Annotated in this window: 46 protein-coding genes, 3 tRNA genes and 2 pseudogenes; 22 read left to right on the top strand and 29 right to left on the bottom strand. The window is 35.1% G+C overall.

Annotated features, from left to right (window positions below; genetic code table 11):
- Window positions 1-289 precede the first annotated feature (289 nt).
- The gene (locus tag ACG9ZL_RS19375; RefSeq protein ID WP_419361316.1) at window positions 290-1,648 is read left to right on the top strand and encodes a nucleobase:cation symporter-2 family protein; all 1,359 of its coding nucleotides are present in this window, start codon (window positions 290-292) and stop codon (window positions 1,646-1,648) included.
- Between the two features lie 102 nt (window positions 1,649-1,750).
- On the opposite strand, the gene ACG9ZL_RS19370 is transcribed toward ACG9ZL_RS19375, so the two are convergent.
- From ACG9ZL_RS19370 to ACG9ZL_RS19360, 3 genes are all read right to left on the bottom strand, one after another.
- The gene (locus ACG9ZL_RS19370; protein WP_336953862.1) at window positions 1,751-2,995 is read right to left on the bottom strand and encodes an alpha/beta hydrolase family protein; all 1,245 of its coding nucleotides are present in this window, start codon (window positions 2,993-2,995) and stop codon (window positions 1,751-1,753) included.
- 147 nt (window positions 2,996-3,142) lie between these two features.
- Window positions 3,143-4,021: a 4-hydroxybenzoate octaprenyltransferase gene (gene ubiA, locus ACG9ZL_RS19365; RefSeq protein WP_419361313.1), complete on the bottom strand. Its 879-nt coding sequence runs from the start codon at window positions 4,019-4,021 to the stop codon at window positions 3,143-3,145.
- A gap of 17 nt (window positions 4,022-4,038) precedes the next feature.
- Window positions 4,039-4,536 carry a chorismate--pyruvate lyase family protein gene (locus tag ACG9ZL_RS19360; RefSeq protein ID WP_336953864.1) on the bottom strand — a complete coding sequence of 166 codons (498 nt, stop codon included), beginning with the start codon at window positions 4,534-4,536 and terminating at the stop codon, window positions 4,039-4,041.
- Between the two features lie 266 nt (window positions 4,537-4,802).
- On the opposite strand from ACG9ZL_RS19360, the gene ACG9ZL_RS19355 reads away from it, so the two are divergent.
- Window positions 4,803-6,341 carry a DUF4139 domain-containing protein gene (locus ACG9ZL_RS19355; RefSeq protein ID WP_419361311.1) on the top strand — a complete coding sequence of 513 codons (1,539 nt, stop codon included), beginning with the start codon at window positions 4,803-4,805 and terminating at the stop codon, window positions 6,339-6,341.
- An 82-nt stretch (window positions 6,342-6,423) separates the two neighbouring features.
- Here the strand turns inward: ACG9ZL_RS19355 and rnk are convergent, their stop codons facing one another.
- The 3 genes from rnk to ACG9ZL_RS19340 form a co-directional block, all read right to left on the bottom strand.
- Window positions 6,424-6,831 carry a nucleoside diphosphate kinase regulator gene (gene rnk / locus ACG9ZL_RS19350; protein WP_234622805.1) on the bottom strand — a complete coding sequence of 136 codons (408 nt, stop codon included), beginning with the start codon at window positions 6,829-6,831 and terminating at the stop codon, window positions 6,424-6,426.
- 257 nt (window positions 6,832-7,088) lie between these two features.
- Window positions 7,089-8,342 (bottom strand): serine hydroxymethyltransferase, encoded by a 1,254-nt coding sequence (gene glyA, locus ACG9ZL_RS19345; RefSeq protein ID WP_262085493.1) that lies wholly within the window; start codon window positions 8,340-8,342, stop codon window positions 7,089-7,091.
- Window positions 8,343-8,502: 160 nt separating this feature from the next.
- Window positions 8,503-9,729 carry an alpha/beta hydrolase family protein gene (locus ACG9ZL_RS19340; protein ID WP_419328635.1) on the bottom strand — a complete coding sequence of 409 codons (1,227 nt, stop codon included), beginning with the start codon at window positions 9,727-9,729 and terminating at the stop codon, window positions 8,503-8,505.
- Between the two features lie 631 nt (window positions 9,730-10,360).
- On the opposite strand from ACG9ZL_RS19340, the gene ACG9ZL_RS19335 reads away from it, so the two are divergent.
- From ACG9ZL_RS19335 to ACG9ZL_RS19325, 3 genes are all read left to right on the top strand, one after another.
- Entirely contained in the window at window positions 10,361-11,062 is a 702-nt protein-coding gene (locus ACG9ZL_RS19335; RefSeq protein WP_336953867.1) for a 3'-5' exonuclease, read from the top strand.
- Between the two features lie 85 nt (window positions 11,063-11,147).
- On the top strand, window positions 11,148-11,834 hold the full coding sequence (locus ACG9ZL_RS19330; protein ID WP_419361308.1) for a hypothetical protein: 687 nt from the start codon (window positions 11,148-11,150) through the stop codon (window positions 11,832-11,834).
- A gap of 343 nt (window positions 11,835-12,177) precedes the next feature.
- A complete protein-coding gene (locus ACG9ZL_RS19325; RefSeq protein ID WP_336953869.1) occupies window positions 12,178-12,468 on the top strand; it encodes a hypothetical protein in 291 nt (96 codons plus the stop codon).
- Window positions 12,469-12,553: 85 nt separating this feature from the next.
- On the opposite strand, the gene ACG9ZL_RS19320 is transcribed toward ACG9ZL_RS19325, so the two are convergent.
- From ACG9ZL_RS19320 to ACG9ZL_RS19310, 3 genes are all read right to left on the bottom strand, one after another.
- Window positions 12,554-12,781, bottom strand: a complete 228-nt coding sequence (locus tag ACG9ZL_RS19320; RefSeq protein WP_336953870.1) for a hypothetical protein — start codon at window positions 12,779-12,781, stop codon at window positions 12,554-12,556.
- Window positions 12,782-13,999: 1,218 nt separating this feature from the next.
- Window positions 14,000-14,356, bottom strand: coding sequence for a roadblock/LC7 domain-containing protein (locus ACG9ZL_RS19315; RefSeq protein ID WP_336953871.1), 357 nt, complete (start codon window positions 14,354-14,356; stop codon window positions 14,000-14,002).
- A 741-nt stretch (window positions 14,357-15,097) separates the two neighbouring features.
- Entirely contained in the window at window positions 15,098-15,289 is a 192-nt protein-coding gene (locus tag ACG9ZL_RS19310; RefSeq protein ID WP_336953872.1) for a hypothetical protein, read from the bottom strand.
- A gap of 410 nt (window positions 15,290-15,699) precedes the next feature.
- On the opposite strand from ACG9ZL_RS19310, the gene ACG9ZL_RS19305 reads away from it, so the two are divergent.
- Both ACG9ZL_RS19305 and ACG9ZL_RS19300 read left to right on the top strand, forming a co-directional pair.
- Window positions 15,700-15,936 (top strand): hypothetical protein, encoded by a 237-nt coding sequence (locus ACG9ZL_RS19305; protein WP_336953873.1) that lies wholly within the window; start codon window positions 15,700-15,702, stop codon window positions 15,934-15,936.
- A 351-nt stretch (window positions 15,937-16,287) separates the two neighbouring features.
- Window positions 16,288-16,776, top strand: coding sequence for a GNAT family N-acetyltransferase (locus ACG9ZL_RS19300; RefSeq protein WP_419328632.1), 489 nt, complete (start codon window positions 16,288-16,290; stop codon window positions 16,774-16,776).
- A gap of 326 nt (window positions 16,777-17,102) precedes the next feature.
- Here ACG9ZL_RS19300 and ACG9ZL_RS19295 read toward each other — a convergent pair whose 3' ends face one another.
- The 3 genes from ACG9ZL_RS19295 to ACG9ZL_RS19285 all read right to left on the bottom strand — a co-directional run bounded on the left by ACG9ZL_RS19295 (window position 17,103) and on the right by ACG9ZL_RS19285 (window position 18,263).
- Window positions 17,103-17,363, bottom strand: coding sequence for a DUF2164 domain-containing protein (locus tag ACG9ZL_RS19295; RefSeq protein ID WP_336953875.1), 261 nt, complete (start codon window positions 17,361-17,363; stop codon window positions 17,103-17,105).
- A 415-nt stretch (window positions 17,364-17,778) separates the two neighbouring features.
- Complete coding sequence (locus ACG9ZL_RS19290) at window positions 17,779-18,003, bottom strand: hypothetical protein (protein WP_336953876.1); 225 nt, start codon at window positions 18,001-18,003, stop codon at window positions 17,779-17,781.
- 89 nt (window positions 18,004-18,092) lie between these two features.
- Complete coding sequence (locus ACG9ZL_RS19285) at window positions 18,093-18,263, bottom strand: hypothetical protein (protein WP_336953877.1); 171 nt, start codon at window positions 18,261-18,263, stop codon at window positions 18,093-18,095.
- Window positions 18,264-18,670: 407 nt separating this feature from the next.
- Between ACG9ZL_RS19285 and ACG9ZL_RS19280 the strand changes: the two genes are divergently transcribed.
- Window positions 18,671-19,228: a hypothetical protein gene (locus tag ACG9ZL_RS19280; RefSeq protein WP_419328629.1), complete on the top strand. Its 558-nt coding sequence runs from the start codon at window positions 18,671-18,673 to the stop codon at window positions 19,226-19,228.
- A 208-nt stretch (window positions 19,229-19,436) separates the two neighbouring features.
- Window positions 19,437-20,483 (top strand): linear amide C-N hydrolase, encoded by a 1,047-nt coding sequence (locus tag ACG9ZL_RS19275; RefSeq protein WP_419361304.1) that lies wholly within the window; start codon window positions 19,437-19,439, stop codon window positions 20,481-20,483.
- Between the two features lie 287 nt (window positions 20,484-20,770).
- Here ACG9ZL_RS19275 and ACG9ZL_RS19270 read toward each other — a convergent pair whose 3' ends face one another.
- From ACG9ZL_RS19270 to ACG9ZL_RS19225, 10 genes are all read right to left on the bottom strand, one after another.
- Window positions 20,771-20,962, bottom strand: coding sequence for a helix-turn-helix transcriptional regulator (locus ACG9ZL_RS19270; RefSeq protein ID WP_336953880.1), 192 nt, complete (start codon window positions 20,960-20,962; stop codon window positions 20,771-20,773).
- Entirely contained in the window at window positions 20,959-21,336 is a 378-nt protein-coding gene (locus ACG9ZL_RS19265) for a hypothetical protein (protein WP_336953881.1), read from the bottom strand. Before ACG9ZL_RS19265 ends, ACG9ZL_RS19270 begins: the two co-directional genes overlap by 4 nt.
- Window positions 21,337-21,583: 247 nt before the next feature.
- Window positions 21,584-21,660: transfer RNA gene (locus tag ACG9ZL_RS19260), tRNA-Met, on the bottom strand.
- A 704-nt stretch (window positions 21,661-22,364) separates the two neighbouring features.
- Window positions 22,365-22,577, bottom strand: coding sequence for a hypothetical protein (locus ACG9ZL_RS19255; RefSeq protein ID WP_419328628.1), 213 nt, complete (start codon window positions 22,575-22,577; stop codon window positions 22,365-22,367).
- A 1,629-nt stretch (window positions 22,578-24,206) separates the two neighbouring features.
- Window positions 24,207-24,422, bottom strand: coding sequence for a cold-shock protein (locus tag ACG9ZL_RS19250; RefSeq protein ID WP_336953883.1), 216 nt, complete (start codon window positions 24,420-24,422; stop codon window positions 24,207-24,209).
- 361 nt (window positions 24,423-24,783) lie between these two features.
- Window positions 24,784-25,623: a sterol desaturase family protein gene (locus tag ACG9ZL_RS19245; protein WP_419361301.1), complete on the bottom strand. Its 840-nt coding sequence runs from the start codon at window positions 25,621-25,623 to the stop codon at window positions 24,784-24,786.
- 85 nt (window positions 25,624-25,708) lie between these two features.
- Complete coding sequence (locus tag ACG9ZL_RS19240; RefSeq protein ID WP_419330757.1) at window positions 25,709-26,527, bottom strand: helix-turn-helix domain-containing protein; 819 nt, start codon at window positions 26,525-26,527, stop codon at window positions 25,709-25,711.
- A 206-nt stretch (window positions 26,528-26,733) separates the two neighbouring features.
- Window positions 26,734-26,810 (bottom strand) — tRNA-Met (locus tag ACG9ZL_RS19235).
- A 744-nt stretch (window positions 26,811-27,554) separates the two neighbouring features.
- Window positions 27,555-27,776, bottom strand: coding sequence for a hypothetical protein (locus ACG9ZL_RS19230; protein ID WP_336953885.1), 222 nt, complete (start codon window positions 27,774-27,776; stop codon window positions 27,555-27,557).
- A gap of 181 nt (window positions 27,777-27,957) precedes the next feature.
- Window positions 27,958-28,239, bottom strand: a complete 282-nt coding sequence (locus tag ACG9ZL_RS19225) for a hypothetical protein (RefSeq protein ID WP_336953886.1) — start codon at window positions 28,237-28,239, stop codon at window positions 27,958-27,960.
- A 978-nt stretch (window positions 28,240-29,217) separates the two neighbouring features.
- Between ACG9ZL_RS19225 and ACG9ZL_RS19220 the strand changes: the two genes are divergently transcribed.
- Window positions 29,218-29,529, top strand: coding sequence for a hypothetical protein (locus ACG9ZL_RS19220; RefSeq protein ID WP_419328625.1), 312 nt, complete (start codon window positions 29,218-29,220; stop codon window positions 29,527-29,529).
- 25 nt (window positions 29,530-29,554) lie between these two features.
- On the opposite strand, the pseudogene ACG9ZL_RS19215 reads toward ACG9ZL_RS19220, so the two are convergent.
- Window positions 29,555-29,803, bottom strand: a pseudogene (locus ACG9ZL_RS19215) (hypothetical protein); the annotation flags it as partial.
- 289 nt (window positions 29,804-30,092) lie between these two features.
- Window positions 30,093-30,168 (bottom strand) — tRNA-Arg (locus ACG9ZL_RS19210).
- Window positions 30,169-30,355: 187 nt separating this feature from the next.
- Between ACG9ZL_RS19210 and ACG9ZL_RS19205 the strand changes: the two genes are divergently transcribed.
- From ACG9ZL_RS19205 to ACG9ZL_RS19150, 12 genes are all read left to right on the top strand, one after another.
- Complete coding sequence (locus ACG9ZL_RS19205; protein ID WP_336953889.1) at window positions 30,356-31,291, top strand: ABC transporter ATP-binding protein; 936 nt, start codon at window positions 30,356-30,358, stop codon at window positions 31,289-31,291.
- Window positions 31,288-32,061, top strand: a complete 774-nt coding sequence (locus ACG9ZL_RS19200) for an ABC transporter permease (RefSeq protein WP_336953890.1) — start codon at window positions 31,288-31,290, stop codon at window positions 32,059-32,061. Before ACG9ZL_RS19205 ends, ACG9ZL_RS19200 begins: the two co-directional genes overlap by 4 nt.
- Window positions 32,061-32,885: an NADPH-dependent 7-cyano-7-deazaguanine reductase QueF gene (gene queF, locus ACG9ZL_RS19195; RefSeq protein ID WP_336953891.1), complete on the top strand. Its 825-nt coding sequence runs from the start codon at window positions 32,061-32,063 to the stop codon at window positions 32,883-32,885. The genes ACG9ZL_RS19200 and queF overlap by 1 nt, the downstream gene beginning before the upstream one ends.
- A gap of 17 nt (window positions 32,886-32,902) precedes the next feature.
- The gene (locus ACG9ZL_RS19190; RefSeq protein ID WP_336953892.1) at window positions 32,903-33,553 is read left to right on the top strand and encodes a hypothetical protein; all 651 of its coding nucleotides are present in this window, start codon (window positions 32,903-32,905) and stop codon (window positions 33,551-33,553) included.
- A gap of 343 nt (window positions 33,554-33,896) precedes the next feature.
- Window positions 33,897-35,039 (top strand): rod shape-determining protein RodA, encoded by a 1,143-nt coding sequence (rodA, locus tag ACG9ZL_RS19185; protein ID WP_419361299.1) that lies wholly within the window; start codon window positions 33,897-33,899, stop codon window positions 35,037-35,039.
- A 33-nt stretch (window positions 35,040-35,072) separates the two neighbouring features.
- A complete protein-coding gene (gene mltB / locus ACG9ZL_RS19180) occupies window positions 35,073-36,074 on the top strand; it encodes a lytic murein transglycosylase B (RefSeq protein ID WP_004820018.1) in 1,002 nt (333 codons plus the stop codon).
- A gap of 285 nt (window positions 36,075-36,359) precedes the next feature.
- On the top strand, window positions 36,360-36,971 hold the full coding sequence (locus tag ACG9ZL_RS19175; RefSeq protein WP_004722011.1) for a septal ring lytic transglycosylase RlpA family protein: 612 nt from the start codon (window positions 36,360-36,362) through the stop codon (window positions 36,969-36,971).
- Between the two features lie 219 nt (window positions 36,972-37,190).
- Window positions 37,191-38,354 carry an MFS transporter gene (locus tag ACG9ZL_RS19170; protein ID WP_419361296.1) on the top strand — a complete coding sequence of 388 codons (1,164 nt, stop codon included), beginning with the start codon at window positions 37,191-37,193 and terminating at the stop codon, window positions 38,352-38,354.
- A 187-nt stretch (window positions 38,355-38,541) separates the two neighbouring features.
- Complete coding sequence (locus ACG9ZL_RS19165; protein ID WP_419361293.1) at window positions 38,542-40,329, top strand: amidohydrolase; 1,788 nt, start codon at window positions 38,542-38,544, stop codon at window positions 40,327-40,329.
- Between the two features lie 29 nt (window positions 40,330-40,358).
- On the top strand, window positions 40,359-41,129 hold the full coding sequence (locus tag ACG9ZL_RS19160; protein WP_419361290.1) for a DUF4850 domain-containing protein: 771 nt from the start codon (window positions 40,359-40,361) through the stop codon (window positions 41,127-41,129).
- Window positions 41,130-41,889: 760 nt separating this feature from the next.
- Window positions 41,890-43,026: an ImmA/IrrE family metallo-endopeptidase gene (locus ACG9ZL_RS19155; protein ID WP_314340924.1), complete on the top strand. Its 1,137-nt coding sequence runs from the start codon at window positions 41,890-41,892 to the stop codon at window positions 43,024-43,026.
- Between the two features lie 15 nt (window positions 43,027-43,041).
- Window positions 43,042-43,536 (top strand): hypothetical protein, encoded by a 495-nt coding sequence (locus tag ACG9ZL_RS19150; protein ID WP_314340922.1) that lies wholly within the window; start codon window positions 43,042-43,044, stop codon window positions 43,534-43,536.
- A 313-nt stretch (window positions 43,537-43,849) separates the two neighbouring features.
- Here ACG9ZL_RS19150 and ACG9ZL_RS19145 read toward each other — a convergent pair whose 3' ends face one another.
- The 5 genes and pseudogenes from ACG9ZL_RS19145 to ACG9ZL_RS19125 all read right to left on the bottom strand — a co-directional run.
- A complete protein-coding gene (locus ACG9ZL_RS19145) occupies window positions 43,850-44,353 on the bottom strand; it encodes a hypothetical protein (protein ID WP_419361285.1) in 504 nt (167 codons plus the stop codon).
- Window positions 44,350-44,856, bottom strand: a complete 507-nt coding sequence (locus ACG9ZL_RS19140) for a lysozyme (RefSeq protein ID WP_419361283.1) — start codon at window positions 44,854-44,856, stop codon at window positions 44,350-44,352. The genes ACG9ZL_RS19145 and ACG9ZL_RS19140 overlap by 4 nt, the downstream gene beginning before the upstream one ends.
- Window positions 44,840-45,103: a holin gene (locus ACG9ZL_RS19135; RefSeq protein ID WP_419314941.1), complete on the bottom strand. Its 264-nt coding sequence runs from the start codon at window positions 45,101-45,103 to the stop codon at window positions 44,840-44,842. The genes ACG9ZL_RS19140 and ACG9ZL_RS19135 overlap by 17 nt, the downstream gene beginning before the upstream one ends.
- 44 nt (window positions 45,104-45,147) lie before the next feature.
- Window positions 45,148-45,687, bottom strand: coding sequence for a DUF4376 domain-containing protein (locus ACG9ZL_RS19130; RefSeq protein WP_419361280.1), 540 nt, complete (start codon window positions 45,685-45,687; stop codon window positions 45,148-45,150).
- A pseudogene (locus ACG9ZL_RS19125) lies at window positions 45,684-46,252 on the bottom strand (TipJ family phage tail tip protein); the annotation flags it as partial. The gene ACG9ZL_RS19130 and the pseudogene ACG9ZL_RS19125, both read right to left, overlap by 4 nt.

Below are 46,252 nucleotides of genomic sequence, written 5' to 3'. Positions count from 1 at the left end.
ATCAAACAATTTATTTTTCCATGCAATTGATTTAATTTAAAATATTAATTAAGAAGAATTATATTCTTGTGTCTGAGTTTTTGACAGGTTGACTATAAAACCAATCTAAACACGCTAAGCTTTATCCACCGTAAAATAATCGGCTTTGCACAAAGAAATAATTTAAATATCAATCTCAAACAAATAAGTTTTAGCGTTCACTAAAAGCATTTTTCTTACACTTATTGACCATTTGGCATATAAATTGCTCTTTGTAATGCATGGATGGCAAAATCATAAAGGTTTTAAGATGAATACTGAAATTAAAAAAATTCAACCTGAAGATGAAGTTTTAAGTGCAGGAAAGAACCTAACATTTGGTTTACAACATGTACTCACCATGTATGGTGGTCTGATTGCAGCACCTTTGGTTGTAGGCACGGCGATTGGTTTAAATGCAGCTGAAATTGCCTTATTAATTACGGCATCTATTCTTGTCGGTGGTTTGGCAACATTACTACAAACGCTTGGAATAAAGTGGTTTGGTGCAAAACTCCCAATTGTACAAGGCACTTCATTTGCTGCTGTCGCAAGCATGATCGCGATTGGTACAACTGGGGGCAATATCCAAACGATTTTTGGTGCTGTGATTGTCAGTTCTATTTTCGGGATATTGATTACCCCCTTTTTCTCAAAAATAGTGCGTTTCTTTCCACCGATTGTGACGGGTTCAATTATTACTATTATTGGGATTTCACTTTTACCTGTTGCAATCCGCTGGATTATGGGCGGTAACCCTAAAGCTCCCGAATGGGGCTCACTGGAAAATATTGGGATTGCGGCCTTTACCCTCGGTATACTACTTGTGGTGAGCCGCTTTGGTTCAGCTACAATGGCGCGACTAGGCGTACTCATTTCAATTATTGTTGGTGCAATTTTTACCATCCTGCTTGGTGTTGCCGACTTTTCAAAAGTGAGCGATGGTGATTTATTTGCTTTTCCACACCTATTTGCTTTTGGTCTACCCAGCTTTGAAATGTCCGCTATCTTAACCATGTGTATCGTGACCATTGTGATCCTTACTGAAACAACAGCCAGCCTATTAGCGATTGGTGAAATTGTTGATACAAAAATGGATAGTCATCGTTTGGCAGATGGTTTAAGAGCCGACATGCTATCTTCTGCGATTGCGCCATTATTTGGTTCATTTATGCAATGTGCTTTTGTCCAAAACGTAGGACTGGTTGCCATTTCAGGTGTGAAAAGTCGTTTTGTAGTAGCAACGGGTGGCGCTATTTTAGTTGTGCTGGGTTTATTACCGATTTTTGGACGCTTAATTGCTGCGATTCCGATGCCTGTTTTAGGTGGAGCAGGTATTGTTTTATTTGGTAGCGTTGCAGCAAGCGGTATTCGTACATTATCTAAAGTGGATTATCAAACCCAATCCAATCTCATCATCGTTGCTGTGTCGATCTGTGTCGGCTTAATTCCTTTAATCAGCCCTGATTTCTTTCATGCCTTTCCTAAAGTATTCCAAACTTTATTTCATTCAGGAATAAGCGCAACGTGTATAGCAGCAGTATTACTCAATATTTTCTTTAATCACCTTTCATTTGGTAAAAAACCTGTTGGATCTTCGGTAAAAAATGTACAAACGGCCATACATTGAGATAAAAAAAGCAGAGCTTGAATTGAAGCTCTGCTTTTTTACTTACCACGCTCTATTTAACCGCCAAGAAAAGCAAATGACTGAATGCTTCTCTTAAAACCATTATTTTGTGGTTGGCATATGCTTTTTAATAAAGGCAACCAATTCAGGATTTTTTTCAACAATCGCTTGAGTATGGCTGGCATCTTTCACAGGTAAGAACGTTACATCTGTACCCATATCTTTTAAACGTTGTTGCAATCCTTCCGTCACAGGATAAGGCACTGCCATATCAGCAGTCCCCTGGATAATCATCACAGGACTATTAATTTTTTTGGTTGCAGGTTGGTTCTCAGCTAAGAATTTTTTTACTGTCGGATTTTCTTGGAAATTATCGACCAATCCAGGATAGTCTAAAACAGTTTTTCCTCCATTCTTAACAATATAATCACGGATATCATCGGCAAATTTATTATGCAATTCATCTAGACATAAGCCATTTTCACCTGTGGAACCTTCCGCAAATTCTGCAATATTTTTTGAACGATCTTTAAAAACTTCTCGATAATTAAACTTAGGCTCATAAGCGGTCACACCAACTGTGGTATAAGCAGCGTATGCCAATAATTCTGCATAAACTTCAACAGCAGTCCCTACTGGAGCTGTTCCAGCTTGTTCCTTTTGAAGAATATCTCGAATTGCTTGTGGCGCAACGACAGAAATAATATAACCCAAACTTGAGGCAGGTGCGCCTGCGACAGCACCTCTATAATTGGCATCACTATTGGAAAGCTCAGCAGTTCCTAAAGAACCATGCCCACCCTGCGATTGCCCGACAGACATCCATTGACCATTGATCTGATTACCATAGCGCTCTTTATATGCTTTCACTGCATAAATCGCTGAGTTAGCCTCACTCTTTAGATTTAAATACGGATGCATACCTGGTGTACCCAAGCCTTCATAATCTGGAGCAATAATCACATAACCTTCATTTAACAGGCTTTGCGCCATATTTTTAAATCGTGGGTTAAATTTATTTCTACTTGGGGCGCAACTATCACCAACGCCCACCGTGCCATGCTCCCAAACCACAACTTTCCAACCATCTGCAGGTCGTGTTGTTTTGGGGATGAAAACCATCGCTGTGGCTTTCTTGGTTTCACCAAGTACATTTGGCATATTATAAGTCATGACTTTGACCGATGTAGCCTCATTGATTACATCAGAATTATATGTATTTTCAGATACATAATCCTTATTTGAACCCCAATTATTCCAGTTATTATCATCATCATTACATGCAGTTAATAATAATGCTGAACCGCAAGTAATAGCTAATAGTGTCCGTTTAAATCCTACTTTCATTAAAAAGTCCTCAGTTTTTATTGTTTGAACAGCTCCCTGTTCACCACTAATTAAGCATAAAAAAAAGCATCTTGCTAGAATGCTTTTAACTAAATAGTAAAATAATAGATAAATATAGATTGTAATCTTAAATTTAAATTCAAAAAATCAAATTAATGCAATAAAAATTCCAATAAAGATGATTAAACCAACCCAACGATTGTGCCTAAATGCCCAAAAGCATAATTGTGGATCACGATCTTTAGTTTTTGACCATTGATAAATGAAATCAGCAACAACCAATAATAATGTAATCAGGCCAAACGGAATCAATATGTTTTCTAAATATAATGCCGAACCAATCAACAATACACTGGTCAATTGCAACAAAGAGATGATTTCAATATCATATTTTCCAAAAAGAATAGCTGTTGATTTGACCCCAATTTTTAAATCATATTCACGGTCTGTAATTGCATATTGAGTATCGTAAGCCACTGTCCATGCTAAATTCCCAAAATAAAGCAACCAACAGGTCCAATCTAAGGGTTTTCCCATTGCAGTAAATGACATCGGAATCCCCCAAGAAAATGCCATTCCTAACACCACTTGCGGTAAATGGGTATAACGCTTCATAAATGGATAAATAAATGCAAGCACTAATCCTGCAAGTGCGCAATAAAAAGTCGCAATCGGTAAGAAGAATAATGTACAGGCACTCGCTGCAACCAAGCCAATAAAGACCCAAATCGCTTCTTTAGCAGAGATGACTCCAGTTGCGAGTGGACGATGTTTAGTCCGCTCTACATGGGCATCTACTTTACGATCAGCAAAATCATTGATTGCACAACCCGCAGCACGCATAAAGATGGTTCCTAAGACCATTGCAACCAGCGTTACAATATCTGGAATTCCATCTGCAGCAATCCATAATGCCCACATGGTGGGCCACAAAACCAATTCTGTTCCAACGGGTTTATCAAAGCGACATAGATAATAATAAGCTTCTAACCGTTGTCGCCAAGTGGTTTGTTGCGCTATCGACATGACAGTCCTTAAATACTCTATTTTGAAATATTCTGTTGATGTAAAAATTGCTCAAAAGCAGGTAAAAAAGTTTCTTGAACAATAAATTTACAACCATGCCAAGTATAACAACTTTGCCGCGTCCAACCTTCTTCTAATTTTAAAACACGGCGTTCACATAACGGATTGGTACGTTGAAATAAATATTTTCCGATTGGCTGCGTTCGGATGTGCTTAAACAAACGTGCTTTGCCATGGATACTTAAAATGGGAAATATACTTTTTGCCTTGACCCAAGGTTGTTCATCACAACCAAATAAATAACTTTCACGCACCCAGGAGGTGTGTTGATGCGACATTAGCATCCATTGACTATCTAACAAGGTCATTCTTTGATAATGCTCATGAATCGGTTGAACTTTAAATCGCCCACCTGCTGCCTCAGTCAATTGTTGAGTCAGCGAACCTTGTGCATACAACCATGCTTTTAATTCAGGAGGAAATTTCTTATCCCGTATTGTGCATGATTGTTTCAATGTTCAGCCCTTCAATTTTTGGATGACTCAGTGTAACTTAATTTTTTTAATTTGTTTGACTTGATCTTGCAATTATTCAAAACTAGCTGAAAAATCCATCAAGTTAAATATAAATAAGCTTTCTCTTAGGTCTAAAATTTAGCTAATCCTCAATACTCAATTACGTTCAAGCATCCTTAAATGCTTATATCACTATTTTGATTTGTATGACTTTCTGCTACATTTTAGCTTTAAAATTAATCGAATGTATTTTAGGGCCCCTCATAATGAATATAAAAACAGCACTCCAACTCACTATTTTATGCGCTCCTTCAACATATTGTTTTGCGCTTAACTTATCCAACGCCCCCATTCAACAAGTCACCCTGTATCCCACACTGGCAAAAATCGAACGAAGCTTTCCAGTACAAGCAGGAGAACAACTCATTATACTAAATGGGCTTGCAGCAAACTTCAATATAGACCAATTGCAATATCAAAGTAGCAATATTGAAGTCAATGCTGTGTCTCATACAGATAGTGCAATTGATAAACCTGCAGGAAATGAATCTGCTCAATTACGTCATCACATTGAAAGCATAAAAAAACAGATTTCTGAACAAAACTCGATTATTCAAGCTGCTGAATTACAAAATAAGTTCTTAGAAAATGTCATTAAAGGTTCCGCGCCAAAAGTCCGTAAACAGGCTTACGAGGCTTTTATTGCCATTGACCAAGCCAAGGCCGAGAAAGAAAAATTACAACAACGCTTACAAGAGCTTGAACAGGATCTAAATGCCATTGGAGATAGTGAGTTTAATCAGCGAACACTAAAATTTTATGTCAATGCCCCACAACGGGGTGAAATTAAAATTAGCTATATGGTTCCTTATGCACGCTGGCAGCCGATCTATAAAGCTGAGTTAAACACCCAAACCAAGCAAATCAAGCTGACACGTATGGCAATGATTGCTCAAAAAACTGGTGAAGACTGGAACAATGTTAAATTGGCATTATCCACAGCAACCCCACAAAACTATATTCAACAAGTTCAACCCCAACAATGGTGGGTAAACTATTATGAACCAGAACCAGTACGACCAATTTATCCAGCACCCGCACCTATTGCAATGGCTGAAATGAGTTATGATAGAAAGTCCACTGCCGCAGTAAAAAAATCGCCCCCTCAATTTCCACAGTTTCAAACGGCTGATTTAAATTTTAGTACTGAATTTCGTTCAGAAACCAAAGCATCCATTCCAAGCAGCCAACAACAAATCTATTTACCTTTAAGTACTGAACAATATGCGGCTAAACTTTCAGTTTGGGCGATTCCAAAACAGAGTACTCAAGCCACAATTAATGCTGAAATTTCAAAACTTGATCAAAATTGGCCTTCTGGAATTGTAAAACTATATCGTGATGGCGACTATATTGGGCAAAGAGCTTGGAGCAATAGCGCAGATGAAGCACTTCAAATGAGCTTTGGTACAGATGATCAAATTCAAGTTAAAGTCACTGATTTAACCGACAAAAAAAATCCAGTCAAAGGTACTCAATCTGAAACCATACGAAAACAGCAATATTCAGTACAGAACCTGCATAACTATCCAATTCAGGTTACGATTTTTGAACCTGAACCACAAAGCCAGAACGGTAAACTCAGCACTCAATCGACCTATAATATTCCACCGACTGCAACACAATGGAATGGACAACCCAATATCAACCAATGGCAAATTGATTTAAATCCGAAACAGATTTATAAATTAGATATTCAACATCAATTTAAATATCCAAGCAAAGGGAGAACTTCAGGGTTTTAACTTTCGGTTTTTATACAAAATTTAGCCCAGTGATTACTGGGCTTTAATTTGGTCACGTAAATATCATTAATTTTGACATTTATTAGAGATAATCGCCTTCTCTCTCTGGCTGATACAATATTTTTTCAATTTTTACTTTCATCAAATGACCATCTGGCTGTGGCCATTCAATTTCCTGCCCTTCTGCCAATCCAAGAATTGCAGTACCTACAGGTGCAACAACATTGACCTGCCCTGTCTCACCACGAAAATCATGTGGATAAACCAAAGTAATTTCGGTTGCTTCCGTCGATGGTGCAATGGTGATTAAGACTTTTGCATTCATGGTTACTACATTTGGAGGCATATCTTGAGGCGCAACCACATCTGCTCGCGCCAATTCCTCTTCTAAATGTTGCATCGTCACAGTCAACTTCGACTGATGTTCCAACATCGTTTCTAAGCGATGTAAATCTTGTTCTGAAATAATAATATTTGGTTTACTAGCCATGTGCCTAATTCCTTCGATCTTTCACATCATTTGGGTATAGCAGCGATGTTTATAATGGGTCTGTTGACATTTTATAAATAAATTAAGCCACAAGCCGTAAACTACAGCATGCAACCTATATGTCGGAAACATGAAACGAAGTATCAATAAACTCCCATAATCTACTTCTTTTATAACAGATATTTACTTCGATGTTTAAGCTTATTGAACAACCATAAAAAAAGCCCCCTTGAGAGGAGGCCTTCTCAAGTTAATGCTTATTTAGCATAAACGGGGAATTTTGCACAAACCGTTTCAACTTTTGCTTTAACCGCATTGATCACAGCTTCATCACCTTTTGCATCGAGGATATCCGCAATCCAACCCGCCAAGTCGCGAACTTCCGCTTCACCAAAACCACGTGTTGTTACTGCTGGCGTACCGATACGGATACCTGAAGTAACAAATGGAGAACGTGGATCATTTGGTACAGCATTTTTGTTTACAGTAATATGAGCAGCGCCTAACCAAGCATCAGCATCTTTACCTGTCACATCTTGCTTAATTAAAGACAACAAGAATAAATGGTTTTCTGTACCACCAGATACAACATCATAACCACGTGAAATCAATACTTCAGCCATTGCTTTAGCATTTACAACCACTTGTTTTTGATATTCTTTGTATTCAGGCATCATTGCTTCTTTAAAGCAAATTGCTTTTGCTGCTATAGCATGAACCAATGGACCACCTTGGTTACCAGGGAATACAGCAGATTGAAGTTTTTTCTCAATTTCTTCGTTTGCTTTTGCAAGGATTAAACCAGAACGAGGGCCACGCAAAGTTTTATGCGTAGTCGTCGTTGTTACATCAGCAATTTGCACTGGGCTTGGATACACACCTGCTGCAACTAGACCAGCAACGTGAGCCATATCTACAAATAAATATGCACCAACTTTATCCGCAATTTCGCGGAAACGTTGCCAATCTACAATTTGGCTATATGCAGAGAAACCCGCAACAATCATACGAGGTTTATGCTCTACTGCTAAACGTTCAACTTCTTCGTAATCAATTTCACCCGTTTCTGTATTTAAACCATATTGAACAGCATTATATGATTTACCAGAGAAGTTGACTTTAGCACCATGGGTCAAATGACCACCATGTGCCAAGCTCATACCTAAAACAGTATCACCTGGGTTGAGTAAAGCAAGATAAACTGCTGAGTTTGCTTGAGAACCTGCGTGTGGCTGAACATTTGCATAGTCAGCACCAAATAATGCTTTAGCACGATCGATCGCCAATTGTTCGATCACATCAACATATTCACAACCGCCATAATAGCGCTTGCCAGGATAACCTTCCGCATATTTGTTAGTGAGTTTTGACCCTTGTGCTTCCATAACAGCTGGTGAGCAATAGTTTTCAGATGCGATTAACTCAATATGAGCTTCTTGACGGGCATCTTCTTGAGTGATTGCTTGAGCAATTTCTGGATCAAATTCAGAAATAGAGATATTGGCGAACATTAGCGAGGTCCTATGAATTAGGGCTTTTAAGCCGTGCTAAGATTGCGCGTATTGTAGCATGAAGTTTGTAATTAAACAGAATGAAGTTTACTCCGTTTTAAATAAAAATGGCTCATGTTGAAAACATAAGCCATTTGCTAAAACCTACAATTTAAAATAGTTATTGTGCTGCAAACATTCCTTTTACATCAGCCACAATATTATCGATATTTAAGGCATAAGCTGTACTATGATCCCAAGCAGGATTGGTAATATAATTCACAGGTGTTGCCAGTGCTTTAGCTGTACCATATAAGGTATCTGTTGCCGCTTGAGGTACAGTGGTATCGGCTCCACCTTGGTAGATAATTACAGGCGTTTTAACTTGAACTTGTAAAGGTTGAGAATCTTTATTCAAGAAAGTTTGAACCACAGGTAGGGACATAAATGTATCTGTTTTTCTTGGATAATTTTTCAATGATCCATTGATTGCAACATACTGTCCCATTGCTCCCCCGAACTTATCGCCTAGTTGAGAAGAACAAACAGATTCTGCTTGTTTAGCAATCGCATCAGTCGGCACTTTAAAGACTTGGCTATAGTCTAAAGTTGGGTTTGCATTACGTAAGCCTGCCGCGATCAGAGCGGTAAACGTATCTAAAGATGCATAAACTGGAATCTGTTTATCAGGCGTTGCATTTGCCACGCTAGATTCTCCAGCATTTAGGATCAAATTCAGTTGTGACGCAGGTGCGACAGCAACCGTACCTTTATAATCTAAGCTTGCACGATCTGCGTATTGTGCAGCCCCCAAAGCAGCTTGACCACCTTGCGAGTGTCCAACAGTCACCCATTGTTTCGAAGCTTTATTGCCTAACCAATTTCGTGTTGCAACCACAGCATCTGTAATTGAATAAGCTTCACTTTTTACATTTAAGAATGGATGAAGTTCAGTTCCACTTGGCTCCCCTAAACCTTCATAGTCTGGTGCAACAACCACATAGCCTTCCGCAAGGAATTTAGAAATCATTCCTTTAATATAAACATTTGTCTCATTACGGCTTGGCGCACATATATCAGCGACACCGGTTGTACCATGCGCCCAAACCACAATTGGCCAACCTGAAGCTGGTGGCGCAGTTTTAGGAGTAAATACCAATGACGTTGCTTGTACTTCTGTGCCCTTCACTCCCTTCATCTTATACGTCATCACCACACTATCTGCAGCAACAGCAGTAAAATCAGTCTTGCTATATGCTGTAGGTGTGCCAACAACAGGATTTGTAATGTTATTTACATCAGTATTTGACGGCGATTCATATGAACCTCCCCCACTACCACCATTCTTACATGCTGTTAAAACCAGTCCAGAACTTAAAATTAAAACCGTTAATAATTTTTTTTTCATGTGAGTTATCCTTAAAACACAATTTTTTAAAATTAATTTATACGAGCTTAAGCGTATAATTATTTTATCAATACGTCAAAAAAATATGTTAAGCAAGTTTTTTAATCCCGATTTTAAACATTGATTCAATATCATAAAGACCTGTAGCTCTTCAGCACTTAAATAAAGCCAAACAACTTTCTTATCAATTAATGTAAATACTACAGTTGGGAAGTGTTACATGACACACAAAAACTAAAACATAAAATAGAATACAACTTTGATTTCCCCCTAATTATTTGTATTTTTCACCTTATTCCCATAGCCCCCCTTGATAGATAAAAAAATGATCATGTTGGGTGAAGACTTTTGGTATTGAAAATTTCTTCTCATTTTAAGAGAAAGCTAGGATGAGGGGATTTTTATATTGATTTATAGTTTTAAAAAAGCTTTATCAAAGAAGCCTAATGCATTTAAGACAATTAAATTTGAATATTTTTCCGACTGCATGTATTTAAAAACCATAATTGAATAGGATTTAAGCAAAATCCAATGTTGATCTCGAATTTATATGACTTTAAATTGTATTTAGGGCCTAAAAAAGCTAGTTTAAGGAAGCTTTCCATTTATATATTGGTTGAGGAACAAAGGCATGCAAGCAATCATTTTAGATACTGAGACTCATACACTCAATGGCTTACCCATTGAAATTGCTTATGCGCCGATTCAAATTCAAGAAGGGAAATTGAGTCTAGATCGTGAACAAATGTTCGATCAGCTTTACAGTATTGGAAATGAAAAGATTTCTTTCGGCTCAATGGCTGTTCATCATATATTAGAATCAGATCTTACGAATCAACCAAATTTTTCCTGTTTTGAACTTCCTCAACAAACCCTTTACATCATTGGGCACAATATTGACTATGATATTCGCGCAATCCAACAATGTGGCGTAGATACAGCTCATATCAAAGCCATTTGTACACTTGCGCTTGCTCGTCTTGTTTGGCCTGATGCTGAAGCACACAATATATCAGCACTGATCTATATGATAAGTAAAGGCAGCGAAAAAGCACGTGAAATGTTAAAAGGTGCGCATCGTGCTGATGCAGATATTATTTTAACTGCAAACATCCTTATGCATATTATTTATCAATTGAAAATTCAAACAATTGAAGAATTATATGAAGCTTCAGAAGATGCACGTATCCCACGTAGTATTAACTTTGGAAAGCACCGTGGTACCGCTATTTCAGAATTACCTAAAGACTATGTACAATGGTTACTTCGTCAAGATGAGCTTGATCCATATTTACGCAAGGCTTTAGAGAATGCAAACATAGTCACACTTTAAGCTTGTGATTTGTAACAAGAAAGTCATATTAGTGTAATTTTCATTCTTTATTCTAGGGTCAATTTATTGGGGAATAATTTGACTCATGGATCACTATTTTAAAACTGACTTGGGAATTCAGGCATTAAAAAACCGCTCATTTCAACTCACTGCTCGCCAAAGACAGTTACTACTTCTGATTGGCACTGATGATTTTAAAATTTTAAAGAGTCCACTCAAACAAAGACTCGCAACACCAGAACTTATTCAGCAACTTGAAGAGTTAGGTTTAATTTTTCAGAATCATGCTGATCATTCATCTGAAATGAAGACAAAAATAACGCCTGAATCATTCAAGATAGAACACTTACATCAATTAAATCAATGTACTAACCTTACTCCCCTACCTTTTCCAAAAGAAGTTGATAAATTAAAAAGTATTATCACTCAAAATCTGAATGAAAATACAAAATCAGCAGATTCACATACCACTACGCATGCTACCAACACAGTAATATCTGAAGAAGAAACACATGTTGAATCTACATCTGAGCTCATTTATATAAATTTTGATGACATCAAGCAAAAAATGTCTACCCTTCTACAAACTCATTGTGGACTGATGACAAAACAGTTGGTAATACAAATACAACAGGCCAAATCCATTCGAGATATTAAATTTTGCCAAATGCAATGGATTACCGCGCTTCAAGAAAGTCGAATTTCGCCACATGAATTAAACCTAACTATGCAACAGATCAATTATTCCTTACAACACCTACAATCATCTTAAAGCAATCATAAATATTGATTTCAATTTAACCCCTTAGAATGACAAATTTAGTGCTTTTAGCGTCATTCTAAGTCTTTTATCCAGTTTGGTATTTGGTTTTTTATATTGAACTAATGATACCCAAAATAAGCTAGAGACAATGACAAATTTTAATAAATTAAAGAGTATGCTCAGTTTAGTAAGCATGGGGATATTATTTCAAATCAGCTCAACTAGAAATTTTTTTGTTATGATTTTAAACAACTTCCAAAGATTCATATCTATTTACAAAATCAAATTGTCTGTTTTACAAGCATTCTGTAGAATCAAAAGCCAACCTATTATTTAAAATAATTAGACAATTATGACGCAATATCTTACAAAATCGACAAATCAAACAGCTTTAGAACTTTCAAATTTTTATCCAACTTTTGAACAATGTTTAACGGCTGTATCCAATATTAAATATCAAAAAGATCTACGCATCAAAAATGATCCTATTTCTTCTCAACATATATTGGTCGAAAGCTATTATCTTGGGACGCTTAAAGATAAGTTAAAAATTGAAAAAAATGCAATTCAACATGCCAACCAAAATCGTTTGGCTTTGTATCACCTTGTTGCTGTGGTACTTAATCATTTTAAAACTGCTTAATTAATTTTATCCGACTATTAAAAACGATGACAAATAAAAACGTGTTAAGCTTCCAGCCAACACGTTTTTTAATTCATGGTCAAAATTAACTCACTTGTTCAATAATACGATATATGCTGTCACTTTCCTTGCTTTCAAAAAGCAATTCAATACTGGGTAGTATTTTTTCACCATCCACAATGATGTGATCAATTTTTTGGAACAAAGATAAATTTTCTGTGTCTTCATGCTCTTGTAGCTTGTTTAACCAAGCCATTGCATTCAGCTCATTGCTATATTGATCCTTGACCCTTACTGTAATCATTTCAGTCATTTTTGTGTCCTCTTTTTTATGTACTGTTTTCTTATACCATGACATCACGCAATAATTATTTTGAAGTTGTTAGATTTTATGGCAATGTTAAAAAATAGCTACATTATAGTTTTTTATATCTATAAATCAATAAATTACTTTAAATACTTTGTGTAAATACAACCAAATTCAATTATTTCATGACATTTCAAAAAGAAAAGCCCGCATTTCTGCGAGCTTTTTATGTTGGAAAGCTAGTGCTTATTTTTTATTTGAACTGGAGTCACAAATTCAATAAGCCGTCATTGATCTGTCCAACTACTTCGTAGCGTCTTAGCGACCTACTGTAATTTTAATATAGTCAGATGCATTTAGATCTGCAAGATGTAGCAACATTATTGAACGATATGACAGCAATTATTAAATTGAATATTTTTTTTATGAGTAGATAATAGGAAAGTTTGATTGATTATATCTATTGCGCGTTCAAACATGAAAAATCTAAATTACAATATTTCGTTAAAAAGGGTCTTATAAATTTGACCTACTAAATCGTCTATTCTGTTGATATGTTATCGATAATATTCTCTCTCATAAATCATTAAAAGCATCTATTTATAGCAGATTTCGTATATGGATTCTTATACTTAACAGCTATAGGATTTTTACAATGACTTCCCCCTCCACGTGATCTACACACTTTTTCTAAGCTTCCCTGCTGGTGCTATAATTCAATTAACTTTTTCAACATGTGGGATACTGTCTAGACTGTGTGTACTTTAAATTTTCAGTTATCTGAATACCAAAACCTTCCCTTTCAATGTGACCATTCTTTGAAAAGGAAATTCAGCTTTTCTGAGTAATCTGATTAAAATGCTAAGTCCTAATGCAATAAACATAACAAATATGATTAAAGCCTTATAATCGAGGATGTTCTTGATCATACGTGACCAAAATTTATCGAACATGATGCTGCTCATTCTAGCTGCGACTTTGTGGTTAAAGATATTCTTTATATTTGTAAATGATATTTTTATTTTCTAAAAACTTGAGAATTAAAATAGCCTCTCAACTCATCAAAATACTTAAAAAAAACATTGAGACTAATTAATTTTCATTTTTTAATAAAACTTTAATATTTAAACAATACTTTTATTATTAATTATTATGAATTTTTTCAATTTAAATATCGTCACAAGGCTATCACGACAATATTGAAGCAATAGCCAAGTCTATATTTTAAGCGAAATCTAATTCTTTTTCAAAAATTCTAAGTTCATGTCGCGCCATAGCTAAATTAGATTTTTGGCGATCTAATACTAAATATAAAAATAGACTACTGTTTCTATCAAGTGGTCTCAATAAGTGATACTGCTTTCCTAATGTAATTAAAATATCATCAATCGTGTCGCGTAAATTTAAAGCTTCTGCTGTTTTCATTTTAGCTCTTAAAACTTCAGTATTTCCAGCAGCGGCAAGTTCCAAATCAATTCCTGTTCCATGTGCTGCTAAAGATAAACCACTTGTACTATCTACAAGCGCTGCTGCTGTGAATCCGTCAATTTCTGTTAAAGCTGTTAAGTCAATTTTAGCCATTTATATGTGCCTTTTATTAAAAAGAGATAATATGAGCCACTTCTAAAGCACCCTCATGTTTAAAAAATACCACAAAATTATAATAAAATATTATTTTATTATAATAATTTGTAACTTTTTTTAATATAAACAAATAATTATCTCTATATTACTTCACAAGTGAAATATTTAACTCAACACAAAAATTTATTAACATGAATTTATATTCAATAAAAACAATGAATAGAAATATAAATAAAATACTTATTTATAGATCAATTTAAAACACCATAATTTAAAAACAATAAAACCCTTCAAATACAACGATTTGAAAATTAAATAAAATAAAAAATCAATGTTCCATAGACAATATATTTCCATATATACACCACTTATCAATATATTTATTATATTATTTTTCACCAATATATTAGACATGCCTTAAGATGAGCATTATCCTAACATTAAGAATAAAATTCTTAAAATATGGACTATACACAGTATTTAATTGTAAAAAGAATTAAGAACAAAAAGCTCTACAATTTTCTATCAACCGTAGTTTTTTATAATTTACAAGAAAGGATGTTATTTACAAGAGGGCTTGTTGATTTATTTAAAAAGTTATTAAGGTCAAAGCAACTATTAATTTTTGACAATGCTTTTGGCTATAAAGGAAAATCAATAGAACAGCAGAGTTTACTTACCCAAAACCCTATCAGGCTTTTGAATGCTTTTAAGCCTTGAATATTAGCTCATTTTTTATTAAGCCATTAACCAAATTTTATAAAATTCCTGAATATCTGACTCAAAAAACTCATCACAATCACTGTCATATACAAATGTTTTTTGTTCTAATAAATATTCAGCTTGATGTTCAATCAAATACTTTTTTAAAAAGTTTTTAAATTCATTGGCACGCTCAGGAAAAATATGCTCCCCATCATAAAAAATCATCACAATTACCTGTATAAAGCCGTAAAACACAGATACAGATTATACAAAAATGCATAAAATTTCAAATTAAATTTAAATACCATGACATAAATCACATTAATTTTATAGTTTTTATTGTTCAATTTTCTTCAGATGACTGAACTAAATTTATAATTTTTTAAACTAAGATATTGTTTAAATTATTTTTTCTCTTGATTCAAATATTGAGTTGATAATTTAAGGTGAATACTTTTCAAGTATAAAAGAATGGAAAGAACTAAATATCCAATACAAAAAACTCAAAATATTCCAATAATTATTATTTTACTGACTAGTTTTAGCTATCAATTGAGTAGCGTTGATTTTAGCGATATTAAAAAGATGAAACAAGTGTAGGGTGATTAAAATACAAACCAGTTGAAAAAGCTAACATGAAATTTGAAATAACAACCGAAGTTTTGATCCATGCACCCATTGATATTTTTTGGAAAACTCTTACAAATTTTGAAGATTATAAGAATTGGAATCCATTTATCCTAAACGTGTCTGGAGCGTTTCAAAAAGCTGGCAAGATCAAGCTAAGCATACAAAATAATGCAATAAACAAAATGTCTTTCAATATGATTGTGTTAGAAAAACAAGAAAACACAGAGGTCAGCTGGTGTTGAAATGTAGTCGTTAAAGGAGTATTTAATGTAGAACATAAATTTAGATTACAACAAATAAGCACGAATCAAACAAGGTTAATTCATAGTGAAGCCTTAAGTGGAGTTTTGTTAAAACCTTTCTTAAAGAACTTATAGACTAAAACCAAGCCGAATTTTGAACGAATTAATCATGCGATTAAAGTAAAATTAGAGAAACCATAGCACAAATCATTTAGAAAATTGACTTTAATCAGTAAAATATTAGCCCTTAATCGCATTATGCTTTGTATTATTTAAAATACGCCCCATCTAGCATTAAACTATAAAATCAATCGAAGGAATCCAAACAATTGGTATTTAAGGAGGATCATAGTGGAGATCAAGTTTGACCATTTAAGTAATGTCAGTAAGACCGAGATTATTGAATTAAACACAAATGATCGCGTCCTCAAACAAATGCCCTTAGCCAAAGGGACTATTTTTAATGAAGATCAATGTATTGCGTGGGTCAATGATAAAGAAAATCAGTGGACACAATACGGCTATGGCCCATGGGCATTTATTGTTGATGGCAAATTTGCAGGTTGGGGAGGATTACAATATGAGCATGGAGATGCTGACTTAGCTTTAGTTTTGCATCCTAATTATTGGGGAATTGGCAAACAAATTTTTGATAAAATAATAAATAAAGCATTTAACGAAATGGGTTTTGAATCAATCACAATTTTATTACCGCCAACACGGAAAAATTTAAAAGGGATCTACTCACTTGGATTTAAATTGGATGGTGAAGTCACCCTAAGCAATGAACATTTTATCAGGTATCGTCTATATAAAATGCCTGTCGTAAAAGTCGAGTAAGTATGATTCAAAAAAGTCTTCTGCGTGGTCATCTTACTGAGTTAAGCAAAATAACTGGATAAATATTCGAAATTCTCATCTTGCTTAGTTTCAACATTGCTCCTCAATTTGGAAAAAAGGAAGCGTGCATGAACTAAAGTAATAGTAAGCAATGACGTACTTCCTTGTTTAAAAAGTGTGGCCGTTTTAGTCCATGCTCACTGGGCAGCAATTCTCTACTTTAAGCGTTCTAAAAAATTCTCAGTATGAATTGTCATTAAACACTCACTTTACCCTGTCTTATAACATTAAGCTTTCAAAGTATGATTTTTAAGGCCTTACGTATTTTACTTTATTGCCTTTTCTTTAGATAATAAAAATAGGTCTTCATTGAGATGAGCAAATCTTTCTGCCAACCATTCATGGGTATCATTGAGTGCTTGATTGTAAAAGTGATGACCAAATTCTTCTACGATGAAATCAAACAAAAACTGCGCTGGAAAATTTCCTAGATCCAAGTCTAGTTCCTTTAATACATACTTTTTCAACGAATAGATTAATTGTTCACGCGTAAAATCATCAAATGTAATTATTTGCTTTTTAGCCATAGTCTTTGATTCTGAAAATAATGAGAACACATTACAATACTAATTCAGTTTTTATTCAATCTCATCGCGTCTTAAAATGACGTACATCTTGATTTTTCATATTTGTAAAGAGCCTCAATAGACCTATATAACCAGATTAAAAAATTTATACACTCAACTCTAAATAAGTGACGCCACAGTAAGCCTATTTTTAATTATCTTATTAGATAATAAACAAGAAAAGATATTCATTGATCCTAGACAAAATAAAATTGGGCTAGACATCATAAAACTTAATAATTGCTAGTTTTTAAACAGCTGATCATACTCCGCCTATTGAACATAAAACTGAAAATTCTCTTTTTATAAAAAATACTTCCCTTCAACAAATATAGCAAGTCTAACATTTATATTCACTATATATCACGAAATATGATTAGAGTGTTCTCTGTTGAAAGGCTGGATCTTCTTCTACAAAAAAAACCTCATCAGTGCCAATTAAAGTCCACTGATAGGTTCCAAATATTCTGATTAATTCCTGATTGAAAGAATTGAATAGCCTAACTAAATTAAATGACTCATCATATTCACCTATATATTGTATAACTGGAAACTGTTGAAATTCTGCATACATTTTATGTACCGTTACTTTCTTAATCATTACTTTAACTCCTTAATAAATTGAAAGAAGTTTCATCCTTACAATTTATTCTTCACGCATTGAAACACCTAGTGCTATTTTTTTTGCACTCATCTTTCTTCAACTTTCTTTTGCTGTAGTTGAAGTGAATTAGCATGATTAGCGTCAGGTTGCTTATTCTGATCCTTATTTGACTGTTGCTGTGGCGCTTGAGATTGATGACCATTAGCATCAGGTTGTTTACCCTGATTGCTACTCACTTGCTTGTTAAATTTTGACATAGTGATATCTCTTTTTTACCATTCATATTAATGGTACATTTAACATGCACCTTTATGAACTGAATAGATAGTAGCGACATGTATCAAGGTATATTTAAAAATTAATATCATTAGTTTATATTTATTTTTACAAGAAAAATTCATAAATATTGTTTAGACAATGTCCATTAAAAATGTGCCCCTAAAATAAACACTTTAGAAACAGATGTAGAATCCATTACTTATTTAAAAATCTGAATTCTAAGATAAACTTAATATTTTTAGTATTAGCCACTAAATTTATATTTCATTATATGCATAGATGACCATAACATAAATACAATAATTAATATCTTTAATAAATTAATGTAGAAAATCTTAAATAAAATAATTTCATCAACATTATGATATAAAAATTTTGAAATTAAATGATATTTAATAATTATTTATATATGATATTTGGTATTATTTTAAATAAAATAGTCTATGCTGAAAGCTTCATAGACTCCTTTGATAGTCATGAAAAGTCAAATCTTAACTTATACACCTTTGCCGCAGATGTGGATGAGCCAATCAAAAAAGAGGAAATTAAATATAATATTGATCAACGTTTCAAAGAAATAGTAAAAGAGCTAGACCATTCATTTATGGCACATGCCGAACTAATTAAGGGAAAATGGGGGATTTATGCTAACCAACAAATTATAAAACCGTCTCAAGAAAAACAAACAAGATACTTACCGATCTCTATAAATAATCAATTAGATCAGGTCAGTTCTGGAACTTACTATCGAGCACACATATCACCTGCCTTTAGCTTCAAAAATCTACCAAAGCCGATTATAGAACCTAAAATTGGAATGCATTGCACCAAACCCAAAGCAAAAGTTAGTACTTTAAATCAATCTACAGACATAGGTAGCGTATGGAATGGTTTTTTAGAGGTTCTCGCTTTAAATACAATTTTGATTCACCTTGGAATTTAGCTTCAAAAATGACCTTGAGGGGAGAAAAACGATTTCTGCCTATGTATATACAGGATATCGAATTTCTATTTTTGAATCGAAATCTAAATTTAACAACTGACTACAGTTATTTTGAACAAAATTATAAATGCAATAACTTCCATTGGGATATTCGACAACAAGCCCCTGTCTTGGACATTAATTTACCGTTTTTTAAGAGGAAATGATGATGAATAATGCTTTGAAAAAGATATTACTTGCCGCGGGAATTCTCGTCGCAGCAGAGGTTACCACTGCTTGTACACGTGTCGTATATTTAGGTGGCAATGAAGTGATTACAGCACGTTCTATGGATTGGAAACAAGACGTAGGGACAGATTTATGGATTTTACCAAGTAATGTCAAACGTACAGGCTTAGCTGGTCCGAATTCTATTCAATGGACGGCTAAATATGGTAGCGTCGTTGCAACAGGTTATGATGTTGCCACAACAGATGGCATGAATGAAAAAGGTTTAGTGGCTAACTTACTTTGGTTAGTAGAATCTGATTATCCAGATACTAAGAAGAATAGCAAACCACCTCTGAGTATTTCTCTATGGGCTCAATATGTCTTAGACAACTATGCAACTGTAGACGAAGCAGTACATGCTTTAGAAAAGGAACCTTTTATAGTTGTTACAGATACTGTGCCAGGTGATACACGTTTAACGACTCTACATCTTTCTATATCGGATGCAACGGGTGATAGTGCAATTATTGAGTATATTGGCGGTAAACAAGTGATTCATCATAGCCGTAAATATCAAGTAATGACCAATTCCCCAACCTTTGATCAACAATTAGCGCTCAATAGCTATTGGCAGCAAATTGGCGGAACAATCATGTTACCCGGAACCAATCGTGCTTCAGATCGCTTTGCAAGAGCTTCATTTTATATCAATGCAATACCTAAAAAAGCGTCATCAGAACATTCTATCGCAAGTGTGTTTGGTGTGATCAGAAATGTCTCTGTTCCATTTGGATTAAATACCGCAGAAGAACCAAATATTTCTTCTACGCGTTGGCGTACTGTCGCTGACCATAAGAGAAATCTTTACTTTTTTGAATCTGCTGTATCACCAAATATTTTTTGGGTAGACTTAAAAGAGATTAACTTCAAAGATGGGCAAACCAAAAAACTGGCTTTAGGTAAAGACCAAGCAATAACCTATTCTGGAAAATCAAACTCTTATTTTAAAAGCTCAAAACCATTCCAGTTTTTAGGAATAAATTAACTTTAAGCAAAAGATAAATGCCTTTTATAAGTATTAATTTACATAAAGACTTCAAACAAAAGCCCTCTCAATGTGGGCTTTCATTAACAATTTACGGTCTAGTACGAAGTTTTGTAAGTTTCCTCTCACGTCAGGCTTCGTTTACCCATTTTACAGATCAAATTCCATGAAAAGTGTTGAATACTTGAGCTAAATTTATTAACGGCTAAGAATATAATGCTTTAAATATACTATTTTTAGTGGTCAAAAATTTCTGCCCAGGCCAAGCTTAACCCATCTATAAAATTCTATTCATCTTTAAAAATTACGTCTATGGGTGAATTAAATAATTTAGATATTTTAAAGGCCAAAGGTAAGCTAGGATCATAGCGCTCTTTTTCAATTGCATTAATTGTCTGGCGAGAAACTCCCAAATATTCTGCTAATTGTTGCTGAGACCAACCTTGCTGCGTTCTCAATTCAGATAAGATATTTTTCATCGATAACGCCAACTCCCAATTGCAATACCAACACCCCACAGCGTTGCCATTAAAGGCCATACCAAAAACATAGAAAGATGTGGAAAGCCAATATTTTCAAGAAATCCATAGCTAAATGTGATGAGTGCGGTACCCACAAATGCAAGCGCAAAAGCTTGTAATTGGATGTGTTGTTGCATTTCATCTAGGCGCGCTAATTGCCTGAGCACACTCCAGCCCACCAAAATACAGGGAATTATAGGCAATAATGTCACAAAAATTTGTGTTGAATAACGGATATTATCATTCTTTAAATAATTCAATGTACAGATAAGCACAACAATATAAAGCAGTATTGATGCGCTAAACTCAATCAGAGATCTATATTTTTTCATACGGTACTCATGTAAAGTAAACTTTACACAAATTTAGATCAAATAGCGCACTATGTAAAGCGTGCTTTACATATTATTTTTATTTTAACTTATACAGCAACCTCGAAATGCGCCTTCAATTGAAAATTTTTCACAGCATTTATTTGCACTTTGATTATAAATTTATGAAGCTAACTGATTTAAAAGCATAAAAAAAACCTAGTAAGCATGAAGCAAACTAGGCTATAAACTTTGAATCTTTTTTCGTTGGTAGCGGGAGCTGGATTTGAACCAACGACCTTCGGGTTATGAGCCCGACGAGCTACCAGACTGCTCCATCCCGCATCAACGAAGCACCTTTATACGCCTTAAAGACGAGAAATACAACCTTTATTCAATATATGTTTAAAAGAATTATGAATGAGAAGCCGAACCACTCAGAAGACACTTATTGTTGGTCCATGATCTTAACTTCAAAATATAGTAAAAACATCCAAAGTATCAAAGAAATACACTCACTAAAATGAGGGTATGTTTAGGAGAATATGAATAACGTAAGCGTCAGACAACAATTTAAATCCAGTATATCAATCTTTATTTATTATTTTAACTAAACTATGTAATAAAAATAAAAAATGAGAATATATAAAATGATCTGATTAATAGTTGATAATAACTATAAAATCCTAAAGAAATAAAAATTTGAATATCTATAATGTAAACATTTTATAAATAATTGATCAATAAATCTCAGACTGATTCACTTAACTACTCGTTTATTTTTTAATAAAAAGTCATGTTTGCTGTTATTGCAAAAGTTGCTATCAAGTCTGGCAAAATCAATAAACCCAATTTCGTTCAATATACAAAACTAATAAATTAGGTTTTTTAAATACAATTACTATGATTTGTAAGTTTTTCTACACTTTTTAATCACAGCATAAGTCGACTTGATTATTCAAACGATACTGATCATGATAATTTTAAATAAATCCAAGCATGTAAATATAAATTTTATCAATTAAAAAACCACCCGCAGGTGGTCATATTTAAACTATAGATTCCAGTATCTTATAAATTTTTCCGTTCTTAGTACTTTCAAAGAGCATTTCAAAGTTAGGCCGTAAAAGTTCATTTTCAACAATAATATATTTTATACGTTCATGGGTTTTATTTGGATCTACCACAACATCATCCAATGTTGCTTCTACTGCATAACACTTACCAAATTGATCCTTTACATTTATATCGAGTTTATTCATAAAAAACACCTTAAAAATTAATTAAAAAATAGCTAAAACTGTGTACCTAAAAATTCAATGATTATTAAATTTATGCTTGTTCATCGAACGAGATTTAATATACTGCAAAAACATTCAATTGTTATTATTTTTTTTATTTACTTACATTTTAAGTGTTTACCCAAAAGATCGTTTTAGATGTTATTCAGCGCTTTTCATATCTATCCTTTTATCTCCTTTAAATCATCAAGATGAAGATCAAAAAATACTTTCAATTATTTTTACTTTAGATTCACTGGTCTCGTTGGAATTCTCAATCAAATATTTTTTCGTTTGTTGAATAAATTGAAAATAATCCTCACATCTCACAGTTCCACTTTCCATCAGAAAGCCAACTAAAATTTCGATTAACAATCTGGTGACATGGTCACCTTCTAAAGTTGCCTCAACCAATTACACTGCTAAAATTAACTTTTTCATTACATTCATCTCCTTGGTACCCTTCAATTAATCTAACAAATTCATTTTACTTGTCATCGTAATAAAATTTGGCTAATAAGGTTCAATTTTATAGTTTCTAATCTATAAGCTTAAAATCCGGTTATGTTCTCAAGATGCTATTGTTCAATACAAAAGCCTGATATTTTTGTAAGGCTTGACCTTAATTTTGCGCTGATTAAGGTTTTTTTGTTATTTATTTTTAGTAAAATAACAATGTAAAGTTAAAGTTAAATCAGCCTTAACCTTCTTATAAAATGTATAAAAAATAATCAACAATAAGTAGTTGGATCTACAAAAACTGTGATGCAAACTTAATTTATACAAGTTAAGTATTACTTCAAGATCCTTCATCGAATGTTTAATTTCAAAAGAACATAAATATGATGCTTAATTAAGGTACTAATCAGCACTTAGTACACTTAAATATTGTCCAGAAGATAAAAATAATAAGCAACAGTAACATACTCGACACAACCAGTGCAGAAAGCCAATCACAGCTAATTTACTTTAAATAATTGAAATTAAAAGTAGAAAATCGAATTATCATTTCGAGCCTAACGATTATCAAAATTTATCTCGACTATTTTACTGCGTTTTTATTATTAGTGAGCAGATGTATAGTAGCGATGACCATTGGAGAGAGTGGTCTATATGACAATAAAGAAACTCGAAACTAACCTGCATGATGCAGGTTTCTTTTCTCCTGAGCGATAAGTGAAACAGCATCACATTCCACAGAATGTAAAAGTCTAGGCACATACATCAAATCGTTAGATATGCTTAAACTTTCAAGGATAAGTGAATGATTACAGAGATGTAATGTTCATAAAAAGGGAATGTATTTATATAATTTTCCACTTAAAGTACATTGAAAAATCATTTCAAAATCTGGCAAATATCTTCTACCCTAATTATGATAAAGCATAAATTAGAGTAAGATTGGGTATTGCCGAAATCACCATCAACTGTGGCTTAAATATAGTATTGAAGACCAAATTGATCTTTGATATGAACATTGTGATTCAGTATGAACATACCTAATAGAATAGAAAATTTTATCGAAATAATTAAAATGTATAAATTTTAGTTTAAATAAAAATGCACAGCTAAAAAAAGCACGATATCGTGCTTTTTTTAACTTACTACTAATTATAGAGCAGTAATGTTTACAGCGTTAGGACCTTTTGGACCTTGAGTGATACTGAATTCAACTTGTTGACCTTCAGCAAGAGTTTTAAAACCAGAGTTAGCGATTTCGCTGAAATGAGCAAAAACGTCTGGACCTGACTCTTGTTGAATGAAACCGAAACCTTTAGTTTCGTTGAACCATTTAACAGTACCTTTAACAACATTTGAGTTTGACATAATCAATCCTACTGAAATTTAAAAATTTTAAGTCATTTTATGACTAGTGATAACGTCGAAAATAATAAAGAATTGAACTTAAAATCTGAATAAAACGAAGGATTATGACTAAAACTGCGATACTTAGAGAAGATTTACCAAAACATGACTTTTTTCTAGTTGTCTTTACTTTACAGGAAAAAAAAAAATAATCAAGCTTTCTTATATATATATTTAACTTCTTTTAAGCTTAAAGAGGAACTTATCTACTTAAATAGCTCTCAAACGAGAGCTTTGCCAAGTAACTTAAGCTTTCTAAATCACTTTTAACAAGTGATTTAGTTGTGGCTAGTAGGGATTAAAGTAAAAATCATCTTTAAGATTATTTTTTAAAAGGCCAGCGCAATTGAGCCAGATATTGATTTGGTATTTGGATACGCACTCCGACTTGATCATGTTTAACTTTTTTATCTTCATAAAAAAAGCTTCCAAAAATAATATCCCAAAATATAAAAACTTCTCCAAAATTTTTACGACCAAGACCATGTTGATGATGACTACGATGAACCTCGGCAACAGCAAAAATATATTTTAAAGGACCCACCCGATAATCAACATTGGCATGCTGGAAAAACAAATGTACAGCCATAAACATCAGCCAACATCCAATCAGCAAACTAGGTGCCCCGAAAAGGGCCAGTACAGTTAAACTTGGCCCAGCAAGGACAATTGCACTCAGCGGATGCCTCTTTTCAGCATTTAACCAATATAACCGACGTGAATGGTGATGAATCGCATGTAATTTCCATAGAAATCGATACTTGTGGCTCATGTAATGCATGAACCAAAGTCCAAAATCAATGATTAAAGCAACAATTATAATCTGCCAAAATACCGAAATTTGGTCAGGCCATAAACGAGGAATAAATCTAAAAACATCCAACCACTCTATCATTTTTGCTACAGAAACAATCAAAAATAAATTAAAAACTGCATGAACTATATCTGTAAGAAAATCTTGATGTGTATCTAACCATTTGGGTTGATAAGGCAAATAATATTCAACCAATGCTATCAGTAAGCCGCTTAGTAAGATTAAAATTATTGAACTTGGCCAATACGGAATTTGCCCAGAGACGACCAACATCACGATCCATACTGTAAACATCATACAAAGCGGATAAAATAAATATTGTAGAGATATTTTAAAAAAAGCGCTCACTTATTACTCCAATCATCATAATACGCTTCAGTAGTATGCGGATTGGAATACCCTAAAAATTGAACGAAACCGCTATAATGTCTTGTTAATATGGTTTATATGGCACTACTAATATCGGCATCTGTTCAATGAATGGAATAAATTTTAATAATGAGGGTTGAATACCAAACATTTGTTTACACGTTCTACTAAAGTGTGGTTGATCAGAAAAGTGTGATTGATGAGCTATGCTTGTTAAATTAACGTCCTGCTCTATTGCTTGTAAGGTTTGCAATAAGCGTATCCACTTCCGATAACTACGATAAGAAATACCAAAATTTTCACTGAACCAATGACTAAAACGGCTTTCTGAGATATTGAGCTTTGCTGCAATTTGTTTAACTGTTAAATTCTTTTGATTATTGAGAATAAGATATTCTGAAAGATGTCTTGCTCTGATGTTCTGATATTTGAAGTCATTCTGACTACAATAACTAATAAGTTTTTGAAAAGATTCAATAGCATGATTTTGTTCTAGAAAGAATTCTCTAAGTATAATCACCAGACTTTCAGGCAATACCCGAATGGGCGAGTCTGATTGTAGGTACCCTTGTAAATAATGCTGTATGACATCTGCAAGGAAATGTGTTTGATCAATATAAATCGAACAGTAGTTTCCTGGTCGCAAATGATGTGATGTATTTGCTGCGATATACACCCCACTACTCATTATACATTTATCTTCATCCTCATAAACAACCTGAACACGCTCTCCCTCTTCCTTTGCAAAGCTTAATTGATGTGCGTGATGACGATGTGGATAATTATCACCGACAGCCCCCTCAAAATATCCAATACCATATCCAATCGATATCTTTCCTTTCCAATATTTAGCAGGCAATTTGTATAGATTAGATTGGACCATAGAAAATGTAAGCACAAGTGAAAACTCAATAAATACCATTATTTTATTTATCTTCAAATACAAAAAATAAATTAGTGGCTTAATTTATCCCACTTTCATGCCGTCTTTTTCTATAACTTTAGAGTTTGATCTTGTTAAATTTTAAACATAAAAAAACCTAGTAAGCATGAAGCGAACTAGGCTATAAACTTTAAATCTTTTTTCGTTGGTAGCGGGAGCTGGATTTGAACCAACGACCTTCGGGTTATGAGCCCGACGAGCTACCAGACTGCTCCATCCCGCATCAACGAAGTGACTTTATACGCTTTAAAGATAAGGATTACAACCATTATTAAATATATATACTAAAAAGACTGATTTAACAGCTATATTCACACAATTTTTATACTTTTATATATGTTTACAATTTTTCTTAGAAGAATATCATTTTTTAGATTAACTATATTTTAATCTTTTTAGGCATCTCTATACACTGACACTTAACAGTGGTTAGACGAGGTTGCATTCCAAATTTCTAACTAGAAAGAATAATTTAAATAGACAATTCAGCTAATTAGTCAACATAAACACAACATCTTTCTGGATATATTTAGTATTAAAAAACTCATAAAAGCCCATCTTTTGATGAGCTTTTAGATCCAGTTGTATTTACTTATACACCCATAACCCTGAAGGGATATTACCAAATAAATGTATAAGCAAAGTAAGAACAATAAACATAAAGAAGAAAAAAGCGATGTTTATAGATTTATATATCATGTAATCACCTTATTTTATTTTTGTACATTAATTATACATTAATAAGGTGGAATTTTCAACATTTATTGCGACCGAAATTAAAAAAATGTAGATCTTCCAAATCACCATTACTTTTAAAATGTTAAATAAGAATTATCATTTTAGTCTGATGACAGCCTTTCTAGAATAATACATAAATATCTTTATCAATTTTTGGGATTAAAATGACATCTTAGGCACTTGACTCACAACTTTATTGCGCACAAATGATTTCATAAAGCTCGATCAGTTACTCAATCTCAAAAAAATGCTTTTCGGTCACTATTTTTATTTTTATTTCTTTATAATATCTAATCATTGGATCATTTGCGTCTTTGCTAATTTTATCTAAAAACTTACTCTCTTTCATCAATTTAGAATAAGTTTTATAGCCGATAATTAATTTTTGTGGCTCCTTATTTTCTTTAAAATCAGCAATTTGCTTGTTTAGTTCTTTTAGATTAATGCTCATGTTAGCTCCCCTCATTTGTTTTATTCAATATAACACCCATTTATGACATTTTTTTGGCGAATTAAGAAAAATTAAGAGATGAAGAATGCCTCACATTTCTGCAAGACAATCTTAAAGCTTTTAGCTAGGTATTCAATCCATCTTTAAACAGCTGCGAGTTAATTCTAGCTACAATATAAAATTACAATTCAGTGATAAATAAGGGATGATTCGCTTTATAAATAGCTAATTTTTTTATTTCATTTTCTAAATAATCTGCTGGCTCGTCTTTCCACGTCTCTTTTCCACTATCAAAATCTGAGTTACTCAAAGCCCAAGAAGAAATTAAACTATAAACAAATGTATTATCAGCAAAAATTAGTTTTGTTCTATCACTTTTATCGCTTTTAAACACTTTATGTGTAGGTAAAGAACCAAATATACCCACATGGGTATACAAATATTTAAATGTTTCATTCATCATAATGACTACTCTTGTCGTTAATTACTATACTACCGCATTCAGGCTTACTTTATGAACTTTGAGCAAAATTCTAAATTCTTGTGATTTCTATGATTTTCAACACAAAAAAATTTGAAATGATATACAGAAAAAACTAAACAATGAGGTAAAAAAAACCTGCATCTTTGGGGAAAGAATACAGGCAAAAACCGATTATTCGGTAACAGGAGGAATACCTACTATTTTACTAGGGTTTGATTTTACTTGTCAGTGGCAATATATAACAACTATTAGAGCTTTCTTTTAATCGGTGAAAAACACCCAATATGCATGTTGATACGAAAATTTAAAATCTATAAATACTTAGCTTAATCATTCGACTAAAAGAAAACTGATAGACACATGTTATATTTCGCTGACTTATAGTTGCCTGCTCATTTATGCTTTTTAGGATCAATCTTATCGAGTGGTTGGCTATAAAAAGCTTCACCAACAAAGCAACTCTATTTAAAGCATTTCCAAAAGATCATCCAATTTTTAAAGTTCAAATTACTTTTATATTTTTTAAATTTTAAAAATTACGAATAGTCACCCATCAATGACTTATATTGATCAATCCATAACTTATATGGTTATTTAAAGATCTAGGTATTAAGTAGCTCTCACCTGAAAGCCTAATTCTTAGCTTCATTCAAAGCACTACACTCATTGTATTTAACAATGGTATCAATGATCCATAACGTGATTTCTTTACCCTGCCCCTGACTTAAGTTTTAAGAGTTTAGGATAAGATGGCATTATGATATGAAAAAATATCTAAATTTTCCAATAAGCTGTATTAAGATAACTTCAGAAAAATTTAACTCATAAATAATTCTATTTGAAACTAATGATAAGAGAAATCTATTGAGAAACTATTATCACCACATAAAGTCTCAGTCTAGACTGTATCAAGTGATAGTCTATGGTTGTATTGCGCTCATCTCCATTAACTTCTTTATGAATGTATGGGGCTATAACGCTATACTAAAATATAAATTAAATAATCCTAAAAATATCATTGAAACTTGTGCATATTTTAGAGGGGAAAGTAAATCTAAAAATGGTTCAGGTTACTACATTAATGTTGATAACTATATTTATGATACCCAAAGAATTCGTAAAAAAGCTTTTCCTTCTGGTTTGACATGGCGTGACTTTTATGAATCTTTAGATAAGCAGCCATCTAAGTGCCATAAGATAAAATATGTGCAACTTGATTTTATATTTTCGAAACAGATTTTTATTTATGACTATCAAAATCAGTTGTAAACCATTAAATTAAGAGTACTTTTCGTTATTTAATATATAATGGAATTTTGCGAATTAGCCCGCACTCAGTGGGCCATGCCTCCCTTAATATTTCTGCATCAGCTGCGTGTCCGTCAGCTTTTTCTAGCACTGTCCGATATTCAGTGATGCAGTTTTCGAGTATGTCACTGTTGGCAGTGGTGTACTTAACGATGGTTTCTTTGGAAGCGCTGGACAAGCGACTGTTTGCAACTTTGAGTTGCTTTGACAAGCTGTCATCGCTGGCACTAGCGATGAACAAGCAGCTACTTTTTTAAGTTATTCACTTGTTCATTTTAAAAGTCATGTAATTTGCTTAGGAGGATTTCCAGCGCCAAGATACATAATGACAAATTCAAAAGGTAGAAGATGGAATTTAGAATCTATTTCTAAATAGTTAAGAGAAAGACCAGAAACTACAAAAAAAGTTACAGGCAGACCCCGCAAAATTTAGCGGGGTTTATTATTTTGTATCTGTGGATAAAAACTGAATTACGCCAATTTTACGCCAAACCATTATTAAGTTATTGATTTTATTAAAAATTTGGTACGCCCAGCGGGACTCGAACCCACTCCACAGGCTTCGGAAACCTGTACTCTATCCAGTTAAGCTATGGGCGCTTAAATTGAGATGGCACATCATAACAAAAAAAACCGCGAGGTAAAGCATTTATAAAACAACTCTTTTGCTTGATGCTCATGCTTTAAACAATGTCGCATATTTGCAATGCAGAATTCCTCCTAACTTACTTGGTTTATTTAAAAAGATCGCTCACAATACACACTCCATAAACCAAGTGAGAATTTCATGACTGATGCCCTGACGTTAAGAGATTTATCTAAAACCTATAGAAATGGATTCCAAGCACTCAAAGGAATCAATTTGACAGTTCCAGAAGGAGAGTTTTATGCACTTTTAGGACCAAATGGCGCTGGTAAATCGACAACAATCAGTATTATCAGTTCCTTGGCGCGGAAAACCTCGGGTACTGTGGAAATTTTTGGTCATGATTTAGATACTCATCCTTCACAAGCAAAACAATGCCTAGGTGTCGTTCCCCAAGAATTTAACTTCGGTCAGTTTGAAAAAATCTTCGACATCTTAGTTACTCAAGCAGGTTATTACGGAATTCCGCCTAAAATTGCACAACAACGTGCTGAAGAATATTTAGAAAAATTAGGTTTATGGGATAAGCGTAATACTCAAGGGCGCATGTTGTCTGGTGGTATGAAGCGCCGTTTAATGATTGCGCGTGCTATGATGCATGAGCCTAAGCTTTTGATTTTAGATGAACCTACTGCTGGTGTGGACATCGAATTACGTCGTTCAATGTGGGATTTCCTTACAGAGATGAATGAAAAAGGAACCTCGATCATCTTAACCACGCATTATTTAGAAGAAGCAGAAATGCTGTGTCGTCAAATTGCGATTATTGATCGTGGTGTCATCAAAGAAGATACCTCAATGAAAGCATTCTTAAATCAATTGAGCGAAGAGTCTTTTATTTTCGATTTAGAAAATCCAATTGAACCCATTACAATCGATATTATTGGTGTGAAATTCAACCTGATTGACCCAATGACCTTAGAAGTCACGATGGATAAAGCACATTCTTTAAATGATTTATTCCAACTTTTAGAAGCTCAGGGCATTCGTGTTCGCAGTATGCGCAATAAATCAAATCGTCTTGAAGAGTTATTTGTAAAACTGGTTGAGAAAAATCTTGAAGGAGTTGCAGAATGAATTTTACTCAACTACGTATTGCACTCTATACTTTAGTTCAAAAAGAAATTCGCAGATTTATGAGAATTTGGCCGCAGACTTTATTACCGCCTGCGATTACCATGAGCTTGTACTTTGTGATTTTTGGAAATTTGGTCGGTTCTCGTATTGGGCAAATGGGTGGATTTAGCTATATGCAATTCATCGTGCCAGGCCTTATCATGATGGCGGTGATTACAAACAGTTATGCCAATGTGTCTTCAAGCTTCTTTAGTGCTAAATTCCAAAAAAGCATCGAAGAATTGATCATGAGTCCAGTTCCATTACATATGGTCTTGTGTGGTTATGTGATTGGCGGTGTTGCTCGTGGTGTTCTTGTTGGGGCAATTGTCACAGCAATGAGTTTGTTTTTTACTGACCTTTATATACACAATATTTTCGTTACAATATATACCGTTATTATTACCTCACTCTTATTCTCTTTAGGGGGTTTTATCAATGCTGTATATGCAAAATCTTTTGATGATATTTCCATTATCCCAACCTTTGTATTAACACCGCTGACCTACTTAGGTGGTGTATTTTACTCAATCAGTGCTTTAAGCCCATTTTGGCAAAATCTCTCTTTAATTAACCCAATTGTATATATGGTCAATGCTTTCCGTTTCGGAATTCTAGGTCATAGTGATGTCAATGTTTCTCTGTCTTTACTGATAGTGACTCTTTTCTGTGGCGTACTTTATGGTATTGCTTACTATTTACTTTCTCGTGGTTCAGGAATGCGTGAATAATGTCTGTTGAAAAATCTTTATTGGGTAAAGAAACCGATTACCCAACTACCTATCAACCCGAAATTCTTTTCCCGATCGCACGTGCACAAGCACGTGAGCAATATGCGGATATAGCGGGTATATATAAAGGTCAAGATTGGTGGCATGTATTCGAAATTTCTTGGCTAAATACCAAAGGGATCCCGCAAGTTGCCATTGGGCGTATTGCGCTTCCTGCAACATCACCAAATTTGATTGAATCGAAGTCGTTAAAGCTCTACTTTAATAGCATGAACTTTACCCAGTTTGATTCTCATCAAGCTTTTATCAATACTGTTGAAAAAGACTTATCTACTGCTGCACAAGCAGCAGTGACTCTAACTTTATTTCAAGTTGATGATTTAGAGATTACCAAACCAATGGGTATTTGTATTGATGATCAAGAACCTGACCAGCTGGTCAATCATCCAGATGCAAGCCTTTTGACCTTTGATCAAGAAAATACACAAGACGGAGAAAACGTTGAAATTCAACTGTATTCACACTTATTGAGAAGTAATTGCCCTGTGACGGGACAACCAGATTGGGGAACTGTTTTTATCCGATATCAAGGCGAAAAACCTTGTTATCGTAGTATTTTAGCTTATATTATCTCGTATCGTCAGCATAACGGTTTTCACGAACAATGCGTGGAACAAATCTTTGCCGATATTTGGCAAAATTTAAAACCTGAAAAGCTGATGGTGTATGCAACGTATACACGTCGTGGCGGTTTAGATATTAACCCCTGCCGTGTATCTGATGAATCATGGATGCCAAGCCCAATTCGATTGGCGCGACAATAAACATTGAGGTTGAAAACATGCCTTTTTTTGGTTTTGTACCTTCTGAAGAACTATTAAAGAACATTCAGACTGGTATTGAGAAAAAAAACTCTAACGAACCACTTTATCCTTTACGTGATCAAACTGCCTTACTCATTAATGAAGAAATTATTGATACGCTTTTGATTGAACTTGTTCGTCGCTTCCCTGCAAGCGACAAACGAGATACTGCTGAAAAATTAGCAGGCTATGTCAAATCAACTGTTGCTGTTTTACTTAAACAATTGTTAAGTAAGGCAGACAATGATGTGGTTCGTCAGTCTGTAGATTTTTCCGAACGTAGCCTATTTAAAGATCCACAAGGTCAATTCCGTGTGGGAGTGAATTTAGACTCAAGTTTAGTCATCAATCTTAAAAATAGCTTTGCTGAAGTCAAAGCAAATGGTGATGTAAATCGTGCAGTTTTGTCTGAACAATTCAAACAATTCTCAGATGCGACGATTAACCATTTTATGCGCGATTTCAATAAAACGCTCGATTTGGGTATGATCAAACGTAAAGCTGCAGATATAGGGGCTTCCGCTGTAGGTAAGGCAGTCCACATGGCAATTGACAAATTGATTCCAAATTTAAATAAAGATGAGATCACAGCTGTTGCAGAATATTACGATACTTTATTTTTTAATTGATCGTTAAAATTCAATTGGATTTTTAAATATAAAAATGCCCTTCTTTGTAAGGGCATTTTTTATAAAGTTACTGAGCTATGCTTTTAAGGATAGTAATTAACCATTAAATTCATAAACTTAAAATCATTATAAAATACTATCCCTAGATCCATATAAGACCTTTTCAAAGTCAAAACCATTTAATTCAATCTCTTTAACCTACTATTTTCTAATTTAAATATTTCAACCTCAAAATAATCACAAAATTCAGGTCATAATTTTGTTGCAAAGTATTGATATTCATTGCCTTCAAGGGGGATTGTGATAGCATTCGCAAAACACATTTCCCGCACAAAATAGACCAATGGCACCAAGCTCTCAATATAAATTTTTACGTCAATCTCCTCGTGATGGTCTGAGTACTGCCATGATCCCCTCACGCTGGCAAAAACTCCATATTGACCCTTGGTTGAGCTTATTTCTAATTTTAAACGCGATGCTTGGTTTAACCGTCCTTTATAGTGCTTCTGCACAAGATATGGGGCTGGTTTACAAACAAGCCATGAGCTTTGGTATCGGTTTTCTCGTCATGTGTGGTTTAGCCCAAATTCCCCCTAAAGTTTATCAAGCATTTGCACCCTACTTTTATCTGTTTGGACTGCTCTGCTTAGTTGCGGTCAAAGTATTTGGTGAGGTTCGCATGGGTGCTCAACGCTGGATTGGGATTCCAGGTTTTGGCAGCGTTCAACCCAGTGAGTTTTTAAAAATTGGTATGCCATTGATGATTGCATGGTTTTTATCTCGCAATCCTCTACCGCCTAGTTTTAAAAATGTGTTTTTATCACTGATTATGATTGGTATTCCTTTTATACTAATTGCAGAACAACCCGATTTAGGGACGTCACTACTCATCTTAGCCAGTGGAATTTTTGTATTATTTCTGAGTGGTCTTTCTTGGAAAATGATTGTAGGCGCAGTGAGTGCTGTTGCAGTGATTATTCCAATAGCTTGGGAGTTTCTACTCCATGATTATCAAAGACAACGGGTTTTAACTTTATTTAATCCGGAAGCTGATGCCTTAGGCACAGGTTGGAACATTATACAGTCTAAAACAGCGATAGGTTCGGGTGGCTTTATGGGCAAAGGCTATTTAGAAGGTACTCAGTCACACTTACACTTTTTACCTGAAGGTCATACTGACTTTATTATTGCAGCATTTTCCGAAGAATTCGGTCTGATTGGTATCCTACTTCTGATCATCATTTACTTTTGTATTATCTTTAGAACCTTTCAAATGAGTCTACAATGCTTCCATAATTTTGGCCGTCTTGTCGCAGGTACTTTTGCTTTGTCATTTTTTGTTTATGTATTTGTAAATGCAGGCATGGTCAGTGGTATTTTACCTGTAGTCGGTGTGCCATTACCTTTTATGAGTTATGGTGGTACTGCAATTATTACTTTAATGGCCACTTTTGGCATTGTGATGTCTATACATACACATCGTTAATTTTTTATCATAAATAATTAGGAAATATAACCTATGTTTACTTTTGGGCTTTTACAGAAGGTTAAAAACATCACTTTTTGCGCAGCTGCATTTTCACTGACCAGTTTCTGCCAAGCCAATGATTTTGCTAGCAACCCTGAATACAATAATTTTAAAGCCAAAACCATGCAAACCTATGGTTTAAGTAGCGAACAAATTGATTGGGCAATGAATGGCTCACGCAATTTACCCAATATCATCAGCATTATGGAACGACCAGGTGAAAGTAAACCTTGGTATCAGTATAAGACTAATTTTTTAGCTGAAGGCACCATCCAACGTGGTGTGCGTTTTAAGCAACAATATGCAGATACGCTAAATCGCGCAGAACAGCAGTTTGGGGTGCCTCAAGCAATCATCCTAGGCATTCTAGGGGTCGAAACAGGTTATGGCTCAAATAAGGGCTCCTTTATCACCCGTGATGCACTTGCAACCCTCGGTTTTGGTTATCCTCGCCGTGCGCAATATTTCCAAGATGAGTTGGGTGCTTTAATTGCATGGTCATATAAAGATGGCGTTCCAACCAATTCGATTGTTGGCTCTTATGCAGGTGCAGTAGGTTATCCGCAATTTATGCCAAGTAATGTGTCTAAATTTGGCGTGGATTACGATGGAAATGGTCATGTTGACTTGCGTAACTCTGCGGTCGATGCGATTGGTTCAATTGCCAACTATCTGGCTCAACATGGCTGGCAGCGTGATCGCCCTATTGCGTTTTTAGCGCGTTATACAGGGAACAATCCTGAAGCAGTTATTGCAAAAGATTTAACTCAGCCTGTTCCCTATGGATCACTTAAAAATTTAGGGATTTCTCCATTAAATCCAATCGTCAAAATTGATGACTTAGATTTGGTTAATGTGATTCAATTACAGGACAGCAATGGCCCTATTTATTATATTACTTATCCTAATTTTCAAGTGATTACGACATATAATAGAAGCCGTATGTATGCCACTGCTTTATGGCTTTTAGGCACCGAAATTGTAAGTCGTTAAGACTTGCAATTTCCTGAACAACAAATAAGTCAAGATTTTTTTATGTTAATTTGATCACATTTAATACTTTTTGCACATCTTGTTACAATATTGTTTATTTTTTAATCAAAACCTGTAAGAATTTGTCCTTTTTGTAACTGTTTCTTAAATAATGCTAGACACATTTATTCCAGCTTGAATATCATCCTTTCCGTTAAATGCAGTTGCAAAAGTGAATTTACAGACCTCTATGGTTAATTTTCAGCGACTTAGAAAGTTAAAATTGAGGTTCCAAGGAGTTAAACGATGCATGCTTCACTAAAATATATGATGGCCCTGACCATGGGTCTGAGTATGACGCAGGTCAACTCAGAAATGGTTCAGTCATCATACTTAAACAATGATTCGGATAGTTCGAGTCTAGCTTCTCGTGTGATTAGCAAAGATTCAACAAATTTCAACTCTCATTTTTCAAACCTAAACAGTTTGTCAATTACTGAACGTTCTGGCGATCAAGTCCGTCGTCAAACTATTGCAGCAAAGATTCAAGTTCCTGAAGATGAGCCTTCAGTAATTGATAAACTTAATGAAGTTGCTTCAAACACAGTTCGCAAATTTAGCCAAACTGGTGTTGCATCTTGGTACGGTCGTCAGTTCCACGGCCGTAAAACCGCAAGCGGTGACACATTCGATATGAATGATTTGACTGCTGCACACCGTAGCTTGCCATTAAACTGCTTTATTCGTGTAACCAATAAAGACAATGGTAAAAGCGTAGTGGTTAAAGTCAACGATCGTGGTCCTTTCCATGGTAACCGTGTACTTGACCTCTCTTACGGCGCTGCTAAGCGTTTAGGTATTACAAATTCAGGAACAGCACGCGTTAATATTGAACGCGTAGATGGTCCAAACTCGTAAATCACTGCATGCATTTAACAAAAGCCACTTTCCAGTGGCTTTTTTATTGCAAAAAATAAAAATACAGATGTCCGAATTGCCCCCTTAACTTTCCAGTTATGCCCCTTTTCTTTAAATGCATTCCAGATAAAATAAAATGCGAGTCGATACAGGATGTATCACTAAACAGCAAAACGAAAACCGAAGTTTAAATTCTAAAAGTAAAAAAGTGAGCCATGCATGGACGTGAACAGCAAAACGCCAAACTTCGCGCATACATCCCTCAGCAAAACCCAAAAAGTAATCGCACTTGGTTTTGCCACGCAAGGCTTGGGTTATGCCAGCGTCATGACCGCGCTTCCTACAATCAAAAACCGATTCAGACTTTCAGATGATCAACTGTCGATTATTATCCTTGGCGTCTGTATTGCAGCAGCGTTGGGTTCTATTTTGGCAGATCGACTCGCTGTGAAACTAGGTTCAAGGCTGGCTATTGTTATCGGCTTGCTATTTGAAGGCATCGGTATTGCAATTGCAGCATTTAGTCCTAGTGTCATGATCATGGTCGCTAGTTTTTTACTTTATGGGCTTGGACTCGGATGTTTAGATGCGGCATTGAATATGCAAGCTGTCATGATGGAGCAAAAACTTGGAAAAAGCGCCTTGGGCGGTTTCTTTGCCTGTTATACCGCTGCTGCTTTCCTTGGCGCGTTAATCATGTCTGCGACAGTCTCAACCACACTTGGGGCAACAGCAGCATTGTGCATTGCTGTCGTGATGTGTTTGATTACATCGCAAGTGTCAAAACGTTGGTTATTTCAACAAAAAGAAAATGCTGCCCTACATCCTCAACAACGTTCGCCAATTCCGCATAAACAATTGCTTATTTTTGGTGTGATCATTCTCATCGCCTTTACTGTTGATTCAGCAATCAGCACGTGGAGTTCAATTTATCTTAAAGATATTTTAGCAAGCTCAGCCACAGTCGCCCCATTGGGTTATGCTGCTTACCAAATGGGTATTTTACTCACACGTTTAAGTCTGGATTATCTTTTAAAATTTAAAAGCGCTGCATGGGTTGCCTTCATCACAACGCTGATTGGTGCAACGGGCTGTGCAATCGCTGGCTTAGGGCATTCATTGGCGATTGTCATTGCTGGTTTTGCACTGGCTGGTGTTGCTGTAGGCGCATTAGTCCCGCTGACATTTTCAGCAGCAGGTCGTATAGATGAAAATCGACGCGATGAAATTATCGCACGGGTGAATATTTTTAATTATGGTGGGGCTGTAGCAGGAGCAGTAATTGTTGGCTTACTTGCTACTCCTATCGGTTATGGCCCCTCATTTATTGGTTTAGCACTGGCACTGTTGTGTGTGATTTATTTTAGAAAAAGATTTATTTAGGCTGTATATAAATAAAAAATCGTTTAGGATGAATCAAGATCATTGCTAAAATTTAAAAACAGTCATTATTTTTATACACATATCAAATCTATACGCAGATCACAATCTTTGCTAGTTTGAATAAAATAAACAATTCAATTCATCTGTTTTCAGCAATATTTAATAAAACAAAATTGGGGGATTATTCATGTTACAAATCAGCGTTCCATCAAAACTTGTCCATGCAATTGCACCCATCATCTGCGTAATTGGCCTTGGCTCGCTTAGCGCATGTACCACAATATCTCCAACAAACACGAATACACCCGCGGATCTTGCAACATTGACGCAAACAAACACGCTATTTTACGGTGGCTCAATTTTAACCATGCAAGGCATGTCACCCCATTATGTCGAAGCGCTCCTGGTCAAGGATGGAAGAATTGTCTTTGCAGGTGATTTAAAACAAGCGCAAAAGTTAAAACAAAAAAATACCCAAGAGTTTAACTTAAACAGTCATACCCTGCTGCCTGGTTTTATTGATGCACATAGTCATTTAAATAGTGTCGGTCTACAGCAAACTGTGGCAAATCTCTACCCTACGCCAGATGGTAACGTTTCAGATATTGCATCATTAATTCATGAACTTTCATTGTGGCAACAAAACAATCCTGACTTTATCAAAGCAACCTCAGGCTGGATTATTGGAAATGGTTATGATGACGCCCAAATTAAAGAAAAACGACATCCTACAGCAGATGATTTAGACTTGGTTTCCACCAATCACCCGATTATTGTTTTACATCAGTCAGGACACTTAGCCTCTGTCAATCATAAGGCTCTTGAACTTTTAAACATCAATAAAAATACCCCAAATCCAACTGGCGGGATTATTCGTCGTAAAGCAAATTCTCAAGAACCCAATGGTGTACTTGAAGAAGCTGCTGTTTTTTCAGCAATGGCAACTGCGTTTAGCAAAGTTCCACCTGAAATCATGCAAAATATGGCAAAAACAGCACTGAATACCTATATCAAAAATGGCTATACCACTGTACAAGAAGGTCGTGCAGATCATGGTACAGCTGAATTATGGCGAAGTTTTGCGGCCATCAATCAATTGAATATTGATGTCGTGGTTTATCCAGATATCATCAATGAAAAAGATTACATGCTGAAAAATGACAGTAGCCTCAATTATCAAAATCATTTTAGAATTGGTGGGGTTAAAATCAGTCTAGATGGCTCCCCGCAAGGCAAAACCGCATGGCTAACGCAGCCTTACTTCATCCCACCAGAAGGAAAAACTAAAGACTATCGTGGTTATCCAGCCTACCCAGATACAAAAATGGTTCAAGATGCAATTAATCTGGCTTATAAAAACCATTGGCAAATTCTTGCACATGCCAATGGTGATGCTGCAATTGACCAATATCTCGCAACTATTGAGACAGCCAATGCACAATATGGCCAAGCAGATCGCCGCAATGTGATTATTCATGCGCAAACCATGCGTGAGGATCAATTAGATCAAGCCAAGAAATTAGGGCTTATTCCTTCGTTCTTCTCATTACATACTTACTACTGGGGCGATTGGCATAAACATGAAACGCTCGGCGCAGAACGTGCCAACCGAATTTCCCCTACAGGTTCTGCATTAAGAAAAAATATGATTTTTACTGAGCACCATGATGCTCCAGTCATCCCTCCTAAAAATATGATGGTGATTGATGCAACCGTCAATCGTACCACCCGTTCTGGAGATGTATTAGGTGAGAATCAAAAAGTCAGTCCTTATATTGCATTAAAATCAGTCACAGATTGGGCCGCATACCAATACTTTGAAGAAAAAGACAAAGGTACCTTAGAAAAAGGCAAATTAGCGGATCTTGTGGTGATAGATCAAGACCCATTAAAAGTGCCCACTCAAAAGATTAAAGACATCAAAATATTGGCAACCTATAAAGAAGGTCAATTGATTTATCAAAGTCCCCAATAAGGATCAGTAAGGGATAGTCGAGATAGGACATGCTCAATTCGAAATTTTTAATCATACTATTGGGCCTAAGTGGTTTTGCTTATGGAGATATCGCTATTTTCAAAGCCACTTTTCCTGATCTAAAAACCAACCAAGCACCTCAGCCACAACACCAACTTGAACAACTTCCCGCAGCTACTCTCAGCAATAATGTAACAGTGGATACCTATATTGCAGCAATTCCCAATCCTTTTAACGATACAGGATTCTACAAAGATGATTCCATCTGTAAGATCAACAATACCCAACAAGTGAAATGTCAGTTCAGTTATACATTATCTGCGACTCAAGCAAAAAACTTTAAAATCATCTTGCTGCCGGGTATTGGTCCTGTACTTGTCCCCCTTTCATGGCAAGTGAGCAGCACGGATATGGGACCTTCTGGCATTGCGTATGCTGTGCTGGCAAGCCGTAAAAAAGATGAAGCCATCACCATTTATAATTCATCCGCGTGTGCTGGCTGTGCCATGCATAGCGCAAGTTTGTATTTCCCCAATATCAAAAAGCTCAGTTTAGACAATGAATTTGGTGCCATTGAAGATAAAAATCACCTGTTAAACATCGTCAAAGCCAATAAAAATAAAGTATATTTTAGCTATCAAATTCCCAACTATCCCAATAAAACACATGGGATCGCCTATTATGCCGACGAAAGCGATGGCAACGATGTCACCAATTTTCAGGAAATCAAAGTCACACTTAAACCAGAACACCAAACATGGGCACGTGATATTTTAAATTTCTATCAGGCAACACATTGAAATCCCCTGACCAGCACTTATTTTTAATTAACCTGATTTCGATATAAAATTTTTGATGAAATATGATACGTGGAAACGTCATCCGCAACTGTCTGAGGCAGGACTTCATTCAAAAAAGTGTTATTTCTGCGATTCATTGAATGCGTTACTGGTGGTCGACGAGTTTTGCGGTGAGCAGCGATGTAGCTGCGCAAGATGGTTACCCTTGCGGAGCTTCGCTCCTCATCCCGAAAGAAAAGTAGGGCGAGCCGCAGGCTGATCCTGAAATTGAATGTAAGCTCAGCAAGACTCCGTCGAGATCATTGCTTTTCAATAAGTTAAAGATATAGTTAAGTCATACTCACGTTAATTAAAGTCGCTATTTTGACCAAAACATTATTCTGATTTATATTGTTTTCAGCAAAAAATAAATATAGCCAACCACATGCATGGAGCGCCAAATGAAAACAATCACCGAATGGTTTTACTTTTAAATATTTATTTTTAATTTCAATATCTTACAATTGCTATTATTTTTTTGGTGTAAATTAGGTGTAATTAAAGCCCTCAACTAAGGGCTTTATTCTTCACATCATTCAAAGCGCTACACTCATTGTATTTAGAAACCGTGTCGATGATCCATAGTGTGATTTCTTTACCCTGCCCTGACTCAAGTTTTAAGAGTTTAGGGCAAGGGATCAGTTAATACAAAGATAAAATAAACCTAATAAAAGTATTTCGTAACTTGCGAAATTGTGCAAACTGATGTATTTTGCATATTATGAATACACTCATTGATACTTATCGTACGCCTGGACAAGCTATTTCTGCACTTTTGAATGAAAAGGGGTGGAATGGAAGGGTTTTATCTGGAATTTTACAGATTGATGAATCTGGTGTTAATCGCTTATTACAGGATAAAAAAGCGATTTCGCCTGATTTAGCTCTTACGCTTGAAGATATTTTTAAAGTTCCCGCTGAGGAGTTTTTAATATTACAATCCAAATATGAAATTGCAAAAGCGCGTATTAAACAAGTCCCTGACCCTCAACGAGAATATAGAGCTAAGCTATTTGGTAGCCTTCCAATTGCAGAAATGATCAATAGATCATGGTTGGATGTGGAAAACAAAAAAGACTTCACTAAAATTGAAGCTGAATTATTAAAACTTTTCAAAGCTTCATCTCTAGAAGAAATCCTAAAGCCTGTAACCCATAGTGCAAAAAAATCTTCTGAATATGATCAGACCACACCCATTCAATCAGCATGGATTAATCATGTCCAACGTATTGCTTTAGAAATGATTGTGCCTACTTATACTCAGAAAAAAGGTGAGGCTGCAGTTGAAAAACTTAAAACGTTACTTTACTCACCAGAAGAAATAAGAAAAGTACCAGGTATTCTTGCTGAACACGGTATTCGATTAGTCATTGTTGAATCATTAAAAGGTTCGAAAATGGATGGTGTTTGTTTTTGGATTAATGATGGTTTATCCCCTGTTATTGGCATGTCTTTGAGATTTGATCGCATTGATAACTTTTGGTTTGTATTGCGTCATGAACTTGAACACGTGTTGCAAGGTCATGGTAAAGATTCTCCTAAGATTGATGTTGATTTAAAAGATGATCCAGATGCAGACATTGAAGAAAAAATTGCTAATGAAGCAGCAGCGTATTTCGCGATATCTGAACAAAAGATGAAAAGTTTTATCGCTAGAAAACATCCATTTTTTAGCGAACTAGATATCATGGGTTTAGCTAATACAGTTAAAGTACATCCAGGTATCATCGCAGGAAAACTACAACATCATACTCAAAAATTCAATTTATTCAGAAAGCATCTGGTTCCTATTCGCTCAATCATTCTCCCTTACGCAACTAAAGATGGTTGGGGTGATGTATATCCACTTGAAAACTAGAGAGGTAAAAACTAAGTGAATCAAAATCAAGCCTTCCAAGAAGCCATACGGCTTTATAAGAAGAAAACAGGAGTAACTGAAGTAGACCTAAAAGAAGTAGCAAAATTTGCAGTTACTAATTTAGGGATAAAGCTTCCAGAACCAGTTGATCCGTTCGACTTATTAGCAAAGAAAATTGCAGTAGCAGCTAGAGAAGAAACTAGGACTGACAAAGCAACTGGACGTCCTTATCGTGCAAATCATGCTGTGCCTAAACTTGGCTCACAACAATCTTTGTGGATTGATATTGATGAAGCACCTAGACCATTAATGCAAAAATCTCTTATAAAACGAAGAGATGGGATTATTGGTGATGCTTTGCAGTTATCTTTAGATGCTGACCACTGGAACAGTATTAATTCAACAGAAGAGCCAATCAATATACCTTTAGATTTTGAGGAAGACGTTGAGGAAAGAAAGAACGCGACTAATCCCATATCAGCTGATACTGAGAATAAGACTTCTATATGAAAATGGTTTGGATTAGCTACCAACTAAACCAAACCATTAGGAATATAAAGTACTACCAATACTTTATATTGAATAGTCCTCTATCCGCTATTCACATATGATCAACTAAATAGAATCTTACTCTTAACAAGTTAATTCTATAGCAGAAGGCAATATTTTTCTATTTTATTTTAAGCTTGCGAAAATGCGCAAGTTAGCATTTTTTGCCTTTTTAATGGTTTTTTATTCCAAAATTATTCCTGAGAATATATTTGATTATTTTTTAGGCAAATTGGTTATAAAAAATTGAATTTTATTCTGTTGAATAAAGCCCTCACTCAGAGGGCCATGCATCCCTCAATCTTTCTGCATCAGCTGCGTGTTCATCAGCTTTTTCTGCCACTGTTCGATATTCAGTAATGCAGTTTTCGAGTATGTCACTGTTGGCAATGGTGTACTCAACGATGGTTTCTTTGGTAGAGCTGGACAAGCGACTGCCTGCAATTTTGAGTTGCTTTGACAAGCTGTCAGCGCTGGACTGAGCAATATCAGCATCAGACTTAATCTGTTTAATTTTGGCATTATAGTTTTGCTCCGCTTTTAACTGTTGTTCAGACCAATGTTTTTCTTTGAGCGCTGCAGAGGCTTTGGCTTCTTGTGCCAGTGCTTTAGCTTCTGCAACTTCTGTTTTATATTTTGCATTCAATAATGTGTATTCGCTTTTAAAGTGATTTACACGCCATGACTGAACACCTAAAGCCGTAATGGCTAACAATAAAAAAACCGCCAAAACAATAATGACGGTTTCATAAAATTTCGCTAAGAATGCTTGCATCATTGTGCCCCCATACATTTGCTATAGCGTTCCTTTTGACGGGTCCAAACGCCATAGCAGCCATTAGATCGAACCGAACAATCACGCTTTGCAACATATTTGTATTTCAGTAATGAAGCACATGCTTGTTTGTATTGCCCTGCTTTGAGATTACGAAGCATTGATGAGCCGTTCCAGTTGGCTTGGCCATAGTTATAAACAAAGTCCAAGTACACATCATATTCAGTCTGAGTGAGCTTCACGTCCTGCAACGACTTACGAAAAGCAACTTCATCTTTAGCAATATGAGCCTTGGCAATTTGAACCGCACGTTCTTTAGAAATTGGCTTATCTGTCATTTTGACCTTGGTACCATTTTCATATGATGTGGACCCGATACCGATTGTTGCCACTTTAGCGCTATCTAAATACGGCTTTGATTTGTACCCCTCATAGCCAATTAAAGAGGTAAAAAAAGCAGCTGAAGCTGCTAGACTAGCCACTAAAATTTTAGTCTTGTTTGACATCGATCTTCCCCTTAATTTGAAGTGATGCGATATAGGCTTTGTGTTCTAGTTCATCACGTTTGTCTTTCTTACGCGCGAAATAGAAGTTCATTAAGAAACCGCCAATTGCAACAATAATACTTACCCAAACAACTATATCTACTGAGCCAAGCCAAGCAGATAATACGCCTGAAACTGATCCCCCATAACCAACTGCTTTGCTTGCTACAAGAGCTGTAGCCGATGTGTCTAACGCTTGTTCAGACATGTAACCCCCTAATTTTTGGCAATAAAAAAGCACCCTGTTGGGTGCTAAAACTGAATTGATTCTATTTGATCAATACTTTCTGAGTCATAAATAAGTTGCCGAGCTATTCGACTTCTTGAATGACAGTTTGAAACATGCTGAGCTAACGCAATTCTCAAACCTTTCAATTGTTCTGCATTTAGCGAAACGATTGAGTTGTCTTTTAAAGTCCATTCCACATCTGCGCCAAGTTCACTGGCTGTGATGATCCGGGACTGAGAAGTAACATCTGACTCAAAAGTAAAGTTTAAAAAAGAAAAACCGCCATATTCGGCGGTTTCTCTTTGAATTTTGATCTCCGACCATTTCTGCTCTTTAGCTTGATCTAATGACCGAGGATCAATCCACTGTTTCAAATCATAATCGAATATGTGATGAGTTGATGGTTGTTTGGGTATATGTGCCCACCACCCACGGTAATACATATTTGAGGATGGAGGATCTGAAACAGCCAAACAACCAAGCGGTTTATTTAGTGCAATGGTTTCTTTATTTGCATAAATCAACTGTAGCAGCTCACCTCTTTTTGAAATAATAGCTGTCATTTCTTCATTTCCGTCAGAATCATTTGTGGACTTTGAATGCTAAAAATACCTGTAGTGCTGTTTAAAGTAATACGTATCGCGCGAGTATTGCGATTTGCAAAACCTAATTTGAGAACGTAAGTAGCTGTCCCACTAAAAATGTCTTCTATACCCGCATTCACTGCAAAAGTTCCTGTGAAATAAAATCCACCAGAGCTCATCACATCAGTCGGGGGTGTTTCCTGTCGGGCGACTAAAGCTCCATTTCTGTAGATCGAAAGAACTGCCCTAAGGTTTAACCTTTCAAAATATGAAAGAGAGCCACCATCCACTGCATACGCAGTCAAGTATTCACTCTTAAAAGCAATACAAGATGCATCTATTCGGCATTTCCCTCCTGATCGGTTGATTGTGGCTGTTAATAAATTCCCGAATTTAGCCTCCCACTCTGCAAGTTGAGAATTATAATCGCTATATTGCGGACTATAGGCTCCTGAAACGACGATTTCACTTGTTGACTTGATTGATGTTGGAACAGTGACTGCTTCATCTTGTATCTTTAAAGTACCAACTGCTAAATCTTTGA

The organism is Acinetobacter legionensis, from assembly GCF_048551735.1.
In the GTDB taxonomy this organism is placed as follows: domain Bacteria; phylum Pseudomonadota; class Gammaproteobacteria; order Pseudomonadales; family Moraxellaceae; genus Acinetobacter.
The sequence above is the reverse complement of the archived record's forward strand: the minus strand, read 5'-3'. Positions and strand labels throughout refer to the sequence as shown.

Bases quoted from the DNA above. Each gene is read 5' to 3' on its own strand.
- ACG9ZL_RS19315 (WP_336953871.1), bottom strand. From the start codon at position 14,356: ATGGCTAAAATTGACTTAACAGCTTTAACAGAAATTGACGGATTCACA.
- ACG9ZL_RS19370 (WP_336953862.1), bottom strand. From the start codon at position 2,995: ATGAAAGTAGGATTTAAACGGACACTATTAGCTATTACTTGCGGTTCA.
- ACG9ZL_RS19375 (WP_419361316.1), top strand. From the start codon at position 290: ATGAATACTGAAATTAAAAAAATTCAACCTGAAGATGAAGTTTTAAGT.
- rnk (WP_234622805.1), bottom strand. From the start codon at position 6,831: ATGGCTAGTAAACCAAATATTATTATTTCAGAACAAGATTTACATCGC.
- ACG9ZL_RS19285 (WP_336953877.1), bottom strand. From the start codon at position 18,263: ATGTCAAAATTTAACAAGCAAGTGAGTAGCAATCAGGGTAAACAACCT.
- ACG9ZL_RS19355 (WP_419361311.1), top strand. From the start codon at position 4,803: ATGAATATAAAAACAGCACTCCAACTCACTATTTTATGCGCTCCTTCA.
- ACG9ZL_RS19250 (WP_336953883.1), bottom strand. From the start codon at position 24,422: ATGTCAAACTCAAATGTTGTTAAAGGTACTGTTAAATGGTTCAACGAA.
- ACG9ZL_RS19205 (WP_336953889.1), top strand. From the start codon at position 30,356: ATGACTGATGCCCTGACGTTAAGAGATTTATCTAAAACCTATAGAAAT.
- ACG9ZL_RS19280 (WP_419328629.1), top strand. From the start codon at position 18,671: ATGATATTTAATAATTATTTATATATGATATTTGGTATTATTTTAAAT.
- ACG9ZL_RS19225 (WP_336953886.1), bottom strand. From the start codon at position 28,239: ATGATGAATGAAACATTTAAATATTTGTATACCCATGTGGGTATATTT.
- ACG9ZL_RS19135 (WP_419314941.1), bottom strand. From the start codon at position 45,103: ATGTCTGAACAAGCGTTAGACACATCGGCTACAGCTCTTGTAGCAAGC.
- queF (WP_336953891.1), top strand. From the start codon at position 32,061: ATGTCTGTTGAAAAATCTTTATTGGGTAAAGAAACCGATTACCCAACT.
- ACG9ZL_RS19170 (WP_419361296.1), top strand. From the start codon at position 37,191: ATGGACGTGAACAGCAAAACGCCAAACTTCGCGCATACATCCCTCAGC.
- ACG9ZL_RS19290 (WP_336953876.1), bottom strand. From the start codon at position 18,003: ATGATTAAGAAAGTAACGGTACATAAAATGTATGCAGAATTTCAACAG.
- ACG9ZL_RS19255 (WP_419328628.1), bottom strand. From the start codon at position 22,577: ATGAATAAACTCGATATAAATGTAAAGGATCAATTTGGTAAGTGTTAT.
- rodA (WP_419361299.1), top strand. From the start codon at position 33,897: ATGGCACCAAGCTCTCAATATAAATTTTTACGTCAATCTCCTCGTGAT.
- ACG9ZL_RS19165 (WP_419361293.1), top strand. From the start codon at position 38,542: ATGTTACAAATCAGCGTTCCATCAAAACTTGTCCATGCAATTGCACCC.
- ACG9ZL_RS19310 (WP_336953872.1), bottom strand. From the start codon at position 15,289: ATGATTTTTTATGATGGGGAGCATATTTTTCCTGAGCGTGCCAATGAA.
- ACG9ZL_RS19335 (WP_336953867.1), top strand. From the start codon at position 10,361: ATGCAAGCAATCATTTTAGATACTGAGACTCATACACTCAATGGCTTA.
- ACG9ZL_RS19190 (WP_336953892.1), top strand. From the start codon at position 32,903: ATGCCTTTTTTTGGTTTTGTACCTTCTGAAGAACTATTAAAGAACATT.
- ACG9ZL_RS19305 (WP_336953873.1), top strand. From the start codon at position 15,700: ATGAAATTTGAAATAACAACCGAAGTTTTGATCCATGCACCCATTGAT.
- ACG9ZL_RS19240 (WP_419330757.1), bottom strand. From the start codon at position 26,527: ATGGTCCAATCTAATCTATACAAATTGCCTGCTAAATATTGGAAAGGA.
- ACG9ZL_RS19200 (WP_336953890.1), top strand. From the start codon at position 31,288: ATGAATTTTACTCAACTACGTATTGCACTCTATACTTTAGTTCAAAAA.
- ubiA (WP_419361313.1), bottom strand. From the start codon at position 4,021: ATGTCGATAGCGCAACAAACCACTTGGCGACAACGGTTAGAAGCTTAT.
- ACG9ZL_RS19160 (WP_419361290.1), top strand. From the start codon at position 40,359: ATGCTCAATTCGAAATTTTTAATCATACTATTGGGCCTAAGTGGTTTT.
- ACG9ZL_RS19340 (WP_419328635.1), bottom strand. From the start codon at position 9,729: ATGAAAAAAAAATTATTAACGGTTTTAATTTTAAGTTCTGGACTGGTT.
- ACG9ZL_RS19275 (WP_419361304.1), top strand. From the start codon at position 19,437: ATGAATAATGCTTTGAAAAAGATATTACTTGCCGCGGGAATTCTCGTC.
- ACG9ZL_RS19325 (WP_336953869.1), top strand. From the start codon at position 12,178: ATGACGCAATATCTTACAAAATCGACAAATCAAACAGCTTTAGAACTT.
- ACG9ZL_RS19270 (WP_336953880.1), bottom strand. From the start codon at position 20,962: ATGAAAAATATCTTATCTGAATTGAGAACGCAGCAAGGTTGGTCTCAG.
- ACG9ZL_RS19175 (WP_004722011.1), top strand. From the start codon at position 36,360: ATGCATGCTTCACTAAAATATATGATGGCCCTGACCATGGGTCTGAGT.
- ACG9ZL_RS19295 (WP_336953875.1), bottom strand. From the start codon at position 17,363: ATGGCTAAAAAGCAAATAATTACATTTGATGATTTTACGCGTGAACAA.
- ACG9ZL_RS19145 (WP_419361285.1), bottom strand. From the start codon at position 44,353: ATGATGCAAGCATTCTTAGCGAAATTTTATGAAACCGTCATTATTGTT.
- ACG9ZL_RS19230 (WP_336953885.1), bottom strand. From the start codon at position 27,776: ATGAGCATTAATCTAAAAGAACTAAACAAGCAAATTGCTGATTTTAAA.
- ACG9ZL_RS19330 (WP_419361308.1), top strand. From the start codon at position 11,148: ATGGATCACTATTTTAAAACTGACTTGGGAATTCAGGCATTAAAAAAC.
- glyA (WP_262085493.1), bottom strand. From the start codon at position 8,342: ATGTTCGCCAATATCTCTATTTCTGAATTTGATCCAGAAATTGCTCAA.
- ACG9ZL_RS19130 (WP_419361280.1), bottom strand. From the start codon at position 45,687: ATGACAGCTATTATTTCAAAAAGAGGTGAGCTGCTACAGTTGATTTAT.
- ACG9ZL_RS19220 (WP_419328625.1), top strand. From the start codon at position 29,218: ATGAATGTATGGGGCTATAACGCTATACTAAAATATAAATTAAATAAT.
- ACG9ZL_RS19140 (WP_419361283.1), bottom strand. From the start codon at position 44,856: ATGTCAAACAAGACTAAAATTTTAGTGGCTAGTCTAGCAGCTTCAGCT.
- ACG9ZL_RS19320 (WP_336953870.1), bottom strand. From the start codon at position 12,781: ATGACTGAAATGATTACAGTAAGGGTCAAGGATCAATATAGCAATGAG.
- mltB (WP_004820018.1), top strand. From the start codon at position 35,073: ATGTTTACTTTTGGGCTTTTACAGAAGGTTAAAAACATCACTTTTTGC.
- ACG9ZL_RS19155 (WP_314340924.1), top strand. From the start codon at position 41,890: ATGAATACACTCATTGATACTTATCGTACGCCTGGACAAGCTATTTCT.
- ACG9ZL_RS19265 (WP_336953881.1), bottom strand. From the start codon at position 21,336: ATGAAAAAATATAGATCTCTGATTGAGTTTAGCGCATCAATACTGCTT.